Here is a 55020-nt window from a genome sequence, read left to right on the forward strand (position 1 = left end):
GCGAAGGTCGTCTATCTCGCGACCATCCTCAATATGAGCTTCCTGCTCGATTCCATGCGCGCCGAGCGCCGCAGGCAGAACGGCATTCTCGTCTGGGCGACGGTTTCGGCGATCCTCGAACACCACACGTTCCCGCCCGACGGCATCGACATCTACAGCATCGGCTGGGACAAGGGCGGGGCCGCGATCCTGAAGATGTTCGGCCTGCAGCCGGTGAGCCGGGTGATGCGTGGCCAGGCGGAAGGCAAATGGATCTACTGCAAGCGTGGTGTCCGGAAAAAGGATCTCGAGGCCATCCGCTGCCGTTATCAGAGGCGCTATGAACGCTGGTGCGAACTGGATGTCAGGCCGCTTGCCGGGCTCGCGCCGGGGGCCGTCAATGCCACTGGCGCGTGAGCCGACGGCGCCGGACGGTCTTTTCTTTCCCATCAGTTGCTCTACAAAACGACTTCGAATCCGGAGTCGTCGCGCATGTCCCAAGAATTGAAACCCGTCGAGAATCTCAACGAAACGGAAGCGGCCGAAGAGCTTGCCTTTCTCGCGGCCGAGCTTGCGCGCCATGACGCGCTTTATCATGGCCAGGACGCGCCGGAGATTTCGGATGCGGACTATGACGCGCTGAAGCGGCGCAACGACGCGATCGAGCAGCGCTTTCCGGCACTGATCCGCGACGACAGCCCCTCGAAGAAGGTGGGTGCTGCCCCCTCCGTCACCTTCCAGCCGGTCGTGCACGCCCGGCCGATGCTGTCGCTCGACAACACGTTTTCCGACGAGGACGCGCGCGATTTCGTCGCCTCGGTCTATCGTTTCCTCGGCCAACTGCCGGACAACTCCATCGCCTTTACCGCCGAACCGAAGATCGACGGGCTCTCCATGTCGCTGCGCTATGAGAACCGCCGGCTGGTGACGGCCGCGACCCGCGGCGACGGCACGACTGGCGAAAACGTCACCGCCAATATCCGCACCATCGGCATGATCCCGCAGACGCTGCCGGCAGGTGCGCCCGATGTCGTCGAGGTACGCGGCGAAATCTATATGGCGAAATCGGACTTTGCCGCGCTCAACGCCGAGATGGCGGCGCTCGGCAAGCCGCTCTATGTCAACCCGCGCAACACCGCTTCGGGCTCGCTGCGCCAGCTCGACGCCAAGGTGACGGCGAGCCGCAAGCTGCGTTTCTTTGCCTATGCCTGGGGCGAGATCTCGGAAATGCCCGCCGATACGCAGATGGGCATGGTCGAGGTGTTCAAGTCCTGGGGCTTCCCGGTCAACCCGCTGATGCAGCGGCTCTCCTCGGCCGACGCGCTGCTGGAGCATTACCACCACATCGAGCGCGAACGGCCGGATCTCGACTACGATATCGACGGCGTCGTCTACAAGGTCGACCGGCTCGACCTGCAGGCCCGCCTCGGCTTCCGTTCGCGCTCGCCGCGCTGGGCAACCGCGCACAAGTTTCCTGCCGAGCAGGCCTTCACCCGGCTGACGGCGATCGACATCCAGGTCGGCCGTACCGGCGCGCTGACGCCGGTGGCACGCCTTGAGCCGATCACGGTCGGTGGCGTCGTCGTCACCAACGCGACGCTGCACAACGAGGATTACATCAAGGGTCTCGGCAATTCGGGCGAGCCGATCCGCGAGGGCCGCGACATCCGCATCGGCGACATGGTGATCGTCCAGCGCGCCGGCGACGTCATTCCACAGATCGTCGACGTGGTCATGGACGAGCGCAAGGCGGGGAGCGAGCCCTATCGCTTCCCGACCACATGCCCCGTCTGCGGCAGCCATGCGGTGCGCGACATCAACGAGAAGACCGGCAAGGTAGATGCGGTGCGCCGCTGCACCGGCGGTTTCGTCTGCCGCGCGCAGGCCGTCGAGCACCTGAAGCACTTCGTCTCGCGCAACGCCTACGACATCGAGGGCCTCGGTTCGAAGCAGATCGAGTTCTTCTTCGAAAGCGAAGACCCGACGCTGATGATCCGCACGGCGCCAGATATCTTCACGCTGGAGAAACGCCAGGAGGCGTCGTCGCTCACCAAGCTCGAAAACATCGACGGCTTCGGCCGCGTCAGCGTGCGCAAGCTCTATGACGCCATCAATACGCGCCGTTCGATCGCGCTGCAGCGTTTCATCTATGCGCTCGGCATTCGTCATGTGGGCGAGACGACGGCAAAGCTGCTGGCGCGTTCCTATGGCACCTACGAGCACTTCGGCGAGGCGATGCGCGACGCGTCGACGTTTACGGGCGACGCCTGGAATGAACTCAACAGCATCGACGGCATCGGCGAGGTGGTCGCCCGCGCCATCGTCGAGTTCTACAAGGAGCCGCGCAACCTCGAAGTCGTCACCCGGCTGTTGTCGGAGGTGACGCCGGAGGCAGCAGAAGCACCGGTTGCCTCAGACAGCCCGGTCGCCGGCAAGACCGTCGTCTTTACCGGGTCGCTCGAAAAGATGACCCGCGACGAGGCGAAAGCGAAGGCCGAAAGCCTCGGCGCCAAGGTGGCGGGTTCGGTATCGAAGAAGACAGATATCGTCGTTGCCGGCCCGGGTGCCGGCTCCAAGCTCGACAAGGCCCGCGAACTCGGCGTTGAGACGATGGACGAGGACGAGTGGCTGGCGCTGATCGGGGGCTAATGCTCCACGATCAGGCGTGACGGGCGGGCGGCGTTACGCCCGCTCGGTGTCGTAGGCTTCGGATGCGGCCTTCAGGGCGGCGATATCGTCGGCGCATATGAAACGGCGCAGCGCGTCGAATTTTGTTCGTTCCCAACGGTAGATGCCGAGTGCGAGCAGTGTCTCGACATCGGCTGCGGGGAAACGTTGACGGACGGGACGCGCGGGGTTTCCGGCAACGATGGTGTAGGGCGCCACATCTTTGGTCACGATGGCGCCGGACGCGACGACTGCGCCTTCGCCAAGTGTCACGCCCGGCATGATCATGGCGCGCATGCCGATCCAGGCGCCGTCGCCGATGACGGTGTCGCCCTTGCCGACATAGGCTTCGCCGATCACATCGAGGAAGGGATAGAGGCTCACCCAATCGGTGCGATGGGTGTGGTTGCCGCCCATGAGGATCACCGCCTCGGCGCCAATCGCGACATAGTCGCCGATCAGCAGTTGATCGATTGGCCATTGCGGTTCCCAGGCCCTGAGGCTGTAGTCGTCGCCATAGAGGTAGCGAACGACACTTTCCTCGAAGGATCCGGTCCAGGCGTTGCTGTAGTAGCTGTTGCTGCCGCGTACGTGAATGTTCGGGTTGCGCACTGTCTCATGCAAGAGCTCGACCTTGGACCAATGCTTGGCTTCGACCTTCGTGGACATGGGGTTCCTCATTCTCAATGCTTGCAAGCGAAGCTGCGCGTCGCTCGCCATTCGTATCCCGTCCCAACTATCGGATTCACCGGTCGCTTTCTTCTCAAATCGGGCGCCGGCTGGAAGCTTTGGCAGGCACTGCGATCATTCCATCACACCAAAACGCCCGCCGCTTTAGGCGGCAGGCGCAAAGTTCGGGGCACTGCGCGAGATCAGGAGGCCTGCTGCTGGGCGGCTTCCTGGTCCATCCACATGAATTCCCAGACGTGACCGTCGAGGTCCTGGAAGGAAATGCCGTACATGAAGCCGTAGTCGAGAGCCGGCTTCCAGGGCTTGGCGCCGGCAGCGAGCGCCTTGGCGAGCATGTCGTCGCATTCAGCGCGGCTGGACGCGGACAGGGCGGTAATGACCTCGGTTCCTTTCCGGGCGTCGCTGATCTCGCCGGTGATGAAGTCGCGGAACTTCGGCTCGGTCAGAAGCATGACGAAAATATTGTCCGAGATCACCGTGCAGGCGGCGGTGTCGTCGGAGAACTGCTCGTTGAAGGTGAAGCCGAGGGCGGCGAAGAACGCGCGCGAGGCCTTCAGATCCTTGACCGGCAGGTTTACGAAAATCATGCGCATGAAATGCTCCTTGGAATGGATTTCGTGTTTTACGGATCTGATCACTTCGTTGTTTCGGCGAAACCGCGAAGCGATCCAACTCTTTGATTGACGCAACTCCGGACGGAAAACCGCGGCGCACTTTTCCTGGAGTTGCTCTAAGGACGAATGCCGGTCGACGATCCCGACACCGGCTCAAAGATTTTTTGAGCCGGGCTGATGTGGGGTGCAACTACAGGTCTTCAAGCGGAGCGAGACCTGCTTCGATGCTGCAAATAGGATCGACGGTGCTAGCGGCTGCGAGCGGCCCCAAGGGCGCGCGCCGCTGCTCGATGTTATTGTCACTTCACCGTGCACACGCCGTTGGCGCCGCCCTTGCCGGTGTAGGACACGCTCGGCGAGCCGTCGGGATTGATGCTGAGCGAGATGGTGACGCCGGCGCCGTGCGCTTCGTAGTAGTTCTCGTTGAACACCTTGAGCTTGGCTTCCTTGCCGTTGATGTAGATCGGGCCGCCTTCGTCGGCATGGACCTCGATCTTGCCGGGGCAGGTGGCGTTGACCAGCGGGATTTTTGCTTCGGCCGCAGCGGCGAAGGCAAGCGTCGGGACGAGAACGCCGAGAAGGCGCAGGCAGGGTTTCATCTTGCTCTCCAGCGTGGGTTGCAGGTGGCATCGATCGCCAACCGTGACAGGCTGCCGGTGGAAGTCAAGCGCGGCTGAGCGTCACCAAGCTGTCATCAATCCGATTGTTTTTTTGCGCTGCACAAGATAGAGGATTGCAGCCGAATTTTATGCAAATGCCTTTTCGCGGAGCAGGTCGCGGCCATCTGCGAAGGCAGCGCGCCAGCATCCCAAAGGGCAGGGCGCCGGCGCGGATTGGAGGGTCCGGAGATGAAGACTTTCACCACCATCGCCGAGCTGCGTGCAGCGCTTGCCGAGCATAGACGCGCAGGCAAGACGGTCGGCTTCGTGCCGACCATGGGCTACCTGCATGTCGGCCATATGGAGCTGATGCGCCGGGCCCGCGAGGAAAACGACGTCGTCGTCGCCAGCATCTTCGTCAATCCGCTGCAGTTCGGCGCCAACGAGGATCTTTCCAAGTATCCGCGCGATCTCGCCCGCGACCAGGCGATGCTCGAAGCGGGCAGCGTCGACTATCTGTTTGCGCCGGGTGTTGCCGACATGTATCCGCGGCCGATGGAAACGGTCGTCGACGTGCCGACGCTTGGCAGCGAGCTCGAGGGCTCCGTGCGCCCCGGCCACTTTGCCGGTGTCGCCACCGTCGTCACCAAGCTCTTCAACATCGTTGGGCCCGATCGCGCCTATTTCGGCGAGAAGGATTTCCAGCAGCTGCAGATCATCCGCCGCATGGTGGACGATCTCGCCCAGCCGGTGACCGTGATCGGCGTGCCGACGGTGCGCGAGGCCGACGGGCTCGCCTGCTCGTCGCGCAATGTCTACCTGACGGCCGAAGAGCGGCGTGCCGCGGCGATTGTGCCGAAGGCGCTGGATGAGGCGCAGCACCTCGTTGCCTCCGGCGTCAGCGATGTCGTCGAACTCGAAAAGGCCGTGACCGAGTTTCTGGCGAGCGAGCCCTTGGCGAAGCCCGAGGTCGTAGCGGTGCGCGATCCCGAGACGCTGGAGACGATCGAAACGATCGGCGACCGGCCGGTGCTGCTTCTGCTCTTCGTCCGCTTCGGCACGACGAAGCTGCTCGACAATCGCGTGATCGCCCCGAAATCCGCATCATTTGCAAAGGTTGCCTGACATGAGCGTGCAGACCGCCAAGCGCCGGCTCAGCCCCGCCAACATCGAGGCGCTGAAGGGCGAGCGCCCGATCGTCAGCCTCACGGCCTATACGACGCCGATTGCGCGGCTGCTCGATCCGCATGTGGACTTTCTGCTGGTCGGCGATTCCGTCGGCATGGTGCTCTATGGCCTCGACACGACCGTCGGCGTGACGCTGGAAATGATGATCGCCCATGGCCAGGCGGTCATGCGCGGCTCGCAGCAGGCCTGCGTCGTCATCGACTTGCCCTTCGGCTCCTACCAGGAATCGAAGGAGCAGGCGTTCCGCAGTGCGGCGCGTATCCTCAAGGAAACCGGCTGCAGCGCAGTGAAGCTCGAGGGCGGGGCGGAGATGGCCGAGACGGTCGAGTTTCTCGTCAGCCGCGGCATTCCGGTGCTCGGCCATGTCGGCCTGATGCCGCAGCTCGTCAACACGACCGGCGGCTACCGCTCGGTTGGCCGCAACGACAAGGAAGTGGCAAAGATCCGCCGCGACGCCAAGGCGATCGACGATGCCGGAGCGTTTGGCATCGTCATCGAGGGCACGGTCGAGCCGGTGGCCCGCGACATTACCGCGGAGCTGCGCTCGCCGACGATCGGCATCGGCGCGTCGCCTGCCTGCGACGGCCAGATCCTCGTCTCCGACGACATGCTCGGCCTCTTCAACGACTTCAAGCCGCGCTTCGTCAAGCATTTCGCCGAGTTGGCGCCGGCGATCTCGAAGGCGGCCGAGGAGTATGCGAACGCGGTGAAGGCCCGCACGTTCCCCGGCATCGAGCATACGTTCCAGGTCAAGAAGTAAGGGGCGGCTGGCCCGCGCCGGCGCTTATTCCAAGCGATAAAGCGCATCGTTTTCCTGATCGGTGCGCCTTTTGTTCAAGCCTCGTTCGCCGAGGCATCATAAAATTCAATCATTGTATCAGCGCATTTGAATTGTTGCCGGGGGCGCAAGCGCCTATCAGTCCGGCACCGGCCGCATGGCGCGTCATCGCCTCGGCCGGCGGAGGTTTCCATGAAAAAAGATGAATTCTGGGAAGGGTTCCGCGGCGGCTTTCCCATCATGCTGGCAGCATCGCCCTTCGGTGCGCTGTTCGGGGCGCTTGCGGTCGACAATGGCTTCACCATTGCCGATGCGGTGTTCATGAGCGCGACCGTCTATGCCGGCGCCAGCCAGATGGTCGGCATCGAGCTCTTCGGCAACCACGTCCAGCCCTGGCTGGTGGTGCTCTCCGTCTTTGCGGTCAACTTCCGCCACGTGCTCTATTCGGCCTCGATCGCCAAATATGTCCGGCACTTCACCTTCGGGCAGAAGTTCCTCGCCTTCTTCCTGCTGGTCGATCCGCAATATGCCGAGACCGAAAAGCGCGGCGAGCGCGGCTTGCCGATCACCTTTGCCTGGTATCTCGGCTTCGGTCTCGTGATCTACATCCCGTGGATCATCAACACGCTGGTCGGCGCGATCTTCGGGCAGATGATCGGTGACCCCAAGGCGATCGGCCTTGATGTCCTGCTGCCGGTCTATTTCATGGGTCTCGTCATGGGCTTCCGCAAGCGTGACCGGTTCCTGCCGATCGTCATCGTCTCGGGGCTTGCATCCGTCGCCGGCATGCATTTCGTCGGCTCGCCATGGCATGTCAGCATCGGAGCACTAGCCGGCATCATTCTTGCCGCCTGTCTGCCGCCAAGCGAGCGGGCAGTGGCACCGACGGGTGTCGAGAAGGAGGCGTGAACATGGATCCGCAACACCTGAACCTCATCTACCTGATCATCGCGGCGGCCGTTGCGACCTTCCTGACGCGTGTCGGCGGCTATATCCTGATCACCCAGATGAAAGAGATCCCGCCGCGGCTGGAGGCGGCGCTCAACGCCGTTCCCGCAGCCGTTCTGACGACGCTGGTGGCGCCGGCCTTCGTCTATGGCGGGCTCGACGTGACGATCGCCATGTTCGTCGCCTTTGCCATCGCGCTTGGGCTGAATCTCTCAACACTGCGCATGCTCGTCATCGGCTGGGTGGTGGTCATGGTGATCCGGCATCTGGTGATGTAGGACGCCCGTCCGCGGTGGTGTGCGAAGCCGTGGACGGATGTGTTGCGCCCGTTTCGATTGGCGGCGCGCGCATCCTGGACTATCATCTCTGCCGTTGCCGGAGAGGCAGGACATATCCCCCCTCGTTAGGTGGCGTACGACGTCACCGCAGCATGAAGCCTCCCGGCAGTGGAGGAGCGACCATGTTGACCAGGATCTCTATTGCCCTTTTGCTGGCGCTCGCGCCGGCAACGGCCTTTGCCAATCAATGCCCGACCATGATGAAGGCGATCGATGCGGCCATGCAGACCGCTTCCTTGTCCGATGCCGACATGGCCAAGGTCAAGGAATTGCGCACCAAGGGTGAGGCACAGCACCAGGCTGGCGATCACGCCGCCTCGGAGGCAACGCTTGGCGAAGCGAAGAAGCTTCTGGGCATCTGAACGAGAGACCAGGACGTCCGGAGCCAAGGTCTGGCGGGTGAGGGCGCAGCACGCTATCGGCTGCGCGACGGCTCGTTTTATGGGCTCCCGCGACAGCAGGAGCCCAGCAGAGAGCATGACTCAGCGTGACAGCGCTTCCGTTGCGGCCTTCAGCCAGGCGCGCGTCTCGTCGCTGGCCAGCAGCGGCATCAACTTTTCGCGCGTCTCGGCGTGATAGCCGTTGAGCCAGGCGAGTTCCTCGTCGGTCAGAAGCGCCGGCAGCACCAGGCGGCGATCGATCGGGCAGTAGGTGATCGTGTCGAAGCCGAGCATCGGCAGGTCGCCGCCATCAACCATCGTTGCCGGCTGCACCACGATGAGGTTCTCGATGCGGATGCCGAAGGCGCCGGGGCGGTAGTAGCCGGGCTCGTTGGAAAGGATCATGCCGGCCAGCAGTTCCTGCGTCGAAAGACGGGCGATGCGCTGCGGGCCTTCATGCACCGAGAGATAGGAGCCGACGCCGTGGCCGGTGCCGTGGGCATAGTCGGCGCCCGCCTTCCAGAGCGCGATGCGCGCCAAGGGGTCGAGATCCACGCCGCGCGAGCCCTTGGGGAAGCGCGCCGTGCTTATCGCAATCATGCCCTTCAGCACCAGGGTGAAGAAGCGTTTCTGCTCTTCAGGCACGGCGCCGACGGCGACCGTGCGGGTGATGTCGGTGGTGCCGTTGATATACTGCGCGCCGGAATCGATCAGGAACATGGTGCCCGCTTCGATTGCCTGGTCGGTGGCCGTGGTGACGCGGTAGTGCATGATCGCCGCGTGCGCGCCGGCGCCGGAGATGGTGTCGAAGGAGATGTCCTTCAGCGGGTTCTGCATGCGCTCGCCGACGGTGGCGCGGGCAGCTTCTAGCTGGTTGGTGGCACCGATCTCGGTGACTGTGCCGGGCTGTTGGCTGTCGAGCCAGGCGAGGAACTCGACCATGGCCGCACCATCCTGCAGATGGGCGCGGCTCGAGCCTTCGATCTCGGCCGTGTTCTTCTGGGCGCGGGGCAGGCGGGCGGGATCGACCGCTTCGACGACCTTGCCGCCCTTGGCGCGGATCAGTTCGGAAATGGCGAAGGAGGCGAGATCGGGATCGATCATGACGGAGGCGCCGGCGGTGCCGAGAGCCCGCAGACGGTCGTCGAAGGTCGACGGTGCGACGATGTCGGCGATCTGGGTGAGGTAGGCCTCCTGCTCGATGCCGGTCTTGCGCTTGTCGAGGAAAAGTTCGGCGCGGCCGTCGGCATGGATGATGGCGCGGGCCAGCGGATGCGGCGTATGCGGCACGTCGGACCCGCGGATGTTGAATGTCCAGGCGACGGAGGAGGGGTCGGTCAGCACGACGGCTTCGGCGCCCGTCTTGGAAAGGCCGGCTGCGATCGTCGCGATCTTGTCCTTGGCAAGCGTGCCCGCATGTTCGATCGGCTGGATCGTCACCTTCCCGAGCGGGGCAGCCGGACGGTTCGTCCAGATCCTGTCGAGCGGGTTGTGATCGAGGAAGACGAGCGAACCGCCGAGGGTGGCGAGCGCCTTTTCCAGCCGGCGCACTTCGGCGCCGGTGTGGACCCAGGGATCGATGCCGAGCTTGAAGCCCTTGGCTCCATGGTTTTCCAACCAGAGATGCGGCGGCTCGCCGATGAGGTCGCCACCGGTAAAGACCGCGCCGTCGACCTGCTCCTTCAACTGCGTGACGTAACGGCCATCGACGAAGACGACCGCTTCACGCTGCGTGATGAGGGCGACGCCGGCCGAGCCGGTAAAGCCGGTGAGCCAGGACAGGCGCTCGGAGGAGGCCGGCACATACTCGCCCTGGAACTCGTCGGCGCGCGGCACGAGAAAGCCGTCGATGCCGAGGGCTGCGAAGGACGCGCGCAGGGCTTCGGTGCGCTCCTTGCCGAACTGCGGCGTGGAGGTGACTTCAAATGACTGAAACATGAGGGAATTCCGGTAGATTGAGCGGCAAACCGCGGGAAAAGATTGGCTATGTTAGCGGAAATCGCCCTTGCCGGGAAAGAGGCGATATCCTGCAGGGTGGCCTGATCCCCGGTCCGCGCAACGCTGCGGTTGCACCCTGATAGGAGGGCAATTGCTCATTTACCATACATATGCGCTCAGCGCATGGCACCCATGCTCAGAAAACTCTTTCTCTATCGGAATAATAGTTTATAAGCCGCCTCAACGAACACGGACGAACATCCGGTGGTTCAAAAAGCTGCGGTTCCGAGAATAGTTGGTCACTCTGTTCTCCTCCTCCCTCAAGGGTGGTCAGCTTCGGAACGGTAGGCGCCCGCTCGAGCACTCCTCCTCCTCAGGCTCGCGGGCATGGTTGGCCACAAGCCAACCAGCAGGCGATGCCTCTGGCATCGCCTTAGTTTCGAAAGGCCGCCCGTCATGATGGACGAGGCGGCCTTTTCGTTTTCTTCCGCAACTAGATAGAACCGCGGGTTCTACATTGTTCGTCGCGCTTCCGATGCGTTAAATGGATGCCACGCTGCTTTTTGAGGAGAATGGCAAAAGATGCGTTCAGAGCCGACCACTGTAGACAAAGCAGTCAAACTTCTTCAAGGCGTCGACAGCCTAAGGCGCGTTTGGATCGTCCAGCGCGACGATGGGGTGTATGTTCTCAAGCCCGAGGAATGGTATCAAAACGTGATCGATGGGGAACTCGTCGCGGAAGGGTGGAAACCGATTTATGGTGAGTACGGTCTCTTCGGAGGTGCAGACTTGGCCGAGCGCGACGCGCTGGTCAGGTTTGCTTGGCTGAAGGAAACCCAAAATCCTGCCCTGTGACAGCCCTTTAATGCTCACAATTCCCAGGTGGTCGTTGCTGCCTGGCGCGCGTTTGGATGTCGACCCAAGCCCCTCACCCTAACCCTCTCCCCGCAGGCGGGGCGAGGGGACGTGCCCGAAGCCCGGCACACCCCGAGGGACGCCTGTCCCATGGCCTGGCGACAGGCGGGCGGTTGTGATTGGGCAAGAGAGCGCCGCCACCTTCGCCCCGCTTGCGGGGAGAAGGTGGCGGCAGCCGGATGAGGGGCTATTACCTCAACAACGAATGGGACGCATCTGGCCTGACGGCACGCGTCTGTGACGGTCGCCCAGCGGGCAGTCGCGCCTCACTTCTCCAGATGGATCGTTACCCAGCCGTTGCGCCAGATGGTGCGCACGTGGCGCAGGTGCTGGCCGTTGTAATGGGCGAGCACTTTCCAGCGCTGTTCGGCAAGGATGCCCGAGAGGATCACCGAGCCGCCGGGGGCGAGGTTGGCGACGAGCTGCGGCGCCATCTTCATCAAGGGGCGGGCGAGGATGTTGGCGATGATTAGATCGAAGGGGCCGTTGGTGCTGAAGGCCGTCGAATGAAAGCCAGGGGCGGTCGCAAAGGTCATGCCGGTAACGACGCCGTTGACCCGGGCGTTTTCTTCGGCGACGCGGGTGGCGATCGGGTCGATGTCGGTGGCAAGGACCGGCACGTGCATCAGTTTCCAGGCGGCGATCGCCAGCACGCCGCTGCCGGTGCCGAGATCGAGCACGTTGCGCACGGTGCGGGTGCGCGCGACGGTCGCCAGCACTTCGAGGCAGCCGGCGGTGGTGCCGTGATGGCCGGTGCCGAAGGCCTGGCCGGCGTCGATCTCGATGGCGATTTCGCCGGTCTTGACCTTGTCGCGGTCATGCGAGCCGTGCACGACGAAGCGACCGGCGCGCACCGGCGCCAGGCCCTCGAGTGACTTGGCGATCCAGTCGATATCCGGCAGCACTTCGCGCTCGATCGGGAGATGAGCGAAGTTTTCAGAGAGCGCTTCGGTGAGACGTTCGCCCACGCTCTCCTCGTCGACCATCATCATGTAGATCGAGGCTTCCCAGATGTCGCGCTTCTCGTCGACTTCCGTCGTGCCGATGGCATAGTCCTCTTCGCCGAAGACCTCGCTCATGCGGTCGAGCACGGCTTCCGCCTGCTTCTCGGTGGTGGTGACGAAAAGTCTGATCTCGCTCAAGGGTCCGTCCTTCGGCTGGCAAATCCGCCGCCCGCACCAAGCCCTGAAAGGGGTGCGCTCAAGCGTCGGCAATCGTGTGCTGTGCGCTATCACGATTGCCCTACAAAGGCAAAGCGCCGGACGGGGCCGGCGCTTGCATCTTCAGGTCAGGATCGAAGGGCTCAGCCCTTGGTCAGGTTTTCCAGCTTCTTTACCGCCGTCTCCGGGTTTTCCTCATAGGCGATGGTGCCAGAGAACTTGCCGTTGGCGTCGAGCAGGAACACCGATGCGGTGTGGTCCATGGTATAGTCGCCGTCGGGCTTTGCGGCGTCGACCGGAACCTTCTTGGCGTAAACGCGGAAGCCCTTGACCATCTCCATGACCTTGTCGGCCGGACCGGAAATGCCGGTGATGCGCTTGGAGACGTTGGAGACGTACTGGCCGAGGATTTCCGGGGTGTCGCGCTCGGGATCGACGGTGATGAAATAGGCCTGCAGTTTGTTGCCTTCGGGGTCGACCTGTTCCAGCCAGCCGTTCAGTTCGAACAGCGTCGTCGGGCAGACCTCGGGGCAATGGGTGAAGCCGAAGAAGAGCGCGGTCGGCTTGCCGGTGAAGGCCTTCTCGGTGATTTCCTTGCCGTCCTGGGCAACCAGCGTGAAGGGAACGCCGAAGGGGCCGGAGGCGGCCTGCTGTTTCGACTGGGTCATTTCATAGGTCAGCCAGCCCAGGATACCCGCCATGACGACGACGGCGGCCCAAAGGACGATGCGGATGGTTTTCATGCGTGCTACCGATTTGTTGGGGCCGAGGACGGCCGTGTCCGGTTGATCGGCCCTTGATACCGCCTTCACGGACCCCGCGCAAATGGGACAATTGCCGCAGGTTGTGACAGCGGGGTGAGCATTTTGTCGGGCGGCTGCCACTCATCCCGCTGCCGCGACCTTCCGTCGTGACGGGGAGAAGGGACCGCACGGCCACCTCCCGCTTCGACAATGAGCCTCAGTGCGCCAACACCCACCGCAGAAGAACCGCACGGCGACGTTTCGCTCGCTCTCGTCCCTTCTTCCCGCAAGCAGGGAGAGGGCTAGGGTAAGGGGCAAAACTTAGAAGCGTGGCCGCGCTAAAAACACCAGGAAAGGCCGGACTGGGCGAGTGCCAGGAACATCTCGGCGCCGTTTTCCATCCAGCCGCGGAAGGCAAGCAGCAGCACGACGGCGATCGCGGCCGCAAGGGTTGCGACGAGAGGAAGGCGGATCGAGCGCTCGGTCTTCGTGTTCATGGCGTCATCATAACAGTTCGGGCGGCAAGGGGAAGCGGGCGCGCTGCCGGCGGACCGTGGGTGTCTGGGCCTGTCACGAGATCGGTGTCAAAACCGGCACCCGGCGTGCTGATGGATTGTGCGCTTAAATGCCGGGAAAACCGGCGCTTGCAGTAAATATGCGCGATCTCGAAAATAAGGCGTTTTCCCTGGGGATCGGCGAGGCGCCTTAGCGAATGTTTAAGGTCTGTTTGACAGTGTTTTTCCAGCGCGGGGGAGCGTTGTGCTCCGACATGACATGAGGTCATCCGGTTTGATCGAGCCCGGTTTTCCGCATCGATCCTAACGGAGGATCCGGCCCGCGCCGGGTCCGTGAGCATGGAATGTCTATGACCGCCGCATCTTCCCCATTGAAGCGCAATCTTTCCGTAAGCCAGCGGCTGGCAACGCTTGCCGGTGCCGCTTTCGTCGGGTTTGGCTCCGTGCTCGGGGTCGCCTGGTACGAGGGCCGGCAGGCGAACGATGCCCTGCAGGGCGCGCTCGCCGCGCAGAACGGGCTGACCACGGTCGACGAGGTCCGGCTTGCGACCACCAATCTCGTGCTCAATGCGATGGACAGCATCATCGACCGCGAGGAGGGCGCGATCCAGCCGGCGCGCGCCGCCAGCATCGCCGAGATCCTGAAACTGCTTGAGACGAAATCGAGCGATATCAAGGCGCTTGCCGGCCTCATTGGCGGCAGCGATGCGCTTTCGACCTTTGACGCCGATGTGGCGGAACTGCGCCAGGCGATCGGAACGGACCTGAAGGCACTGATCGAAGGCAAGGCTTCGGCTGACGACTTCGGCAAGATCGACGACGCGATCGACGGTGCCGGCGAACGGGTCGCCACGGCGCTCGCCGGCCTTTCCGAAGCAGCGACGACGCTGGTTCAGACGCGCGTTGCCGAGGCGCGCGCCACCTCCGACGAGGCGTTCCAGCTTCAGCTCGCCTCCGGCCTCATCGCCATGGCGACGCTGCTTTATCTGCTCTGGTTCCATGGCAGCACGCTCAGGCGCGGCATTCTCTCCCTGCGCGATGGTATGCAGCGGATCCAGAAGGGCGAACTTTCGACCAAGCTGGAAGCGCTCGACCGCGGCGACGAAATCGGCGCCATGGCGCGCTCCGTCGACCTCTTCCGCCTGTCCGCGATCGAGAAGCAATCGCTCGAACAGAGTGCTGCCCACAGCCGCCGCGAGATCGAGAGGGAACGCGAACAGCAGCAGCAGGAGCGCGAGGAGGCGGTGCGCCGTATCCAGGCGGCGATCGACAATCTCGGCCGCGCGCTGACCCAGCTTGCCGAGGGTGACCTTGCCGTTGCCATCGACCGACCGTTCGACGGCAATCTCGACCAGCTCCGGCAGAACTTCAACCAGACGGTCGAGCGGCTGCGCGTGGTGCTTTCGAGCGTCAAGGACAATGCGCTTTCGATCGAATCCAACGGGCGGCAGATGCGCACGGCGGCCGACGACCTGGCGCGCCGCACCGAGCGGCAGGCCGCTTCGCTGGAGCAGACCTCGGCAGCCCTCGACGAAATCACCGTGACGGTCCGCACCGCGACCCAGCGCGCCGAAGAGGCGAGCCAGATGGTCGACCAGACCCGCACCAATGCCGAGGAGTCCGGCCGCATCGTCGGCCAGGCGATCGCCGCCATGGCCCGCATCGAGGGTGCCTCGAACGAAATCGGCAAGATCATCAACGTCATCGACGAGATCGCCTTCCAGACCAACCTTCTGGCGCTCAATGCCGGCGTCGAGGCGGCGCGCGCGGGCGAAGCCGGCAAGGGCTTTGCGGTCGTGGCGCAGGAAGTGCGCGAGCTGGCGCAGCGCGCCGCCGGTGCCGCCAAGGACATCAAGGCGCTCGTCAGCCGCTCCGGCAGCGAGGTCGGCACCGGCGTCAAGCTGGTGCAGGCGACCGGCGAGGCGCTCGGGCGGATCGGCACCGATGTCGCGCGCATCAACGAACTGATGACCGCGATCGTGATGGCGGCGCGCGAGCAGTCGACGGGTCTCAACGAGATCAGCACGGCCGTCGGCCAACTCGACCAGATGACGCAGCAGAACGCCGCCATGGTCGAACAGACCAATGCCTCCAGCCACACGCTGGCGCAGGACGCCGAACGCCTGACGGACCTCGTCGGCCAGTTCCGCGAAGGGCACACGATGCAGCGCGCCATGCCGACGGCGGCGCCGGCGCCTGTGACGCCCGCGGCGAGGACCGCTGCGCCGGTGCAGACGAAAACACCTGCGGTTTCAGCCGTTCAGCGGCCGGCAGCCAAGGGCACCAGCGAAGCGGTGCCGCTGCGCAAGATCGGCGCTGCCAAAATGGCCTCGTTTCCAACTCCATCTCCCGCCAAGGCCCTGATGGGCAAGCTTGCGGGCGCATTCGGCAACAAACCGGGCTCGGTGCCGTCGACGACGGCCTCCGGTGAAAACTGGGAAGAATTCTGAACATGAGCAACGCAATCAAGCAGTCCGGCGCCTATCTCGAAATCGTGTCGTTCCACCTCGGCGACCAGGAATTCTGCATCGATATCATGGCGATCCGCGAAATCCGCGGCTGGGCGCCGGTAACGCCGATGCCGCATACGCCGCCCTACGTGCTCGGCCTCATCAACCTGCGCGGCGCGGTGATCCCGGTCATCGACATGGCGGCCCGCCTCGGCATGAAGATGACCGAGCCGTCCGAGCGCTCGGCGATCATCGTCACCGATATCGCCGGCAAGCTCGTTGGCCTCCTGGTCGAGCAGGTCTCGGACATGATGACGATCAAGAGCGAGGCGCTGCAGCCGGCGCCGGAGATCATCCCGGAAGCGCAGCGCGCCTTCTGCCGCGGCATCGTCGCTTTGGAAAAGACCATGGTCTGCTTCCTCAACCTCGATACCGTCATTGCCGACGAGTTGGCCCAGGCCGCCTGACGCAAGCTTGTTCCTTATCTGAGAAAGCCCCGGTGCATCGGCGCCGGGGCTTTCTTGCGTTTCGGCGTGTTTTCAGACCGTTTCCCCACGTACTGGAACGGAACGGTCAAGTTAAACTTCGGCAATGAACTTCACGCTTGGGCGATGCCATTGTGACAAAACGTCAAGTGGCTGGGCGGGTTACTTGTACTACTTTACCGGTGTTGCCGGGTGCCCGAACGGAGGCCGGGTGCCTGGTCCCGTCAACAGGAGTTGAACCTATGACAATCTCTCTCAGGAAACTCGCCGCCGTGCTCTCCGTTACGATGGTCATCGCCGGACCGGCCCTGGCCGACAGCTATTACCAGGGCATCGACGTCAACAATCCTCCCGGAACGCAGAACACACACAAGATGCTGACGCCAATGAAGCGGCCGAGCGCTTCGGTTGACACGATGTCGACGGGCAGCATCAACAGAATGTCGGCGCCGGCGCCGGTCTACCGTGATCGCAACCCCTATGGCGGATACCAGGGCGGTGATGGCGATTACTACCAGGGCATCGTTCCGCCGACGGCCTACTAGATCATCCCGCGGTGAAGTGGAAACGTTGAAAGCGGAAATTCGATTTGGCATGAATGCGCCAGGGAGTTCACGTAGGTTCGTGTGAACGCACGGAACGTCAGGTGCTTACAAAAGCGGAACGGGTTGCTCCCAGACTTCTCCCTGTTTCGCACCGAAGAGGTTTCGGAAGCGCCCGCAAAGCGGCGGGCGCTTTCAACCTTTGACCGATCGCCTTGCACGCCGATGCCGGCGGCAGGGACCGCTCCTACTGCGGCTTGCCGTTCTGCCAGTTGACCGTCTGGCCGTAGAGCGGAATGGTGGTGATCGACATCTTGGCAGAGCCATCCGTCAATTCGCGCGAATGCGCCAGATAGATCAGCGTATCGTTCCTTCGGTCGTAGATCCGTGTGACGAGCAGGTTCTTCCAGACGAGCGACAAGCCGGCGCGAAACACTTCCTCGCCTTCCTTGGAAAGATCGATGTCGCCGATTTCGATCGGGCCGGTCTGCCGGCAGGCGATCGAATTGTTCGACGGATCCTCGAACCAGTTGCCGTTCTTCAGCCGGTCGATGACGCTGCGGTCGAAATAGGTCACGTGGCAGGTCACACCCTTGATCTTCGGGTCGCTCACGGCATCGATCATGATGTCGTTGCCGAGCCAGTCGACCCCGACTTCGCCGACTGTTTCGGCGCGAGCGGGCAGGGCTGTGGCGGCTATGGCAAGGCCGGCAAAAAAGAGCGCACGAAGCGAACGCGACATGGATGTCCTCCTGCAGCGCCTGACGTCTCACGCAAGGTCGCCATAGCATTTTGAATTGACGCATGTTTTTGCCGAGGCAATCCCCGGGAAGGCATGCGCTCGGGCAGCCAGGTTCACATAGGTTCGGGAATTGGCTTTACAAGGCGTGCCGCCTCAACCGGTGCCGCGAAGAAGCTGCGGCTCGAGGTTTCGGTGGTCGGCAGCGCGCATTTGCGCGGCGGCGGCGGCAAGCGCCCGTGCGCTGGCCTCGGGCTGGAAGCAGTACCGGCGATGGTGCAGCGGTCGCGGCCGTCGGCTTTGGCGTCGTAGAGCGCCATGTCGGCGCGGATCATGATGTCGCTGATCGTATCGCCGGGCTCGGCCTCGGCAAGGCCAATGCTCACTGTCAGCCGGATCGGGCGGTCGAAGCGGCCGATCGGCGTATCGCGCACCGTGCGGCCGATCTCCTCGGCCACCGCAAAGGCGGCATCCTCCGAGTGATTGGGCAGGACGATGCCGAACTCTTCGCCGCCGATGCGCCCGAGCGTGCCGCGCCCGCCGAGACAGGCGGCGACCGTGCCGGCGAAGTGGCCGAGCGCCGTGTCGCCGACCGCATGGCCGTAGCGGTCGTTGATCTGCTTGAAATAATCGAGATCGAGCAGCAGGAAGGTGACGGGTCTCTGGCGCGCAAAACCCACTGCCAGCGCCCGCTGTCCGAGGTCGAGCAGCGCGCGGCGCGACAGGGCGCCCGTCAACTCATCGCGGGCAATGGCGCTCTTGAGGTCGGTGATCACCCGGTTCTGGATCATCAGGATCACGCCGAGGAACAGCACAGGCAGGTAGAAATATCTAAGCACAACGCAGGCGAAGTCCCAGCTGGCCGACGCAAGCGGGGTTTCGGCGGTCCCGTGGGCGATCGGCGAGAAAATCGTGACCGCGATCAGGGCGGAACAGCCGATGGCGGCGCAGCCGATGACGCAGAGGCGCTCGATCGGCCCGGGCGCTGCGCGCCGGTGCTGCGAACAGACGGCGATGATCAGCACGAAGGCGGCGGCGATGCCGACGGCCGACAGTGCGTGCAATGTCGCGCTGTGCGGGCCGAAGGCGGCAATCAGCACCACCACGGCCGAAATCGAGGCGGCAGCGACCAGCGGCGTCGACATCGGCCGGAGGACACCGAGCGCCCGGTGAAAGCCCGAGAGCACGAAAAGACAGGCGCCAATGAGAAAGACGATGCCGATCAGCGACAACGGCCGCAGCGCCGGGATCTCGGATAGCATCAGAAACAGCGTTGCCGCCGCTGCGATGGCGCAGGCGGCTGCGAAATCCGTGCCCCCCTCGACCATGGAGGCCCGCAGGGAAATCAGCACCGGGAGCATCGCCAGAAGAGCGATGATCGATATGGCAGGGAGAAAGCTCATTTCGAAACGGCCTGTCGTGCTAAAATCAACAAAGGCGGCTTGCGTCTCAGCCAGATATGTGACGCCAATTGGTAGCGATGGCGCCTTAACGAAACCCGGCGAAATCCGTTGCAATTTTAGCGATTGGTCGGGATTGGCACGGTTGTTCACAGCGGCGCCCGATCAACCGTGGGGCGGCACGCCGGCAGGCGAAGAGGCGTGCATGAACGGTACCGCCCGCAGCCCCGGGGTGAGGCCCTTCGGGTGGCGCGATCCGAGCCTCCGGCCAGGCATGCGCGCGCCTTGTTTTCAGGGCCCGATACTCACGCAGCAGGACGAACCGGGAGAGGCGACATGTTCACGGCAACGTGGCTCTTCGAGGACAGGGCGGATGCCGGGCGCCAGCTGGCGCGTGCGGTCGAAGACAAGGGTCTTGACGATCCGCTCGTCATGGCGCTGCCGCGCGGAGGCGTTCCGGTCGCCTATGAAATCGCCGTCCATATTGCGGCGCCGCTGGAAATCCTGATCGTGCGCAAGATCGGCGCGCCTGGGCATGAGGAATTCGGTCTGGGCGCTCTGGTCGATGGCGAGGAGCCGGAACTGGTGCTCAACCGTCGGGCGATCCGGCTGGTCCGTCCGCCGAAAGGCTATCTGGAGGCCGAAACGGAGCGCCAGCGCGCTGAGATCCTGCGCCGCCGCACGCTCTATTTCGGCGACCGCGCGCCGGCGTCGGCCCGGGGCCGTGATGTAATCCTCGTCGACGACGGTATCGCCACCGGCGGCACCGTGCGGGCGGCGATCAAGGCGCTGCGGCGAACGGGGGCGGGGCGCCTCGTGCTTGCCGTCCCGGTGGCGCCGAAAAGCGAACTTACCGAACTGCGCAGCCAGGTCGATCGAATCGTCTGCCTCGCCACGCCCTTCGCGTTCCGTGCCGTCGGCCTGTACTACCGCAATTTCGAGCAGACGGCGGACGAAGAGGTGCTGGCGCTGATGGAGAAGGCGCGGCTGCGCAACGAGCGCGATTGATCCATGTTCAGGGCAAGCTCGGCTCCGGTTGCCGCGATTTCCGCCAGGCATCCGAATAGTTGCGCGAGGCGGCCGAAACCGTCTTGCAAGCCTCCTTCTCCCGCGCCACATTCCCGGCGCGCGATGTTGCCGGGAGAGGGGCGCCAGAGGAGGCGCCCGGAGGAGATGTCATGGCCGCGAAACTGGAAATCGGAAAGACGCTTGAGGATTTCTGCCGGCCGGAGCGGATGGCGCTCATCGTCTACGACATGCAGGTGGGGATTACCAATCAGGTCAAGAACGGCCCGGCGGTGCTTTCCAAGGTGCTGAAGGTGCTGGACGCTGCGCGGGCCGGCGGGTTTCCGGTGATCTTTCTCCGGCATCTGTCGATGCCGAGGCCGCTGATGGGCGCCTTCCAGCTACGCCAGGCGATGGCCTGGCAGCGGACAGACGATCCGGATGCGGTGCACCCCTGGTTTCTGCGCGGCACGCCGGGCTTCGAGCTGGTGCCAGAACTTGCGCCCCGTGACGACGAGGCGATCCTCGACAAGATCACGTTTTCCGCCTTCGAGGGCACGCCGCTCGCCATGATCCTGCGCGACCTCGGGCTTACTTCCTTCGCCATCTGCGGCATCGCCACGGAAATCGGCATCGACCCGACCGTGCGCCATGCGACCGATCTCGGCCTGGTGCCCGTCGTCGTGCGCGACGCCTGCGGGGCAGGCCACCACGAGGCCGGCGAGCGCGCGATGGAAAACATCGCCTTCATGGGCGATGCGATCATGACCGACGTTCAGGCAATCACCGCCGCGATGACCAAACACTAGGGGCCGCAGTGCCGCTCCATCCAATCGATCACAGGACCGACAAATGACCGACAAGCTTCACATCCGCCCGATAGCCCGGACCGACTACGAACAATGGCTGCCGCTCTGGGACGGCTACAACGCCTTCTACGGCCGCTCCGGCGAAACCGCGCTGGACCCGGCGATCACCGCCATGACCTGGTCGCGCTTTTTCGACGCCTACGAGCCGGTGCATGCGCTGGTGGCGGAGAGCGAAGGGCGGCTGATCGGGCTTACGCACTACCTCTTCCACCGCAGCACGACGATGATCCAGCCGAACTGCTACCTACAGGACCTCTTCACCAATGCGGAAGCCCGCGGCAAGGGCGTCGGACGAGCGTTGATTGAGGGCGTCTATGAGGCGGCACGTGCCGTCGGCGCGCCACGCGTCTACTGGATGACGCACGAGACCAACGAGACGGCGATGACGCTTTACGACAAGGTGGCGGAGAAGTCGGGGTTTCTCGTTTATCGCAAGGCGGTCTGAGGGCTCTCCTTTCGGCTGCTCACTTCGCCGTGTGTGCGCGGATGCCAGGGGCACATGCATCGGGATCCGGCATCCGCGTGGTCCAGATCTCGGTCGGGCCGAAGCCCTTGATGTCCTCGCGGCCGGAGCAAATGAACAGGAAAGACTCGCCTAGTCGCTGCCTGATTTCTGCGGTGGTGGTGATGCAGCCGGGCTTGCCGATCGCTTCCAGGCGCGCGGCAAGGTTCACGGGTGCACCCCAGATATCATAGGCGTATTTCGCTCGCCCAAGCACGCCAGCCGTTACCGATCCCGAGGCCATGCCAGCGCGCAGCTTGAGGACGACGCCATGGCGTTCGCCGATCTCGCGGGCCGCGGCGATGGCGCCGAAGCCGAACACTGCCGCCGCCTTCTCGGGCGTGGGGTGCCGGGCGGGCACGCCCGCCACCGCAAGATAGGCATCGCCGATGGTCTTGATCTTTTCGACACCGGTTGCTGCGGCCAGGCGATCGAACTCGCTGAAGAGCTCGTTGAGCAGGTTGACCGTCCGTTCCGGCCCCAGGCTGTTTGACAGGGCCACGAACTGGACGATGTCGATCAGGACAACAGTCGCATGCTCGAATTCGTCGATGATCGTTTCACGCTCGTTCCTCAGCAGGCGCGCCACGATCTCGTCCGGCATGATCGACGTCATCAGGCGGGCGAGCCGCCCCTGCGCCTCTCTCGCCAGGTGGAAGGCATAGTAGATTGTTGCGAAGCACATGAGCGTGAGGGTGATGATCGACGACGAATGGAGGAGTTGCAGGAAACGGGTGTCGTCATAGACACCCGCCCGCGCCTGAGGAAACGCGATGGATGCGGCGATGACCGTGATCGCAGCCATGGCGCTGAGGACCGTGACCAGCGCGATGTTTTGAAACCCGAGGATCGCGAAGGCGACCGGCGTCACGCCGAGCAGCGTCAGCAGGACGCCGGAGTCCCGACCGACATAGGAGGCGATCCAGACGAGGACCACCACGCAGATACCGAATTCCCAAAGCCCTGACGCGACGCGGCCGAAGCGATGAAAAAGCGGCGTCATGGCTGCCGCGACGGCTAGCGCGAGATTGGCATAGACGAGGGGAATGAGGCTCGGCTCGCCATAGAGTGCGTAGATGAGGGCAAAGCTCGTGGTGGTGACGACGATCACACAGGCCGCGACATTCGCGACGAGGATGCCTTCACGGTCACCCTCCGCGGCATTTGCGGCGCCCAGCTCCAGCAGGCTGCGAACAGCGCTCGTCCAGGACATGTCTCCACCCACTTTGCGTCGAGGGAGATCGGTACATGGTTTCGTTCAAACGCGAGAATTGTGCCCGCAATATTATTGCACTTCGCCGGTTGGCGCCATGAGATCGATGGTTGTGCAGTCCATAGGGAGTGCACGTGAGGAGGGCTTCGACCTCCTCACGCCTTCTCCACAAACCCATCCAGCACCCGCTTCTGGCCGGCGCGGTCGAAGTCGATGGTGAGCTTGTTGCCCTCGATGGCGGCGATGTTGCCGTTGCCGAACTTCATGTGGAAGACGCGGTCGCCGACCGAGAAACGCGAGGGTTCGGTGGCCGTCGATTTCGCCACCAGCTCGCCGTCGATCGTGCGGCCGCGCGGGCCGCTTTCGCCGTAGCCGATGCGCTCGACCGCGTGGCCGGAGCGGGTGCCCCAGTTGTCGCGGGTGGCGTCGGAGCGGTGCTGCTGGGCGCGCTTCCAGCCGGGCGTGGAGTAGTTGTTCTGGAAGGGATCAGCCTTGTCGAAGCGCGACTGGCCGTAGCCGCCGCGACCATAGCCGCCATAGGATTGTTCATTCTCGGCCACGTCCACATGGGCGAGCGGCAGCTCCTCGAGGAAGCGTGACGGCATGGTCGACTGCCAGAGGCCGTGGATGCGGCGGTTGGAGACGAACCAGATGTGGCAGCGATGCTTGGCGCGGGTGATGCCGACATAGGCGAGGCGCCGTTCTTCCTCAAGGCCGGAGCGGCCGCCCTCATCAAGCGCGCGCTGGTGCGGGAACAGGCCTTCCTCCCAGCCGGGCAGGAAGACAGTATCGAACTCCAGGCCCTTGGCCGAGTGCAGCGTCATGATCGAGACGGCATCGAGGTTCTCGTTCTGCTCGGCATCCATGACCAGAGCGACGTGTTCGAGGAAGCCGCGCAGGCTCTCGAAGGCTTCCATCGAGCGGATGAGTTCCTTCAGGTTTTCCAGCCGTCCGGGGGCTTCCGCCGTCTTGTCGTTCTGCCACATGGCCGTATAGCCGCTCTCGTCGAGGATCTGCTCGGCAAGCTCGGTGTGCACGGTCGTTTCAAGCAGGCTCTGCCAGCGGCGGAAATCGGTGACGACGTCGAACAGTGCCTTGCGCGCCTTCGGCTTCAGCTCGTCGGTCTCGATGATCTCGGAGGCAGCCGCCAGCATCGGGATGTCGCGGGCGCGGGCATAGTCGTGCAGCGTGCGCACGGTGGTGTCGCCAAGACCGCGCTTCGGCGTGTTGACGATGCGCTCGAAGGCGAGATCGTCGGCCGGCTGGCAGACGAGGCGGAAATAGGCCATGGCATCGCGGATTTCGAGGCGCTCGTAGAAGCGCGGGCCGCCGATGACGCGGTAGTTGAGGCCGAGCGTGACGAAGCGGTCTTCGAATTCGCGCATCTGGAACGAGGCGCGCACAAGGATCGCCATGTCGTTGAGCTTGTGGCTCTTTCGCTGCAACTGCTCGATCTCTTCGCCGACGGCGCGGGCTTCCTCTTCGGAATCCCAGGCGGCGTGCACCTGCACCTTCTCATCATCCGGATCGGTGCGGTCGGTGAAAAGCGTCTTGCCGAGGCGGCCCTCGTTGTGGGCGATCAGGTGACCGGCAGCGCCCAGAATGTGCTCGGTCGAGCGGTAGTTGCGCTCAAGCTTGATCACCTTGGCGCCCGGGAAATCCTTTTCGAAACGCAGGATATTGTCCACTTCCGCGCCCCGCCAGCCATAGATCGACTGGTCGTCGTCGCCCACGCAGCAGACGTTCTGCGGTACGCCCTTGGGGCGCTGGGCAAGCAGCCGCAGCCACATGTACTGCGCCGTGTTGGTGTCCTGGTACTCGTCGACGAGAATGTAGCGGAACTTGTCGTGATAGTCCTTCAGCACATCCGCATGCATGCGGAAGATGCGGATCGGGTGCAAAAGAAGATCGCCGAAGTCGCAGGCGTTCAGCGTCAACAGCCGGTTCTGGTAGGCAGCATAGAGTTCGCGGCCCTTGCCGTTGGCAAAGGCGCGGGCGTCTCCCTCGGGGATCTGGGCGGGATCGAGGCCCTTGTTCTTCCAGCCGTCGATCATGCCGGCAAACTGCTTGGCCGGCCAGCGCTTGTCGTCGATGCCTTCGGCCTGGATGAGCTGCTTGATCAGCCGCACCACGTCATCGGTGTCGAGAATGGTGAAATCGGAACGCAGGCCGACGAGCTCGGCGTGGCGGCGCAAAAGCTTGACGCCGATCGAGTGGAAGGTGCCGAGCCAGGGCATGCCTTCGACCGCATGGCCGACGAGCACGCCGATGCGCTCCTTCATCTCGCGCGCCGCCTTGTTGGTGAAGGTCACCGCCAGGATCTGCGAGGGAAAGGCGCGGTTGGTCGAAAGGATATGGGCGATGCGGGTCGTCAGCACCCGGGTCTTGCCGGTGCCGGCGCCGGCAAGCACGAGCACGGGGCCATCGAGCGTCTCGACCGCTTCGGACTGTTCCGGGTTGAGGCCGGAGAGATAGTCCGGGCGCGGCTGGGCGCGATCGCGCGCCGCCATGGCGCGCGCGGCGATGCCGCCCGTTGCCGGAATACCTGCGGGGGCGGGCTGCTGCTTGCGCGGCGCCGGCTCCTCGTCGAAGAAGGGAATATCGTCAAAACCACTCATCATGCGGCTCAATGTAGTGATTCGGTGGGGAAAGGCCAGAAAGGATGTTCTTCTTTTATTCCGTTTTCTGCGCCAGCCGCACCAAGCCTGTGGAAAGACAGGCGATTTCGAGACCGCTTATTCTTGGTCGCGCGGTCTATTCTTTTGTCTTGTCGAAGGCGGTATCCACAGGCACCTGCAGCGCCGTCGCCAACTGGTTGGTGCGGGCGGCAAGCGAGATCACCCTGAGCAGGTCCGCATGCTCGGCGTCGGTCATGCCTTTCGCCCTTGCCGCCGCCGTATGGGAATGGGCGCAGTAGCCGCAGCCATTGGTGACGGAGACGGCGATATAGAGCATTTCCTTGACCAGCGGATCGAGCGCCGAGGGCGTTGCCATCACCGCTTTCACGTCGCGCCAGGTCTGTTCCAGGAGCTCCGGATCGAAGGCGAGCCAAAGCCACATATTGTTGATGAAGTCGGATTTGCGGGTGGTGCGAATGTCGTCGAACACGGCTTTGACACGCGGATCGGATTCCGGGTTCTGAGGCGGGGATACGGTGCTCATGGGGCTCCTTCGCTGTTGTTCTCGGCGGTTGTGTGCGGGCCGGCCGGTCGCCTGAAGCGGTGACGATAGCCGACGTCGCGGCGATTGCCAGCGCTGCGTTTTGGGGAAGCCGTCACCGATGCGTTCAGTTGGGGATTTCGTTGCACGGCTGATTGTTCGAGCCGAAGGGTCCGGTCGTAAACAGCACGCCCTTGCTCGAGCCCTGATAGGCGTTGCCGTTCTGCGTGACGATGAAGACCCTGCGGCCGCAGAAGCCCGTCGGCTGCGCGGCAACCACGCGCGTCTGGCCACTGGCGTCAGTGACGGTCTTGGGGTTGCAGGCGCCATAGGGTGTGTCGGCCATGCGAACGGTTGCCGTCGAGCTGCGGCTGAGCGGCGCGGAACTGCCGGGTGGGTACGTCCCCGAAGCCGTGCCTGCAGCGGCCACGGTCGATTGCGTGATCTGAAAATCCGCCGTGCTGTCGTCGTAGCGGCACCGCTTGATGGCCCAGATCCAGACGGCAATGTCGCGCACACCGCTCTCGGGATCCTCGGCCGAAGCCGCAATGGTGAGCGGGGCCAGATCGGGGACGTTTCGGCGGCGGTTACAGCAGCCGCTGTCGTTGAAGACCGGGTCGGGATTGCCATGGTCATCCAGGATGCCGGTGATTTCGAGTTTCGTGGTCGGGCCGGTCTTGTCGTCCGCCTGGACAGTCACGGTCTGACACCCCGCAAGAAGCAGGCCCATGGAGACGAGTGCGAATGTCAGGCAAAATGCATGCGGCCCCATGACGACCCCCGCCATTGTCCGTACCGCTGCCCAAGATACTCCCGAAGACTTTTGCCCGCAAACAAGCGCCTTCCTTTGCCGCGCTCGATCAACCCCGCGGCATCGTTGCCGTCCACAAACGATGCGCGTCCTTCAGCACCTTCCTCTGTCGCTATCGCAACCTCGTCGAACGCTTCGTCAGCACTCAGGCACTTCCGTGCCGTCGTCACCGGCTTCGACAAGCACAGCGAAAACGACCTTGCTCTCGTCAAACTCGCTTCAGCCAAAACCTGGTTGTGCTCTACAGGTCGGTGACCTAGAAGAAGCTTCGAACGCTCGGAGCGGCGTTCAGGCAGGAGCCCGACCATGATCAAGATGAGCGTCTACTATCCGGCCGATGGCGGCTCGAAGTTCGATCACGACTACTACCGCACCCGCCACATGCCACTGATCCAGGAACGGCTCGGCGATGCCTGCCTGCGCTACGAGATCGATAAGGGCCTTGCGGGTCGCGAGCCTGGAAGCGCGCCGGGGTTCGTCGCGGCGTGCCACGTCTACTCGCCGAGCCTCGAGACATTCCAGGAGGCGTTAGGTCCCCACCGCGCCGAGATTGCCGCGGACGTCGCCAACTATACGGACATCGCGCCCATCGTGCAGATCAGCGAAGTCGTTGGAGGGTAGGGTGCTTTGGCGCGTCAGGCGTAGCCGTTGACCTTTCCGCAATCGGCGTAGCGTTGGCGCACCATGATCCATGGTGACGCAGCCAGTGCGGAACCGGTTGACGATCGGGAACATGTGGTTGCCGTCGAAGCGTATACGACCTTGCTCTCGTCAGGCTCGCTTCAGCCAAAACCTGGCTGTGCTCAATAGGCCGGGGGCCTAGGCTAGCGCGAAGACGCGGGCCGGGCCGCCGGTGCCGCCGCGGTGCTTCGGTGCGCCGAGGATGAGGGTTGCGCCCTTGACCGGCAGCTTGTCGAGATTGGCTGCTGCCTCCAGCCCCCAGCGACTCTCCGGCAGCCAGGCATAATGCGTGGCGAAATCGGGCGAGGGGCCATGGTCGAGCGACAGCGTATCGACGGCGATACCAGCCGCCTTGCTTTCCTCGATCAGATATTTGGCCGCCTCGACGTGGAAGCCGGGGAAATGCAGCTTGCCGCCGCCATCGGCATTGCGGAACTTGTCCGTGCCCAGATGCGCGCCCCAGCCCGACAGCATGGCGACGCAGGCGTTTTCCGGGATCTCGCCATTGGCGGCGACCCAGGCCTTGAGGTCTTCGGGCGTCACCTGTGCATCGGCATCGGCCTCAGCCTTCTTTCTGATATCGACAATCACCAGCGGCACCACCAGCTTGTCGACGGGCAGTTCGGCGACCGAGAGGCCATCGGCGGAGAAGTGCAGGGGCGCGTCGACATGGGTGCCGGTGTGTTCGTTCACCCGGAGCTCGAACATGTTGAACTTGTCTTTTGCGTAGTTGAACTTCTCCTCGCGGAAGAACTGCTGCTGGCCGAAGAAGGTCGGGAAATCTTCGTGCAACTCGTGGGTCAGGTCGGTGACGCTTGAATGCCCCTGCGCCAGCGCCGGCGGGGCCGCGCCCACGCTTGCGGCGGCAAGACCCGCGGTTCCGACCGCGGCGGCTTTGAAGAAGCTGCGGCGCGAGAGCATGCGCTCTTTCACCGTTTCCATGACACAGGCATCGCACATCGACTTCTCTCCCCCAAGAGGCCTGAAGACAGGCGCAAAGCCGGCCGAAACACGCTGCCGGCGGTTGCAGGATAGCGCAGTGTCGGCGGCTGTAAACGGTAATTCTCTAGTGAATTTCTGGACAAAGCTGCGAGGCGTCGAGCGAAGCCCCCGTGCGTCATCATCCCGCCAACAAATTCGCTTTTATTACAATTGCGTAATGATGGTATTCTGTCGTTGCCCCGACACGCGCGAACAGGGATACTCCGCGCACAATCGGAACGAACCGCCGGCCGCGCCGCGCTGGGGCGTGTTTTATGTTTAATTCGGAGACTTGAATGCGGGTTTGGAAACAGCTTGCGGTGAGCGCCGCTGTGCTTCTCGTGGGCGCAGCCGTCTGGGTGCGTTTTGTGCCTGGTGCTGGTGAAACGCTGGCGGCGATTGGTGTTTCGCATCCGCTGATTGATGCCTTGTCCAAGCCCGGCGCCGGTGGCGGCGAGGGCGGCGAACGCGGCAATGGCCGCGGGCAGGGCGGCAACAACGCCATTCTCGTCATGGTCCGGCCTTCGGGCACGTCTGTTGTCAACGACCGGCTGAACGCGATCGGCAACGGCGAGGCGATCCACTCCGTCACCGTGACGCCGACGGCAACCGGCAACCTCACCGAAATCCTCGTGCGCTCCGGCGAAAAGGTGTCGCAGGGTCAGGTCATTGCCAAGCTCGACAGCGACGACCAGAAGATTGCTGCCGACCAGGCGAGGCTGACACGTGACAGCGCACGCGAAAAGGTCGAGCGTTACCGCAACCTGAGTACCGCCCGCGCGGTAACAGCCGTGGACGTGCGTGACGCCGAAATCGCCATGCAGACCGCCGAACTGGCGCTGAAGACCGCCGAGCTCGATCTCAAGCGCCGCGACATCGTGGCGCCGTCGAAGGGCGTCGTCGGCATCATCACCGTCAATGTCGGCGACTACGTCACGACCACGACGCCGATTGCCGTCGTCGACGACCGCTCGGAAATCCTCGTCGATTTCTGGGTGCCCGAGCGCTTCGCCAACAAGATCTTCGTCGGCCAGCCGGTCACCGCCTTCGCCATCGCCCAGCCGGGCAACCAGCTCGACGGTGCGATCCACGCGATCGACAACCGCCTCGATCAGGCGAGCCGGACGCTGCGCGTGCGCGCACGGCTTGAAAACCCCGACGACAAGCTGAGGGCGGGCATGTCCTTCTCGGTCACCGTGGCCTTTGACGGCGACACTTATCCGACGGTCGATCCGCTGGCGATCCAGTGGAGTTCGGAAGGCTCCTATATCTGGCGCGTCTCCAGCGACAAGAGCGAGAAGGTGCCGGTGAAGATCATTCAGCGCAACCCGGACAAGGTGCTGGTGGACGCCGCACTGTCGGAAGGCGACGAGATCGTCACCGAAGGCGTGCAGCGCCTGCGCGACGGCGGCGCCGTGCGCATCGCCGGCCGTGAGAACAAGCAGGAACCGCAGAAGGTTGCGGAGGAAATCAAGTGAGCGGCGGCGACAGTCAGGCAAGCGGCCATGGTGCCGGCCAAGGCAGCGCCGGCGGCCAGATGTCGGCCCGCGAACGCGGCAAGACCGGCTTTACCGCGCTCTTCATCCGCCGGCCGATCTTCGCGCTGGTGGTCAATACGCTGATCGTCGTTGCCGGCCTTGCGGCCTGGAACGGCATCGAGATCCGCGAGCTGCCGCAGGTCGACCAGCCGGTCATCTCGGTGACGACAACGCTCGATGGCGCCGCACCCGAGACCATGGACCGCGAGGTGACCTCGGTGGTCGAAGGGGCCGTGTCGCGCGTGCAGGGCATCCGCGACATTTCCTCGACCTCGTCCTTCGGCCGCAGCCGCGTGACGCTGCAGTTCTCCGACACGACCGATATCGGCCAGGCTTCCAACGACATTCGCGACGCGCTCGGCCGGGTGCGCAACCAGCTTCCCGACAATGTCGACGAGCCGAGCATCGTGAAAGCCGATGCCGACAGCCAGCCGATCATGCGGCTGGCGCTGACCTCCGATACGATGTCGATGGAAGACATGACGCTGCTCGTCGAAAACGAGATCAGCGACCGGCTCGCCGCCGTTGAAGGCGTGGCCGACGTTGCCGTCTATGGCGACCAGGAGAAGATCTTCCGCATCGACCTCGACCAGGCGAAGCTCGCCGGGCGCGGGGTAACGGTCGCCAACCTCAGGACCGCGCTTGCCAACGCCTCCTACGACGTGCCGGCCGGCAAGCTGACGAGCGCCAGCCAGGACATTTCGGTGCGCGCCACGGCCGACCTGCAGACGCCGGAGCAGTTCGAAAACCTGATCCTCGTCAACAATGTGCGCCTGCGCGACGTGGCGACCGTCACGCTCGGTCCCGACACCGGCACGACGGCGCTGCGCTCCAACGGCCGCCAGGGCATCGGCCTTGGCATCGTGCGCCAGGCGCAGTCCAACACCGTCGATATCTCCGAGGGCGTGCGCAAGGTCGTCGAGACGATCCAGACGCAGATCCTGCCCGAGGGCACGCAGCTCCGCATTACCAGCGATGACGCCGTCTTCATCAACGGCGCTATCCACGAGGTGGAAATCGCGCTGATCGTCGCGGTCTTCATTGTGACGCTGGTCATCTACATGTTCCTGCTCGACTGGCGGGCGACGCTGATCCCGACGATCTCGATGCCGATCGCGCTGATCGGCACGGTGGCGGCGATCTATCTCGCGGGCTTCTCGATCAACATCCTGACGCTGCTCGCGATCGTGCTTGCGACCGGGCTTGTCGTCGACGACGCCATCGTGGTGCTCGAAAACATCGTGCGAAGGCGCGCCGAGGGGCTTGGACCACGCGCGGCGGCCGTTCACGGCACGCTCGAAGTGTTCTTCGCGGTGCTGGCGACGACCGCGACGCTTGCCGCCGTCTTTGTGCCGCTCTCGTTCCTTCCGGGCCAGACCGGCGGTCTCTTCCGCGAGTTCGGCTTCGTGCTTGCCTTCGCGATCCTCCTGTCCTCCTTCGTGTCGCTGACGCTTTGCCCGATGCTCGCCTCGCGCATGCTGACGAAGGATACGCATACGGTGCCGGGGCCGATGGCGCGGTTCGGTGCGCGGGCGGCCGGGTTCTACCGGGTGACGCTGCGCGCCTGCCTCAACTCGCCGCTGATCGTCTTCGTCGTCGCGGGCTTCTTCACCGCCATGGGGGCTGCCGGCTTCCTGACGCTGAAATCGGAGCTGACGCCGACGGAAGACCGCTCGCAGATCATGATGCGCATCAACGCGCCGCAGGGCGTTTCGCTCGAATACGCCCAGGCCCAGATGCGCCGCATCGAGGACGGTTTGCAGCCGTTGGTGAAATCCGGCGAGATCGACAACATCTTCTCGATCTCCGGGCAGGGCGGTTCGGTCAACAGCGGCTTCATGGTGCTGACGCTCGCTCCCTGGGACAAGCGTGACCGCACCCAGCAGGAGATCGTCACCGACATCAACAAGGTGACCGGGCGCATCCCCTCGGTTCGCGTCTTTGCCATGCAACCGAACAGTCTCGGCATTCGCGGCGCCGGCAGCGGCCTGCAGGTGGCGCTCGTCGGCAACGACTACAACAAGCTCGGTGATGCCGCGGCAAAGCTGGTGCGCCAGATGGAAGACACCGGCCGCTTCGAAAACGTCCGCCTCAACTACGAGGCCAACCAGGCGCAGCTTTCGATCACCATCGACCGCGAGCGCGCCTCCGACATGGGTGTCGATATCGGCGGCCTTGCCTGGGCGCTGCAGGCCATGCTCGACGGCAACAGCGTCGTCGACGTCTATGTCGACGGCGAATCCTATCCGGTGAAGCTTCTGTCCTCGACCAACCCGGTCAACGACCCGACCGATCTGCAGAACATTTTCCTCAAGGCCGGTGACGGCAAGATCGTGCCGATGTCGACGATCGCCAGCGTCGAGGAGATGGCGGTGGCGCCGCAGCTGTCGCGGGAATCGCAGCTTCGCGCCGTTTCGCTTTCGGCCGGCCTCAAGTCCGATCTGGCGCTCGGCGAGGCACTGACCATGGTCGAGCAGATGGCAGAGCCGCTTCTGCCGCCGGGCTCACGGATCATGCCGCTTGCCGAAGCCGCAACGCTCAACGAAAACGCCAACGGCCTCTTCGTCACCTTCGGCTTCGCGCTCGTCATCATCTTCCTGGTGCTGGCGGCCCAGTTCGAAAGCTTCGTCAGCGGCCTGATCATCATGTCGACGGTGCCGCTGGGGCTTGCCTGCGCGGTCTTTGCGATGATCATGACCGGCAACACGCTGAACATCTACAGCCAGATCGGCCTCGTGATGCTTGTCGGTATCATGGCGAAGAACGGCATCCTGATCGTCGAATTCGCCAACCAGCTGCGCGACCGCGGCCAGGACGTGCGCTCGGCGATTGAGAATGCCGCCAACATCCGCCTGCGCCCTGTCATGATGACGATGATCGCCACCATCGTCGGCGCGGTGCCGCTGGTGCTTGCCAGCGGCGCGGGCGCCGAGGCGCGCATCGCGCTGGGCTGGGTGCTCGTCGGCGGTCTTGGTCTTGCGGTGATCGTCACCCTCTACCTGACGCCGGTCGCCTATCTGGTGATCGCGCGCTTCACCAAGCCGCATGCGGACGAGGAGCGCAAGCTGCACGAGGAAATGGACGCGGCGGCAGCGCTGGAGGTGCGCTAGCCGGAGCGGCCGTCGCGCGACGGCTTATTATTCGAGCCCGGCGGCAACGAGAAAGATCGCTGCCGCCAGCCCGCCGAGCGCGCTGCGCCCGGCGTGAAGCCTGCCCCAGAGACCGAGGAGATCTCGGCTTTCCGGGCCGGCGTCGTCCGGCCGGACTGCCTCCAGCTGGCGGTTGACCGGCATCACGAAGAGCAGCGTATAGGGCCAGTTCAGGATGATGATCGCGGCCCCCAGCCCCCACAGCACATGGCCGGTCTGTCCCCAGGCACCGGCGCCGAACAGGCCCGAGACGAGCGCGAGCGTCGCCTGCATCTCGAAGCCGCGCCGATAGGACGGCACCCACTGCACGAGTGCGGCGCGATCATCGAGATGCAGCCGTGCGGGCTGTTCTGCCCAGGTGATGTAGATGGCGGCGCCGAAGAAAACCGACGCGGTGAGCAAAGCGGTTAGACCCAGCATTTGCCTCTCCTTCCTTCACGCCTCCATCATAATCCAAGGCTCACGAAACGGCAGGTGTTTTCTGCCGTTTCGCTCTCATACGTAGCAGTACCGGAGTTCGGTCGGTCTGAGGCGTGACTTTTGCCAGCAGCAAATGTGGTGCGACGCGGCTTGCCCGCCTGCAAGGCCCTCTGTCTACCGGCCCGCCCGCCCTATGTGCCGTCACGCCGCACGGCCAGCGCCGTCGCGCAGAGCACGACCTCCACCTCTTCTTCGAGTTCGAGACAGATCTGCCGGTATTCGTCAGCGAGATCCGGGCGGCCGCCGCCCAACACGAGTGCGTCCCGCATGTTGACCGCGAGTTCATAACTGCAGAACAGCTCAATCATGCAATCTGACGATGCCGACGCGATGCTGCCTCTCAGGTGCGGCAACCGCATCATCAGTCGCTTTCTGCCGATCTCTCCAAGCACGTCACACGTCCTTCCGCTCGGCCTTTGTACGCAAGGACTTCCCGACCGGATCACCGCGCGGCGCGGTGTGGAGATGACATTTCGGCAAACGGGGACATATCGTGTCGGCTTTTCAGCGTTGGTGTTTTCCACGCTGTCATACAGTCTTGTGACACTCCGGTCTCACGTCAGGCGTTTTCCTGCGCTACTGTGACCGGGAAGTGCGCGAGCGTCTGGACAAAGTGATTCCGATTTGCACAGTAGCGCCTTGAAATGACTGCGCTTCCCGAACATCGAAAAGGCAGCGTGGCGAATGCAAGAGGAAGGGCGTTTTCCGTGGCATTGAAGGCGATCAGGGCTGGCGCGAGAAACGAGGCGGGGATTGCGGCGGCGAAGGCGGACCTTTCCGCCCGCTTCGGCGACCGGTTCCAGACGGGCGAGGCGATCCGCGCCCAGCATGCCCACACCACCACCTATATTCCGGCACAGCTTCCCGACGGCGTGCTATTTGCCGAAAGCGCCGGGGACGTGCGCGCGATCGTCCAGATCGCCGCGCGACACAAGGTGCCGCTGATCCCGTTCGGCACCGGCTCCTCGCTCGAAGGGCATATCAACGCCCCCCACGGCGGCATCTCGGTGGATCTCTCGCGCATGAACAAGGTGCTCGAGGTCAATGCCGAGGACCTCGACTGCCGCGTCGAGCCGGGCATCACCCGCGAGGAGCTCAACACCTACCTGCGCGACACCGGCCTGTTCTTCCCGATCGATCCCGGCGCCAACGCCTCGATCGGCGGCATGGCCTCGACGCGGGCGTCGGGCACCAATGCGGTGCGCTACGGCACGATGAAAGACAATGTGCTGGCGCTGACGGTGGTGACCGCTGACGGGCGCGAGATCCGCACGGCGCATCGGGCGCGCAAGTCCTCTGCCGGCTACGACCTGACGCGGCTTTTCGTCGGCGCCGAAGGCACGCTCGGCATCATCACCTCGATCACGCTCAGGCTGCAGGGTATTCCGGAGGTCATTTCCGGCGGCGTCTGCCCGTTCCCGACGATCGAGGACGCCTGCAATGCGGTGATCCTCACCATCCAGTCGGGCATTCCGGTCGCACGCATCGAACTGCTCGATGCGCTGCAGATGAAGGCCTGCAACGGCTATTCCGGCCTTTCCTATCAGGAGACGCCGACACTCTTCGTCGAATTCCACGGCAGCCCCGAGAGCGTCGAATTACAGGCGCGCCAGTTTGGCGAGATCGCTTCGGAGTTCGGCGCCAGCGACTTCCTCTGGACCACCAATCCGGACGAGCGGGCGCGGCTCTGGAAGGCGCGGCACAATGCCTATTGGGCGCAAAAAAGCCTGATCCCGGGCGCGGCGATCCTGTCGACCGATGTCTGCGTTCCGATCTCGCGGCTGGCGGGATGCGTGGCGGCAACGCAGGAAGATAGCGCCGCCCACGGGCTGACGGCGCCGATCGTCGGCCATGCCGGCGACGGAAACTTTCATGTCGGCTTGCTGTTTGACGACAAGGATCCGGCTGACGTTGTGCGCGCCGAGGCCTTTGTCGAGCGGCTGAACGCGCGGGCGCTCGCCATGGACGGCACCTGCACCGGCGAGCACGGCATCGGCCAGGGCAAGATGCCGTTCCTTGAGGCCGAACTCGGCGACGCGCTCGATCTGATGCGCCAGATCAAGCGCTCGCTTGATCCGGACAATATCTTCAACCCGGGCAAGATTTTCGCTTGAGGTGAGACGCGCGACGGGCCGTTTTTTGGGACAATGCGCCGGCGACAAAGTGTGATACTGCATAATTCTCAAAGTCGGAATCGACCCCTAGGGAATTATGCGGCAAATCAAGGATGCTACGGCGCCATCAGCGGCGCCGCAGCCGGGCGCCGGTTTCTGGCGCTTAAATCGATTTGCGGCGCGGATGCGCCGATGAACGGAATGGGAATATAGGCACGGTGCTTTCGCGAATTCTTCTTGCCGTCGGCGGACTTGTGGTCGTTGCGCTCTTTGCGGCGCTGATCGCCCCGTGGTTCATCGACTGGACGGGTTTCCGCAAGGAGTTCGAGCGCGAGGCAAGCCGCATCATGGGCAAGCCCGTCGTCGTGCATGGCAGCGTCGATGCGCGGCTGATCCCGTTCCCAACCGTGACGCTCAACGACGTGCGCGTCGGCGCCGCCGAGGACGGCGAGCCGCTGATCCAGGTGGCGCAGTTCTCGATGAGCGCCGAGCTTGCGCCGTTCCTGAGCGGCGAGGCATTGATCTTCGACATGAAGCTCGATCGTCCGCGGGCCAAGGTGCGCCTGTTGCCCGACGGTACGCTCGACTGGGCGAGGGGCCGCCGGGCCTCGATCCCGGCCAAGACCGTCGTGCTTGAAAACGTCGAGATCACCAATGGCCAGGTCGAATTCGTCGACGAGCAGACCGGCCGCACCCGCCGCGTGAGCGGACTTGCCGCAGACATTTCGGCCCGCACGCTCGCCGGGCCCTGGAAGGTTGAGGGGCGCGCCGCGCTCGATGGCGAAGCCGGCAGTTTCTCCTTTACCAGCAACGAAGTGGACGAGGCGGGTACGCTCAGCCTGAAGGCGCGGGTAACGCCCGACAAGCGTCCCTTCGGCGTCGAGACCGACGGTTCGCTGCGCATCGTCGATTTCAGGCCGGTCTATAGCGGCCGCTTCACGCTGACGGAGAACCGCCCGCAGGCCGAGACGAAGGATGCGGATGGGCGGGCGCCGCTGCGCATCAACGGCAACTTCCAGCTGACCAACGAGAGCATCCGCGTCCCGGAATATCGCTTCGAAATCGGCCCGTCGGATGATCCCTATGTGGTCACCGGCGAGGCAACGCTCGATACCGGCAAGGACCAGAAGTTCCTGCTGATCGCCGACGGCCAGCAGATCGACGTCAGCCGCATCGGCCCGAGCCGCAACAACAAGACCGGCCGCGATCCGGCGATCTCGATGCGCCAGCGGCTCGAAGCCATGCTGGCGATCGCCGCCGAAATTCCCATCCCGCAGGTGCCCGGCCGCGCCAGCCTGAAGCTGCCGGCGATCGTCGTCGGCGATACGACGGTCCGCGACGTGCGGATCGACGTACAGCCCGATGGCGCCGGCTGGGTGATCGACAATGTCGTGGCGCTGCTGCCGGGGCGCACGCAGCTCGAAGCCAAGGGGCGGCTGAACCTCAAGGGACAGCGCACCTTCCGCGGCGACCTTCTGCTGGCCTCCAACCAGCCTTCCGGCCTTGCCAACTGGCTGGCGGGCTCGGTCGATCCGGCGATCCGCAAGCTGAGGACCGCCGGCTTTTCCGCCAAGGTGAACCTCACCGATACATTGCAGCAGTTCGAGAACCTCGAAGTGGCGGCCGACGAGGCGAGCCTCAAGGGGCGGCTGGAGCGACAGTCCTTCGCCGACCAGCAACCGAACCTCTCGCTGCAGCTGAAGGGTAACCGCATCGACTTCGAAGCCTTGCAGGCGCTGACCGGGCTCGTGGCGGGCGACGCTTCCACCGATACCTTGCTGCAGCATGCGATTGCCGCCGATCTTTCGGCTGACGAGTTTTCCGCCTTCGGCGAGCAAGCGCAGGACGTGCAGGCGGTGCTGACGCTGAAGAACGGCCAGCTCCAGGCCGAACGCGTGGCGATCGGCTCGCTCGCCGGCGCACAGCTCGCCTTTTCCGGCCGGGCCAGCGGCGACCTCGAAAAGCCCGTCGTCTCGGCCAAGATGAAGCTTGCCGCCAAGAACCTGACGCCGTTCCTGGAAATGATCGGCCGCCACGCGGTCAATCATCCAGCGCTCCGGCAGTTGATCAAGGCCGGTCCCTATTACAGCGACACGGCCTTCGACGTGACGCTGACGGCCGGCAACAAGGAAGGCAACGCGCCCGCGACCTTCGGCATCTTCGGGACCGCGAACGGTACCAAGATCGCCGCCAGCTACCAGGCGCCCGACATGGCGCAGGCACTGACCGGCAAGGCCATGCTTTTGGAAGCGACGCTCGAAAATCCCGAGACGCGGCTCCTGCTCGGCCAGACGGGTTTCGATCCCTTGCCCTTCGATGCGGATGCCAACGGCATTCTCTCCGTCAAGCTGCAAAGCACCGACGGACCGACGGCGAACGGCACGGTGACCTTTACGACCGAGAAGACGTCGCTCGCCGCCAAGGGCAGCGTCGATCTTTCCCGCGATCATTTCCTCGAAGGTCAGGCGAAGGTGACGCTGCAGACCCAGGACCTGGAGCCCTATCTTCTGCTCCAGGGCGTGGCCTTGCCGCAGATGGGCAGCGGCCTGCCGCTGACCGTCTCTGCCGATATCGCGACGACGCCCGAAACAATTGCGCTGACCACTGTCGAGGGCAAGGCCGACCACAACGGCTTTACCGGCAATCTGACGATCGACCGCAAGACCCCGGGGGCGGCCAGCGGCCAGCTGACGCTCGACACGCTCGATCTCGCCTGGCTCGGCGAGGGCGTCCTCGGACCGATCGAGGATACGAACGGGGCCTTCTCAAAGGGGGCTCTGGCGCAGCCTGCCTGGACCGGGCTCAACGTGGCACTGGACGTGCAGGCGCAGAAATTCTGGCCGGGCGTCTATGGCGCAGTCACGAGCTTTGCCGGCAAGATGGAATGGAAGGGCGACGAGATTGCGCTGACCGATGCGGCCGGCGACTGGCTGGGCGGCAAGCTCGCCGGGCGGGTGCAGATCGGCAATGCCAATGGCTCGGGCTTCCTGCGCTCGCGCCTGGACGTCAAGGGCGGCGACCTTGCCCAGGCGGGCTGGGCTCATGCGGGCACGCCGGTCGCGACCGGGACTTTCGATCTTTCGGTAGCACTTGAGGCATCGGGTGCGACGCCCGAGGCGATGGCGCATTCGGCAAGCGGTTCGGGTACCACAACCTTCAACGGCATGACGCTCGCCGGCATCAACAGCGCAGCTCTGCCGCAGCTGATCGCGGCAGCCGATGCGCTGAAGACGCAGATCTCGGCGGACGCGATCAGGAGTGCGGCGGAGGCGACGATCTTCTCGGGTCAATCGCTGGTCGGCGTCGTCAAGGCACCCTTCAGCATCGCCGGCGGGGTGCTCCGGGCGCAGAACGTGACGGCTGGCGACGGCAATGCCGCGATGACCGGCGAAGCTTCGCTGGACCTTGCGGCGGGCCGGATCGACGCCGGCATCGATCTGACTTTCCGGCCGGGTGACGAGGCGCTTGCCGGTGCCGAGCCGCGTGTGCGCATCGGCTATGCCGGCCTGCTGGAAGCACCGGGCGTCGATCTCAACGTTGCCGATCTCGCGAACTTCCTGTCGCTTCGCGCCTTCGAGCGCGAGCGCCGGCGGGTCGAGATCCTGCAGGCGAACGTGCTGGAGAAGCAGCGTCTGCGCCGCGAACTTGCGCTTTACAAGGCGCGGGCGGAGGCAAGAGAACTGGAGCGCAAACGCGCCGTTGCCGAGGAACGCCGGCGCGCAGCCGGCGCTGCCGAGGCCGCCCGCCTCAAGGCGGAAGCAGATGCGCGAGCAGAGGCCGAACGCAAGGCCGAAGCGGAGCGACAGGCGGAAGCCGCGCGTCGGGCGGCAGAGGCAGCGCGCAGCGCCGGACAGGGCCAGCCGATCCCGCAGACGGGACCGACCCCCCAGACCGTACCGGACGGTGCCACCGGCACCCCTCCCGGACAGAGGCTCAACTTCGACGTCCTGCCCGACGTTACCGTACAGTAGCCGGCGACTATGCCGGAGCACGACGCACCCTGGCTTTCGGGGCCGGGGATGCGCTTCCAATTGCGGATCCGGCCATGATCCCATCCTTGGCTTGTGCCCCCTGAAGCGCATCGCGATCTTTCAGCATCGCTCTCTGCGCTTTTGATTTTTCGCATGTCGTTATCCCAAGACCGCTGCGCGCTTTTGCGCGACATGCTCTGGCTTCAGATTTTGAACATGCCTTTATCGGGCGGGCATTCTCTTGGTTTCCGGCGCATCGTGGCGCGCGAACGGGATCGGCAGAGTTTTAACGAATTCTGAAGCACATCCTCCACTATTTATCGCTAAATTAGCAAGTTGCGTTGGATGGGGCAGGGGGTGCGGCTTGCGGGCCGCGTCTTTAATCGGCGCATGGGAAGGACGACGTCGATCGCTCCGGATTGACCCGAGCGGCGCGTCGCCGTCTGCTGAGGGGGCAACGATCAGAGATGCGCTACAATTTGAGGAAGAGAGCCGCCCGTATCTTTGCGGACGAGCGCGGCAACTTTACCGTTCTGACCGCGCTGATAGCGGTGCCGTTGTTGAGTGCCGCGTCGATCGCCATCAACCTGGCGCGGATCAATCTCGAGGCCGCGAAGATGCAGACGGCGCTCGATGCCGCTGCCTTCTCGGCGGTCAAATCCTACGGCGAGGGCGAGACCGAGGCCAGTGCCAGGGATCTCGCCAACAACGTCTTCTTTGCGAATTTCGGCCAGCCGGAGATCGTCGATCAGCTCGGCCCGGAGAGCGGTGTGGCGGTGGCGGCCACGCCGGTGCAGATCGCCTTCGGCGCCGCCGGCGTCGAGACCACGGCGACCGCGGCCTACGCGTTGAAATACAATCCGCTCTTCTTCGGGCTGCAGCCCTATACGATCGACCGGGAAAGTGTTGCCGCGCGCATGCCCGGGAGAGAGGCCTGCATTCTGGCGCTGCACCCGACGGCGAGCCGGGCCTTCGAGGTCAGCGGCGGGGCGAGCGTCGACACATCCGGCTGTACGATCACGTCGAACTCGACCGACGCGCAGTCGATCTACCTCAGCGGCTCGGCCACGCTCAAGGCCGAGTGTCTCTACGCCGCCGGCAAGGTGTCCGCGACGCTCGCCAACCTGCAGCTTGCCTGCGGCAAGGCGGTAGAGGAGGTGACGCCAATTGCCGACCCCTTCCGGTCGAAGAAGATGCCGACCACGGCAGGCTGGGTGAGCCTTGCCGGCTGCGGGCAGAATTTCGTCGGCGGCGGTGGCGGCAACGGCGACTGCAACGGCACCGGCAAGACGCCGAACAACGCGCCCGACACCTACCGCGTCGAGCTGAAGCCTGGCACCTATGGCGATCTCGAAATCAAGGGCAAGGTTCTTCTGAGGCCCGGCAACTACATCATCGACGGCGGTAGCCTGAAGTTCACCAGCCAGTCGGTGGTGAGCGCCGAAGGGGTAACCTTCTTCCTCTTGAACGGCGCCCAGCTCGACATTCACGGCGGGGCGACCTTCCAGGTCAGCGCGCCGACGACCGGCGACTGGGCCGGCTTCTCGATCGTCGCCGGGCGCAACAACACGGCCAGCGCCACCATCAACGGCAACAGCGCCTCATCGCTCGCCGGCATCATCTACATGCCGGCGTCGCGCGAGATCCAGTATGCCGGCAACGGATCGACCGGCGGTGAATGCGTGCGCATCGTCGCCCAGGAAATCACCATGATCGGCAACAGCAGCTTCAAGCTGGATTGCAAGGCGGTGCTGGCCAACACCACGATCAACAACCCCGGCGCGATCCGGCTGGTGCGATAATGACGGACGCGTCTTGCCACCGGCCGTTGGGCCGGCGGCGGATCGCTTGCCGGTGTCCAGGCGCGCCTTGCCTTCAGAAGCGGATGGACAGTCCGAGGATTGGACCTTGCTGGACCACGTCGAAGATGAAGCCGTCATTGTCGTAGTTGACGCCCAGCGCACGATAACCGGCGATCGCCGAGATCGTGTCGTTGAAACGGTAGCCGAGGCCAAGGCCGACGTCCCAGTCGATGTCGGCGCCGCCGGCGCCGACCAGGCCCCAGCCGGTCAGGTAGATCTCCGGGGTGAAGAAGTAGTTGCCGCGCACGCCCACCATGCCGTCGACCCAAGTCTTGCGGTCATCGCGGCTGATACCGTCGAGCGGGCCGCCCTGAAAGGATATGGTGGTGTTGACCGACCAGATCCTGGCGCCGCCGACCACGTCGAGATGCGAGTTCTGATCCTCAAACACCGTGTAACCGACGCCGATGAGGCCGGCGAAGGTCTCCGATTCCACATCGACCGTATCGGTGAAGACGCCGCGCGCTTTGCCGTCGCCGGAGAGCTTCGTATAGATCAAGTCACCAAAGACGCTGAAGCGGTCCTTGCGCGCTTCGACAGTTGCCATGGCGGCGAAGTCGAGATTGCTCCAGATGTCGCTGAAGCTGGAGTCGATGTGAACGGTCGGGAGCCCGAATTGCGCTGTGTCGCCGGAGAGGCCCGCCATCCAGAAATAGGGCGCGAAGGTGAATTGCCAGCCGCTCTCGGTTTCTTCCACGGGGGCCGCGGGCGCCATCAGCGGCGTGATATCGGCGGCATGAACAGGCAGAAAGGGAACCAGGCTCAGGCAGGCCGCAAGGCCCAGTCGCGTAGAGATACTCATGAAACGCCTCCCGCTTGCGCAGTCCCTGGGAAACGATGCGCGCGTTTTCCGTCCGGTCCTGCTTACTCATAAGAGTTGTGCGTATCGACGGCAGAAGCCGCCGCCTCCAACATGGCTATCTTTATATAAGCGATTCCGAAAACAACCAATTTCCACCGCCGTCGCAATCCTTGGCTGACGAAATGACCCCTGCTGTTGCAGGCGCCACACAGTCGCGTGGGATCTGATGAGGCGGATTCTGGCCCGAGGTCCGGTGCTGTGGCGGGATCAGCGCGGCTCGGTAGAGAGGGCAGGCACGTTCGATTTCAGCCATTCGAGCACATGGACGCGCAGTGCCGAGGAGAGGTTGCTGTCGGGCGTGCGCTGGTCGTCGATTTCGGCGATCAGCTGGGCAAGCGGCACCGCCCGCGTTTCGGCGATCGTCTTCAGTTCCTGCCAGAAGGCGTCTTCGAGCGAGAAGCTGGTGCGGTGGCCGTGGAGCGTTGCGGAGTGCTTACGGATCATCGCCCGGCCTTAGAGACTGATTCAAGGAATTGGCATTTCGAGTCCGGAAGCTGCCGCAAGTCCTTGCTCCGGAATCGCTTTTGCGGGCTCAGTCCTTGTCGACGTCGCCTTCGGCAGGGCGCTCGATGCGGCCCTGGTCAAGGCGGGTCTCCGCCTTGTCGTTCAGCGCTTTCGTCAGGGATTTCTCGGCCTTGGTGCGGCCGAAGGAGATGCGGTTCTGCTCGGCCTGCTTGTCCTTTTCCGTGCGCTCGCGACGCTTGCGGAACTGGCGCAGATTGACGACGTCTCCGGTCATGAGCCTCGGCTCCTCGGATCAGTTCTTCTTGCGGAAGGAATCGAGCGAGACGACGGAGCCGCCGCCATTCTTCGGCTCGGTGGGCTTGTCGTCCTTGGCCGAGGTCTCGGCATTTTCTTCCGGAACGGGATAGGCGGTGATCTCCGCCGATTCCTGTTCTTCTTCCTCGCCGGCCGCCACGTCGAACTCCAGTTCGAAATTGACCGACGGGTCGTAGAAGCCACGGATGGCGTTGAACGGGATCACCAGCCGTTCGGGCGTGTCGGAGAAGGAGAGGCCGATTTCGAAGCCGATTTCGGTGACTTTCAGCTCCCAGAACTGGTGCTGGACCACGATGGTCATCTGTTCGGGATACTTGGCTTTCAGGTGCTGCGAGATGCGCACGCCCGGCGCGCCGGTCAGAAAGGTGATGAAGAAGTGATGCTCTCCCGGCAAGTGACCGGTGGTGGCAACCTCCGTCAGGACCTTTCGGATGACGCTGCGCAGTGCGTCCTGTGCCAGAATGTCGTAGCGGATGTGGTCCTGGCCCATGAGCGTCCCGTCTTTCCTCGAACTCAATCTACTGTCTGCTGCCGGCTTGGAGGTCAAGCCGTCGGCTTTTCATTGCCCGTCTGAAGCAGACGAGTCAATTATTCAAGCATCTATAGACCATTTCGAAGCGGGGGAGAAGGTGAAGGCTTCTGTTGCCAGGTGCCTTCGGACCCCGCCTTACGGTGCTACCCGGAAGGACTTGATTTGAAGTGTCGCACCGCGATTAAGCAGCGAGACGTGCTTCAGCATAGTTGTCGTTTGCAACTATAAGTTTAGCCCGATAACGGTGGTACAATGCCGAGCAAAAAGTCGATCTTTACGCCCTTGTCGATCCTATTTCGCCCCCATCAAAAGCCGATCGATTCTGATCGGTTTTTGGTGGAGGCGCCGGGTACCGCCCCCGGGTCCAATGGGTTTATTTCATCGCCCGTTTATTGCCATAGCCGCCCGAAGACGGCAGAGTTCATATAGGTCTTTCCGGGCCCCAAGAAAAGGGGGATGTGTCGGATATGTGACTTTCTCCCGGACTGCCCGGTGCCGAACCGCCTTGACTTGACCGGCATCCATGAAAAACTCCCGCTGCTGCCACGCGGCCGGCAATCTCCGGCCGCAGTTTCGAAAAGCAAAGCAAGCTGGAGGCCTCATGACGGACTACCTCGCAGATGTGCAGAAATACGACAGCGGCGCCGACGAAGCGATCGTGAACAAGATCGTGCGTCACCTTGGCATTGCGCTTCGCAACCGGGATTCCTCGCTCGTTTCGGCGTCGGATCCGAAGGAGCTCGAGCGGGTCAAGGAGAAATGGTGCGAGAAGAAGCTCGGCATCAGCGGCGCCGATGCGGACAGCGCGATCGACGCCACCGTCAAGGCGATGTCGGCGGACCGGTCGAAATCGCGCGTCACCTTCTATTATCTGGTGGCCAAGAACCTCGGCAAGCTGCACACCTTGTAGCTCCCCGCCGAATTATCCGGGATAATCGTCCCGTGGTCATTGGTTCGCCGCCGGCTTCGTCCTAAATTTAGCGAAAGTACGAATCGGCGGCGCCAGACCATGCAGCAATATCTCGACCTTCTCGACCATGTGATGACCAACGGATCCGACCGCGGCGACCGGACGGGGACGGGCACGCGCTCGGTCTTCGGCCACCAGATGCGCTTCGACCTCTCCGAGGGCTTCCCGGTGCTGACGACCAAGAAGCTGCACCTGCGCTCCATCATCCATGAACTGCTGTGGTTCCTGAAGGGCGACACCAATATCCGCTATCTCAAGGAAAACGGCGTCACCATCTGGGACGAATGGGCAGACGAGAACGGCGACCTCGGCCCGGTCTATGGCTACCAGTGGCGCTCCTGGCCGGCGCCGGACGGGCGCCATATCGACCAGATGGCCGGCCTCGTCGAAAGCCTGAAGACCAACCCGAATTCCCGCCGCCATATCGTCTCGGCCTGGAACCCGGCGCTCGTCGACGAGATGGCGCTGCCGCCCTGCCATTGCCTTTTCCAGTTCTACGTCTCCGACGGCAAGCTCTCCTGCCAGCTCTACCAGCGCTCGGCCGACATCTTCCTCGGCGTGCCCTTCAACATCGCTTCCTATGCGCTCTTGACGATGATGGTGGCGCAGGTGACGGGCCTGAAGCCGGGTGATTTCGTGCACACGCTTGGCGACGCGCACATCTACCACAACCATTTCGAACAGGCCCGGCTGCAGCTCACCCGCACGCCGAAGGCGCTGCCGCGGATGGAAATCAATCCAGACGTGAAAGATCTCTTTTCCTTCCGTTTCGAAGACTTTACGCTCGTCGGCTACGAAGCCGATTCATCCATCAAGGCGCCGATCGCCGTCTGACATATCCTGATGCTGCGGGTGGCCGGTCCGCATTTCTGAATTCTTCTCGATGCCGATGCCGCGCCACCCTTCGGGCAGGGCAGGAGCTTCCGTCGCCCGCACGCGCAGGGGCCGGCAATCCAAGGTGAGGGGCGGCCGGGGAGGGCTGTCGTCCAAGGGAGGTATCGATGCTCACACTCGTTCATGCGCCGCTGTCACGATCCTCGCGCATCGTCTGGCTGCTTGAGGAGCTGGGCGCGGAATACGAGATCCGCTACGTCTCGATCCGCCGCTGGGACGGCTCGGGCGAGCCCGACGACAACAACCCGCATCCGCACAAGCAGGTGCCGGCGCTCATCCATAATGGCGCGGTGATCTGGGAGTCGGCCGCCGTCGTGCAGTATCTCACCGACCTTTATCCCGATTGCAGCCTCGGCCGGCCGCCCGGCCACAAGGAGCGTGGCGCCTATCTCTCCTGGCTTGCCTATTACGCGGGGGTGATCGAGCCGACGGCGCTTGCCCATATCTCCGGCGCGACCATCAACAACCCGGCGCAGGCACGGCTCTACAGCGAAATGTGCGCCCATGTGATCGACGTGCTCACCCGACGGACCTATCTGCTCGGCGAAACGATGAGTGCCGCCGATCTGCTTTTGGCAAGCGCGCTGCAGTGGATGCGCAAGATCCTGCCGGAAAGCACGGTCGTCGATCGCTACATCCGTGTGGTAACGGACCGGGCAGCCTATGACCGCGCCAGAGAAATCGACAGCAAACCGAACGGGTTCCATGACTGAAACGAAGACCACCCACCCGAAGATATCGATCGTCGTCGCCGTTGCCGCCAACGGCGTCATCGGCCGCGACGGCGATCTGCCCTGGCGGCTTTCGACCGATCTCAAGCGCTTCAAGGCGCTGACGATCGGCAAGCCCGTGATCATGGGGCGCAAGACCTGGGCGTCGCTCGGGCGTCCGCTTCCCGGCCGCGCCAACATCGTCATCACCCGCAACGCGGATTTTGTGGCGGAAGGGGCAAGCGTCGTCCCGTCGCTCGATGCGGCCATAGCGCTTGCCGGCCGAGAGGCGGAGGCCGCGGGCGTGGACGAGATCTGCGTGATCGGTGGCGGCGAGATCTACCGCCAGTCGATCGCGCGTGCCGATATCTTGCATGTGACCGAGGTGCAGGCGACCGTGGATGGCGACACGCGCTTCCCCGACATCGATCCCGGCATTTTCGAGAAGGTCTTCGAAGAGGACCTGCCGCAGGGTGAAAAGGACAGCCACGCCATGCATTTCGTTACCTTTAAGCGGCGTGCGACAGCCTGACGCGGCGGATCGTCAACTATTTTGAACCATTTACGGTGAACTCGGGTCTATCGCGTTGAAAGCGGTGCGGGTGATACCTATAACGGTTTCACATCATGAACGACCGTGCGGTGGCGCGGCCGTTCAGCGTGGGAAGTATTCAAAAGAGAGGTTTTGATGCCCTGGAGCAATCAGAATGGCGGCGGCGGTGGCCCATGGGGCGGCGGCGGTGGCGGCGGCAATCAGGGGGTCCCTGGGGCCAGGGGCCAAACCGGCCGCGTGGCGGCAAGGGCGGCCCGCCGGATCTGGAAGAGATCATTCGCCGTGGCCAGGACCAGCTCAAGAACGTCGTTCCCGGCGGCTTCAATGGTGGCGTCTTCGCCATTATCGGCCTGCTGATCGTCGGTTTTGTCCTGATCAATTCGATCTACACGGTGCAGCCGGACGAGCGCGGCGTCGAGATGCGCTTCGGCAAGCCGAAGGACGAGATCTCGATGCCTGGCCTGCACTATCATTTCTGGCCATTCGAGACCGTCGAATTCGTCAAGATCACCGAGCAGCAGCAGAACATCGGCGGGCGCTCGAGCGGCCAGTCGAATTCCGGCCTGATGCTCACCGGCGACCAGAACATCGTCAACGTCCAGTTCTCGGTGCTTTACTCGGTCACCGATCCGAAGGCTTACCTCTTCAACGTCGAGAACCCGTCCGACACGCTGCAGCAGGTGGCCGAAAGCGCGATGCGCGAAGTCGTCGGTCGCCGTCCGGCGCAGGACATCTTCCGTGACAACCGTCAGGCGATCGCCGCGGACGTGAAGAGCACGATCCAGGCAACGATGGACACCTACGGCACCGGCGTTTCCGTCAACACGGTCGCCATCGAGGACGCCGCACCGCCGCGCGAAGTGGCCGATGCGTTCGACGAAGTGCAGCGCGCCGAGCAGGACGAGGACCGCTTCGTCGAAGAAGCCAACCAGTATGCCAACCAGGTGCTCGGTAAGGCACGCGGTCAGGGTGCGCAGATCCGCGAAGAGGCGGCCGCCTACAAGGACCGTGTCGTCAAGGAAGCACAGGGTGAGGCGCAGCGCTTCATCTCCGTCTATGACGAGTACTCCAAGGCGCCTGACGTTACCCGCAAGCGTCTCTATCTCGAAACCATGCAGGGCGTTCTCGGCAAGTCGAAGAAGGTCATCATCGACGAGAAGAACGGGCAGGGCGTACTGCCATATCTGCCGCTGAATGAAATCGGTCGTCCGACGACGTCGGGTGCCGCAGCAGTTTCGGGAGCAGGCCAGTGATCAACAATCGTACCTCCGTTATCCTGATCCTGCTCGCCGTCGTCTTCGTCGGCATCTATTCCTCGGTCTTCGTCGTCAACGAGCGCCAGCAGGCGATCGTCGTTCGCTTCGGTCAGATCAAGGACGTCAAGAGCCAGCCGGGCCTCTACTTCAAGCTGCCCTTCGCCTTCATGGATGCCGACCGCGTCCAGTACGTCGAAGACCAGGCACTGCGCTTCGACCTCGACAACATCCGTGTCCAGGTCTCGGGCGGCAAGTTCTACGAAGTTGATGCCTTCGTCGTCTACAAGATCTCCGATCCCCGCCGCTTCCGCGAGACGGTCTCGGGCGATCGCGACTCGGCGGAATCGCGTCTCAGGACCCGTCTCGACGCATCGCTGCGCCGTGTCTACGGTCTGCGCGGCTTCGAGGCTGCCCTTTCGGACGAGCGTGCGTCGATGATGCGCGAAGTGCGCGCCGACCTCAAAACCGATGCCGAGTCGCTCGGCCTCAATATCGAGGACGTCCGCATCCGCCGTACCGACCTGACGCAGGAAGTTTCGCAGCAGACCTACGACCGCATGAAGGCCGAGCGTCTGGCGGAAGCCGAACTGATCCGCGCCCGCGGTAACGAAGAGGGCCAGCGCCGCCGCGCCATCGCCGACCGTCAGGTCGTCGAGATCGTCGCCGACGCCCAGCGCGATTCGGAAATCCTGCGCGGTGAGGGCGAAGCCGAACGGACGAAGACCTTTGCCGACGCCTTTGCGCGCGATCCGAAGTTCTTCGAATTCTACCGTTCGATGACGGCCTATACCCAGTCGATCGGTAGCCCGGACACGACGCTGGTGCTTTCGCCGCATTCGGAATTCTTCCGTTACTTCAATAACTCGGAAGGCACTCCGCCGGCCGCGGCACCTCAAGCAGCGACCGGAAACTAGGCGGGCGATGTCAGACTTTCTGACAGGATTCGCTTTCTTCCTGATCATCGAGGGGCTGGTGTACGCACTGGCCCCTTTGGTTTTGGTGGAAATGGCGAAGCGTTTGCCGTATGTCCCCGAACATCAGCTTCGACTGGCGGGGCTCGTTTGCGTGGCTGCCGGGGTCGGACTTGTATGGTTGCTTCGAGGATAATGCGAAATGCCACATAAACTGCTGATCCGGCTGGTCGATGCCGAATACGCCATCACCCGCCTCAATATCGGCTCCAGCATGCCGGAATGGCTGCCGGGGCCGGGCTTCTGGACCGTGTCGAGCTCGCGCGAGGAGATGACGCTGGTCTGCCGGGCCGCCCGCGTGCCGTCCAGCGTCCAGAGTTCGCTCGGCTGGCGCTGCTTCCGCGTCGAGCAACATTTTGCCTTTGACGTGCCCGGCGTGCTCGCCTCGGTGCTCCGGCCGCTTTCGGATGCCGGCGTCGGCGTCTTTGCCAATTCGACCTTCAGCACCGACTACATTTTCGTTGCCGGCTCCGATCTCGACAAGGCGGTCCAGGCGCTGAAAGACCACGGCCACGAGCTCACCACCTGATCAACCACGCCCGGCCTCGACCTAAAGGCTCGGCCGGGAACGCCCGTCCTTTCGCACCCTTGCGCGCAAGGATCAGGAAATCGTGTTTGGACCCTTCCGAATTCCGCCTTATCTTCAGAGGAAAGTCGGACGTCGCGGTCTTGCGGCTTGCGTTTGTCAAATCTGCCGCATAAGCCCGGCCGGCGGTTTCGGTCGAGGCGGAATTATGCGAAGAATCAAAGTGGTGTGCCGGTGTCACCGCACACAGCCAGAGGAGCTGAAGCGAATTGTCCACGCGATCAAAATCCCGAGTACACTCGCTTGGCGCCTCCCTCGGCGTTCTGGCGCTCGCAGGCGCGCTTGCCTTCAGCAGCACCGCACTCGCCCAGAACACGGCGATCCGGCCGCCGAGCAATGGCCCGGCCTCCGTCGCCGATCTGGCCGCCGGACTGCTGGATGCCGTCGTCAACATCGCGACTTCGCAGAAGGTCAAGAACGACGATGATGCGCCGGCGCCGCAGGTGCCGGAGGGCTCGCCCTACCAGCGCTATTTCGACGAATTCTTCAAGGGCCAGGGCAATCAGGGCGGTAACCGCCAGCGCACGGTCGAATCGCTCGGCTCCGGCTTCGTCATCGATCCCTCTGGCTACATCGTCACCAACAACCACGTGATCGAGGGCGCCGACGACATCGAGATCAACTTCGCCAATGGCAGCAAGCTGAAGGCGAAGCTCGTCGGCAAAGACACACAGACCGATCTCGCGCTGCTGAAGGTCGAGCCGAAGGCGCCGCTGAAGGCCGTGCCTTTCGGGGATTCGCGCAAGATGCGCATCGGCGACTGGGTGATGGCGATCGGCAACCCGTTCGGCCTTGGCGGTTCCGTTTCGGTCGGCATCATCTCGGCGCGCGGCCGCAACATCAACGCCGGCCCCTATGACAATTTCATCCAGACGGACGCTGCGATCAACCGCGGCAATTCCGGCGGGCCGCTGTTCAATATGGCCGGCGAAGTGATCGGCATCAACACGGCGATCATCTCGCCAACGGGCGGCTCGATCGGCATCGGCTTCTCCGTGCCGACCGAACTTGCCGCCAATGTGGTACTTCAGCTCAAGGACTTCGGCGAGACGCGTCGCGGCTGGCTCGGCGTGCGCGTCCAGCCGGTGAACGACGATATCGCCGAGAGCCTGAAGATGGACGCGCCGCGCGGCGCGCTCGTCTCCGGCATCATCGAAGGCGGGCCGATCACGCACGGCGAGATCAAGGCCGGCGACGTCATCGTCAAATTCGACGGCCATGATGTCGGCGAGGTGCGCGACCTGAAGCGCGTGGTCGCCGAAAGCCCCGTCGGTAAGGCGGTGGATGTCGTGGTGATCCGCGACGGCAAGGAACAGACAGTCAAGGTGACGCTCGGACGCCTCGAGGATGGCGCGCTTGCAAGTTCCGACGCGGCAACCGGCGACGAGGGGTCGAAGGCTGACAAGCCGGAGGCTGCGCCGCTTCCAGCGACCGACGTCGTGCTCGGCATGAAGCTTGCGACGCTCAACGAAGAGGCGCGCAAGAAATACGGCATTGCCGAAGACGTGGACGGCGTTGTCATCACCGAGGTCGCGCCGAATTCGGTCGCGGCAGAGCGGCGCGTAGAGGCGGGCGACGTCATCGTCGAGGTCGGTCAGGAGGCGATGGAGACGCCCGCCGACGTGGCCGACCGGGTCGAGGAGCTGAAATCCAGCGGCCGTCGCCACGCCGCCCTCTTGATCTCCAACAAGTCCGGCGAATTGCGCTTCGTCACCGTTCGGGTGGAGTAGGGCGCATCGCGCCTTTCGGCAGTTGCGGCTGCGGCATCGGATCGATGCCGCAGCGCCGCTTTCGGTCGAAGCCGATTGTCTGAATCTTTTCAGTGCTATCGCCTCTGGGGCTGAGAGGCTGAATCCACGTCCTCAGGTTTTGATTCAAGGCTGCGATTCGGCCGACGGGCCGCAGCGCGCTCATGATGGGCACAGACACGGCCCTTCATCCCGCTGCCGCGACCTTCTCCCCGCTTGCGGGGGAAAGGGTTAGGGTGAGGGGCATTCGAGAAGTGGTGAGGTGCTCTTCTTTCAGCAGTCGTCGCTCGCTTGCCTGGGGTGCGGGGACGGCTTGCGCGCCGGCTGGAAGGTCATCAGCCTGAGGGCTTCGAACAGAATTTCGATAATCGTATGCATTGCCGCACCTCCTTTCTTGCAAGCATTTCACTCCACTTGCCGGCACCCCTCAAACGAGTTTACAGTCGCCGTCGGATAACTTGAGGTTATGCATGAAGCGCGGCCGACTGCCCCTGACAGCGTTGCGGAGTTTCGAGGCGGCCGGGCGACTGGAGAGTTTCACACTGGCTGCATCGGAGCTTTTCGTCTCGCAGGCGGCCATCAGCCGGCAGGTGCGCGAGCTCGAAGAGCTGATCGGGCGGCCGCTGTTTGAGAGGCTCCACCGCGGTGTGCGGTTGACGGCCGATGGTCAGGCGCTGCTCGGCACGCTGACATCTGCCTTCGACATGGTGGGCGAAAGCCTCGACGCGCTCTCGGGGCGGCGGTTGTCGCAGACGCTGAAGGTCAGCGCAGAGCCATCCTTTGCCGGCTGCTGGCTGGTGCCGCATTTGCAGGAATTTCAGGGGGCGCATCCGGAGATCGATCTGGTGATCGATGCGGAGTCGCGGCTCGCCGAGTTTCGAAGCGGCGAGGCCGATATCGCCATCCGCCACAGCTTGACCGCGCGCTCCTGGTCGCGGGTGGAGACGCGGCCTCTTGCCGAGGTGGAGATGGTCCCGGTGATCACGCCTGCGCTTGCCGGCGCCGGGCGGCCGCTCGACCGACCCGAAGACCTGTTGCAGCATCCATTGTTGCATGAGGATAACCGGCAACTCTGGGAACAATGGTTTGCGGCGGCCGGCACCGCGCCGGTGAAGCTTGCACGCGGCGCGATCTTCGCCGATGGCTCGATGGTGCTGCAGGCGACGCTGCGCGGCAGCGGCGTCGGCCTCATCGACCGCGACCATGCCCGCGACGACATCGCCGCCGGCCGGCTGATCCAGCCGTTCGACGCCTCAGTGCCCTATGGCGCGTTCTTTATCGTGGCGCGGCGCTTCGAGGCGCTGTCGGAGGCGGCCAGGGCCTTTGTCGACTGGATCGAACGGAGCTACCCGGGGGCGGGGCGAAAGCGGTGAGGCGGCCCTTATCCTCAGGGCGAGCGCTTGCCCCTCTTCCGCCTGCCGGCACCGTCTCCCCGCACGCGGGGAGACGGAAAGATATGGCGAACGCCCGCCATTCTTCAGAGGTGGTTGGGTAGTGTCAGTGCGGCTGGCGTCTCTCTTCCCGCCTGCGGAGAGAGATGTCCGGCAGACAGAGAGGGCAACCCACGAAGCGGCAGCTTATTTCCCGGCCTTTGAACGATGCGCGCGCCATTCCTCGGCGCTGATCGCATAGAGCACATGCCGAACCAGGGTCGGCTGATCGATTGGGACGCGGGGGTGGTCGAAGTCGCGGCTTGGGTCGCGGTGCATGCCGATCCGTTGCATGACAGCGGTCGAGCGGGTGTTGGCGGGAACCGCGAAGGAGACGACCTCGCTCAAGCCCTTTTCCTCGAAGCCGTAGCGCAGCAGGGCGTTGGCCGCTTCGGTGACGTAGCCCTTGCCCCAGTAGGGCGGGGCCAGTCGCCAGCCGATTTCGACCGTTCCTTTGGGCAGGTGCGGCTCCAAATCCGTGAGCGCGAGGCCGCAGAAGCCGATTGGCTTGTCGTAGGCCTTGAGCGCCATGGCGAAGAAGCCGAAGCCGGTTTCGGCGATGCCCTTGCCGACGCGATCGAACAGCGCGTCTGATTCTGCGCGGCTGCGGCGGAAGGGAAAGAATTCCATCACCTTGGGATCGCTGTTGATCGCGAAGAAGAGATCGCGATCGCTTTCCTTCCAGGCGCGGATGCGCAGCCGCTCAGTCTCGGCAATGATCATCCGGCGAAATCCGTCTTGCGATAGCCCTGGAGATAGAGAAGGGCGGTGAGGTCGCCGTGGTCGATGCGGACCTTCGCCTGCTCGGCAACGACGGGCTTGGCATGCAGCGCCACGCCGGTGCCGGCGAGCTGGATCATGCCGAGATCGTTGGCGCCGTCGCCGACGGCAAGGGCATCGTCCGTCGAGATGCCGAGGCGGTCGGCGATCTCGATCAGCGAATCGACCTTGGCCTGCTTGCCGAGGATGGGATTGGCGACTTCGCCGGTGAGGATGCCGTCTTCGGCGATCAGCGTATTGGCGCGGTTCTCGTCAAAGCCGAGCATCTCGGCGATCGGGCCGGTAAAGACGGTGAAACCCCCGGAGACGAGCGCGGTATAGTGGCCCTTGCTCTTCATCGTTGCGATCAGTTGTTTTCCGCCCGGCGTCAGCGTGATGCGCTTGGCGATGACCTCGTCGACGACGCCAAGTGGCAGGCCCTTCAGAAGTCCTACGCGTTCGATCAGCGCCGGCTCGAAGGCGATCTCGCCGTTCATGGCGCGGGCGGTGATCGCCGCCACCTTGTCTTTCAGGCCGACTTCGGCGGCGAGTTCGTCGATGCATTCCTGGCCGATCATGGTCGAGTCCATGTCGGCGATGAGCAGCTTCTTGCGGCGGCTCTCGGCGTCTTGCACGGCGGCATCGACCGGTGCATCGCCGATCACGCCGCGCAGCAGGGTTTCGGCGGCATCCGGATCGGTGCCGTCGGTCAGCGCGATATCGCAGGCGATGCCATCGGCGAGCCAATAGAGGCCGGATGCCTTGACGGCGTCAGCGGCTGCTTCCGCCAGTGCTGGCGTCAGAACAGGATTTGACGGATTGGCGATAAGCGTGGCAACGAGAGCCATGGACAACAACCTTGATACCGAGAGCGACGCGATCCTGATAACCGGGCCGACCGCCAGCGGCAAGTCCGCGCTTGCCGTCGAACTGGCGCGCCGACACGGCGGCGTGGTCGTCAATGCCGACAGCATGCAGGTCTATGACACGCTGCGGCTGTTGACGGCGCGGCCGGACGAGGCCGACATGGGCGGCATCGGGCACTGTCTTTACGGCCATGTGCCGGCGGCATCCGCCTATTCCACCGGTGCCTGGGCGCGTGAAGCGCAGGCATTGGTCGCTCAGCTCAAGGGCGAGGGACGCTTGCCGGTTTTTGTCGGCGGCACCGGGCTCTATTTCAAGGCGCTGACCGGTGGTCTCTCGGATATGCCCGAGATCCCGGCCGCGATCCGCGAGCGGCTGCGCGAGCGGCTGAAAGGGGAAGGGGCGGAGGCGCTGCATCGCGACCTCGAAGCCAGGGATCCGGAAACGGCGGTGACACTGAAGCCCGGTGATGGCCAGCGGATCGTGCGGGCGCTCGAAGTGGTGGAGGCGACCGGCAAGCCGATCCGCTTCTTCCAACAGCAGACCGGACCCATGATCGTCGACCCGGACCGGGCGGCAAAATATGTCGTGCTGCCGGAGCGAAAGCTCCTGCACGACCGCATCAACCGTCGCTTCCAGTTGATGCTTGCCGGCGGCGCGATCGACGAAGTGCGGGCGCTGCTTGCGCTCGAGCTGCCGTCG

The 55020-nt window shown here is 63.9% G+C and carries 53 protein-coding genes, 1 other RNA gene and 1 pseudogene (2 of these 55 only partly in view); 31 read left to right on the forward strand and 24 right to left on the reverse strand.

From position 1 onward, the window contains the following. Nucleotides 1-396, forward strand: the 3' end of a protein-coding gene (locus OVA00_RS25830; protein ID WP_268089846.1) for a hypothetical protein. The gene continues 594 nt to the left of window position 1, outside the view; only the last 396 of its 990 coding nucleotides appear in the window; its start codon lies off the left edge, out of view; its stop codon occupies nucleotides 394-396. Nucleotides 397-471: 75 nt separating this feature from the next. Further along, nucleotides 472-2628 (forward strand): NAD-dependent DNA ligase LigA, encoded by a 2157-nt coding sequence (gene ligA, locus OVA00_RS25835; RefSeq protein ID WP_268089847.1) that lies wholly within the window; start codon nucleotides 472-474, stop codon nucleotides 2626-2628. Between the two features lie 33 nt (nucleotides 2629-2661). On the opposite strand, the gene OVA00_RS25840 is transcribed toward ligA, so the two are convergent. From OVA00_RS25840 to OVA00_RS25850, 3 genes are all read right to left on the reverse strand, one after another. Further along, the gene (locus OVA00_RS25840) at nucleotides 2662-3315 is read right to left on the reverse strand and encodes a CatB-related O-acetyltransferase (protein WP_113504177.1); all 654 of its coding nucleotides are present in this window, start codon (nucleotides 3313-3315) and stop codon (nucleotides 2662-2664) included. Between the two features lie 203 nt (nucleotides 3316-3518). After that, a complete protein-coding gene (locus tag OVA00_RS25845; RefSeq protein ID WP_060515938.1) occupies nucleotides 3519-3929 on the reverse strand; it encodes a VOC family protein in 411 nt (136 codons plus the stop codon). Between the two features lie 320 nt (nucleotides 3930-4249). Next, entirely contained in the window at nucleotides 4250-4549 is a 300-nt protein-coding gene (locus tag OVA00_RS25850; RefSeq protein WP_060515939.1) for a hypothetical protein, read from the reverse strand. 249 nt (nucleotides 4550-4798) lie between these two features. Here OVA00_RS25850 and panC point away from each other — a divergent pair, with 249 nt between their 5' ends. From panC to OVA00_RS25875, 5 genes are all read left to right on the forward strand, one after another. Next, nucleotides 4799-5674: a pantoate--beta-alanine ligase gene (panC, locus tag OVA00_RS25855; RefSeq protein WP_034792514.1), complete on the forward strand. Its 876-nt coding sequence runs from the start codon at nucleotides 4799-4801 to the stop codon at nucleotides 5672-5674. 1 nt (nucleotide 5675) lies between these two features. After that, nucleotides 5676-6497 carry a 3-methyl-2-oxobutanoate hydroxymethyltransferase gene (gene panB, locus OVA00_RS25860; protein ID WP_268089848.1) on the forward strand — a complete coding sequence of 274 codons (822 nt, stop codon included), beginning with the start codon at nucleotides 5676-5678 and terminating at the stop codon, nucleotides 6495-6497. A 210-nt stretch (nucleotides 6498-6707) separates the two neighbouring features. Then, nucleotides 6708-7424, forward strand: a complete 717-nt coding sequence (locus tag OVA00_RS25865) for an AzlC family ABC transporter permease (RefSeq protein ID WP_268089849.1) — start codon at nucleotides 6708-6710, stop codon at nucleotides 7422-7424. A gap of 2 nt (nucleotides 7425-7426) precedes the next feature. Beyond that, the gene (locus OVA00_RS25870; RefSeq protein WP_034792520.1) at nucleotides 7427-7741 is read left to right on the forward strand and encodes an AzlD family protein; all 315 of its coding nucleotides are present in this window, start codon (nucleotides 7427-7429) and stop codon (nucleotides 7739-7741) included. 182 nt (nucleotides 7742-7923) lie between these two features. Next, complete coding sequence (locus OVA00_RS25875; protein WP_034792522.1) at nucleotides 7924-8163, forward strand: hypothetical protein; 240 nt, start codon at nucleotides 7924-7926, stop codon at nucleotides 8161-8163. A 120-nt stretch (nucleotides 8164-8283) separates the two neighbouring features. On the opposite strand, the gene OVA00_RS25880 is transcribed toward OVA00_RS25875, so the two are convergent. Next, nucleotides 8284-10119 carry an aminopeptidase P family protein gene (locus OVA00_RS25880; protein ID WP_268089850.1) on the reverse strand — a complete coding sequence of 612 codons (1836 nt, stop codon included), beginning with the start codon at nucleotides 10117-10119 and terminating at the stop codon, nucleotides 8284-8286. Between the two features lie 582 nt (nucleotides 10120-10701). Between OVA00_RS25880 and OVA00_RS25885 the strand changes: the two genes are divergently transcribed. Continuing rightward, nucleotides 10702-10974, forward strand: a complete 273-nt coding sequence (locus OVA00_RS25885) for a hypothetical protein (protein WP_112974932.1) — start codon at nucleotides 10702-10704, stop codon at nucleotides 10972-10974. A gap of 326 nt (nucleotides 10975-11300) precedes the next feature. On the opposite strand, the gene OVA00_RS25890 is transcribed toward OVA00_RS25885, so the two are convergent. The 3 genes from OVA00_RS25890 to OVA00_RS25900 form a co-directional block, all read right to left on the reverse strand. Next, nucleotides 11301-12176 (reverse strand): 50S ribosomal protein L11 methyltransferase, encoded by an 876-nt coding sequence (locus OVA00_RS25890; protein ID WP_034792526.1) that lies wholly within the window; start codon nucleotides 12174-12176, stop codon nucleotides 11301-11303. Between the two features lie 161 nt (nucleotides 12177-12337). Next, nucleotides 12338-12937, reverse strand: a complete 600-nt coding sequence (locus tag OVA00_RS25895) for an SCO family protein (RefSeq protein ID WP_034792528.1) — start codon at nucleotides 12935-12937, stop codon at nucleotides 12338-12340. A 338-nt stretch (nucleotides 12938-13275) separates the two neighbouring features. Beyond that, nucleotides 13276-13434 carry a hypothetical protein gene (locus tag OVA00_RS25900; RefSeq protein ID WP_034792531.1) on the reverse strand — a complete coding sequence of 53 codons (159 nt, stop codon included), beginning with the start codon at nucleotides 13432-13434 and terminating at the stop codon, nucleotides 13276-13278. Between the two features lie 362 nt (nucleotides 13435-13796). Between OVA00_RS25900 and OVA00_RS25905 the strand changes: the two genes are divergently transcribed. The 3 genes from OVA00_RS25905 to OVA00_RS25915 all read left to right on the forward strand — a co-directional run bounded on the left by OVA00_RS25905 (nucleotide 13797) and on the right by OVA00_RS25915 (nucleotide 16932). Further along, on the forward strand, nucleotides 13797-15902 hold the full coding sequence (locus OVA00_RS25905; protein WP_442780561.1) for a methyl-accepting chemotaxis protein: 2106 nt from the start codon (nucleotides 13797-13799) through the stop codon (nucleotides 15900-15902). A 2-nt stretch (nucleotides 15903-15904) separates the two neighbouring features. Further along, nucleotides 15905-16369 (forward strand): chemotaxis protein CheW, encoded by a 465-nt coding sequence (locus tag OVA00_RS25910; RefSeq protein WP_034792537.1) that lies wholly within the window; start codon nucleotides 15905-15907, stop codon nucleotides 16367-16369. A 260-nt stretch (nucleotides 16370-16629) separates the two neighbouring features. Beyond that, on the forward strand, nucleotides 16630-16932 hold the full coding sequence (locus tag OVA00_RS25915) for a hypothetical protein (protein ID WP_268089851.1): 303 nt from the start codon (nucleotides 16630-16632) through the stop codon (nucleotides 16930-16932). 244 nt (nucleotides 16933-17176) lie between these two features. On the opposite strand, the gene OVA00_RS25920 is transcribed toward OVA00_RS25915, so the two are convergent. Both OVA00_RS25920 and OVA00_RS25925 read right to left on the reverse strand, forming a co-directional pair. Then, nucleotides 17177-17671: a CreA family protein gene (locus OVA00_RS25920; RefSeq protein ID WP_034792543.1), complete on the reverse strand. Its 495-nt coding sequence runs from the start codon at nucleotides 17669-17671 to the stop codon at nucleotides 17177-17179. Nucleotides 17672-17784: 113 nt separating this feature from the next. Continuing rightward, on the reverse strand, nucleotides 17785-19071 hold the full coding sequence (locus tag OVA00_RS25925; protein ID WP_268089852.1) for a GGDEF domain-containing protein: 1287 nt from the start codon (nucleotides 19069-19071) through the stop codon (nucleotides 17785-17787). Nucleotides 19072-19404: 333 nt separating this feature from the next. Here OVA00_RS25925 and OVA00_RS25930 point away from each other — a divergent pair, with 333 nt between their 5' ends. From OVA00_RS25930 to OVA00_RS25940, 3 genes are all read left to right on the forward strand, one after another. Next, on the forward strand, nucleotides 19405-20076 hold the full coding sequence (locus tag OVA00_RS25930; protein ID WP_113504170.1) for a phosphoribosyltransferase: 672 nt from the start codon (nucleotides 19405-19407) through the stop codon (nucleotides 20074-20076). A gap of 170 nt (nucleotides 20077-20246) precedes the next feature. Next, complete coding sequence (locus OVA00_RS25935; RefSeq protein ID WP_089043453.1) at nucleotides 20247-20882, forward strand: cysteine hydrolase family protein; 636 nt, start codon at nucleotides 20247-20249, stop codon at nucleotides 20880-20882. A gap of 43 nt (nucleotides 20883-20925) precedes the next feature. Further along, nucleotides 20926-21387 (forward strand): GNAT family N-acetyltransferase, encoded by a 462-nt coding sequence (locus tag OVA00_RS25940; RefSeq protein WP_034792558.1) that lies wholly within the window; start codon nucleotides 20926-20928, stop codon nucleotides 21385-21387. Between the two features lie 19 nt (nucleotides 21388-21406). Here OVA00_RS25940 and OVA00_RS25945 read toward each other — a convergent pair whose 3' ends face one another. The 5 genes from OVA00_RS25945 to OVA00_RS25965 form a co-directional block, all read right to left on the reverse strand. Then, complete coding sequence (locus OVA00_RS25945) at nucleotides 21407-22657, reverse strand: adenylate/guanylate cyclase domain-containing protein (protein ID WP_268089854.1); 1251 nt, start codon at nucleotides 22655-22657, stop codon at nucleotides 21407-21409. Between the two features lie 155 nt (nucleotides 22658-22812). Continuing rightward, the gene (locus tag OVA00_RS25950) at nucleotides 22813-25278 is read right to left on the reverse strand and encodes an ATP-dependent helicase (protein WP_034792560.1); all 2466 of its coding nucleotides are present in this window, start codon (nucleotides 25276-25278) and stop codon (nucleotides 22813-22815) included. A gap of 133 nt (nucleotides 25279-25411) precedes the next feature. Next, nucleotides 25412-25819: a carboxymuconolactone decarboxylase family protein gene (locus OVA00_RS25955; RefSeq protein WP_268089855.1), complete on the reverse strand. Its 408-nt coding sequence runs from the start codon at nucleotides 25817-25819 to the stop codon at nucleotides 25412-25414. Between the two features lie 124 nt (nucleotides 25820-25943). Then, nucleotides 25944-26588, reverse strand: a complete 645-nt coding sequence (locus OVA00_RS25960; protein ID WP_268089856.1) for a hypothetical protein — start codon at nucleotides 26586-26588, stop codon at nucleotides 25944-25946. Next, a complete protein-coding gene (locus tag OVA00_RS25965) occupies nucleotides 26564-26935 on the reverse strand; it encodes a hypothetical protein (protein ID WP_112974926.1) in 372 nt (123 codons plus the stop codon). Before OVA00_RS25965 ends, OVA00_RS25960 begins: the two co-directional genes overlap by 25 nt. Between OVA00_RS25965 and OVA00_RS25970 the strand changes: the two genes are divergently transcribed. Then, entirely contained in the window at nucleotides 26934-27248 is a 315-nt protein-coding gene (locus tag OVA00_RS25970) for an EthD family reductase (protein WP_034792570.1), read from the forward strand. The genes OVA00_RS25965 and OVA00_RS25970 overlap by 2 nt on opposite strands. A gap of 198 nt (nucleotides 27249-27446) precedes the next feature. Here OVA00_RS25970 and OVA00_RS25975 read toward each other — a convergent pair whose 3' ends face one another. After that, the gene (locus OVA00_RS25975; protein ID WP_268089857.1) at nucleotides 27447-28268 is read right to left on the reverse strand and encodes a cyclase family protein; all 822 of its coding nucleotides are present in this window, start codon (nucleotides 28266-28268) and stop codon (nucleotides 27447-27449) included. Nucleotides 28269-28585: 317 nt separating this feature from the next. Between OVA00_RS25975 and OVA00_RS25980 the strand changes: the two genes are divergently transcribed. Both OVA00_RS25980 and OVA00_RS25985 read left to right on the forward strand, forming a co-directional pair. Next, complete coding sequence (locus OVA00_RS25980; RefSeq protein ID WP_268089859.1) at nucleotides 28586-29767, forward strand: efflux RND transporter periplasmic adaptor subunit; 1182 nt, start codon at nucleotides 28586-28588, stop codon at nucleotides 29765-29767. A gap of 59 nt (nucleotides 29768-29826) precedes the next feature. Continuing rightward, nucleotides 29827-32937 carry an efflux RND transporter permease subunit gene (locus OVA00_RS25985; protein WP_060516170.1) on the forward strand — a complete coding sequence of 1037 codons (3111 nt, stop codon included), beginning with the start codon at nucleotides 29827-29829 and terminating at the stop codon, nucleotides 32935-32937. Between the two features lie 27 nt (nucleotides 32938-32964). On the opposite strand, the gene OVA00_RS25990 is transcribed toward OVA00_RS25985, so the two are convergent. Continuing rightward, nucleotides 32965-33396, reverse strand: coding sequence for a DUF1772 domain-containing protein (locus OVA00_RS25990; RefSeq protein ID WP_034792578.1), 432 nt, complete (start codon nucleotides 33394-33396; stop codon nucleotides 32965-32967). A gap of 191 nt (nucleotides 33397-33587) precedes the next feature. Then, nucleotides 33588-33848 carry a hypothetical protein gene (locus tag OVA00_RS25995; RefSeq protein WP_060515956.1) on the reverse strand — a complete coding sequence of 87 codons (261 nt, stop codon included), beginning with the start codon at nucleotides 33846-33848 and terminating at the stop codon, nucleotides 33588-33590. A 315-nt stretch (nucleotides 33849-34163) separates the two neighbouring features. Here OVA00_RS25995 and OVA00_RS26000 point away from each other — a divergent pair, with 315 nt between their 5' ends. The 3 genes from OVA00_RS26000 to OVA00_RS26010 all read left to right on the forward strand — a co-directional run bounded on the left by OVA00_RS26000 (nucleotide 34164) and on the right by OVA00_RS26010 (nucleotide 41343). Then, nucleotides 34164-35570 (forward strand): FAD-binding oxidoreductase, encoded by a 1407-nt coding sequence (locus tag OVA00_RS26000; RefSeq protein ID WP_268090371.1) that lies wholly within the window; start codon nucleotides 34164-34166, stop codon nucleotides 35568-35570. A gap of 254 nt (nucleotides 35571-35824) precedes the next feature. Beyond that, nucleotides 35825-39541, forward strand: coding sequence for an AsmA family protein (locus tag OVA00_RS26005; RefSeq protein ID WP_060605749.1), 3717 nt, complete (start codon nucleotides 35825-35827; stop codon nucleotides 39539-39541). A 467-nt stretch (nucleotides 39542-40008) separates the two neighbouring features. Beyond that, a complete protein-coding gene (locus OVA00_RS26010; protein WP_060515958.1) occupies nucleotides 40009-41343 on the forward strand; it encodes a TadE/TadG family type IV pilus assembly protein in 1335 nt (444 codons plus the stop codon). A 73-nt stretch (nucleotides 41344-41416) separates the two neighbouring features. Here OVA00_RS26010 and OVA00_RS26015 read toward each other — a convergent pair whose 3' ends face one another. The 5 genes from OVA00_RS26015 to ssrA all read right to left on the reverse strand — a co-directional run bounded on the left by OVA00_RS26015 (nucleotide 41417) and on the right by ssrA (nucleotide 44032). Continuing rightward, on the reverse strand, nucleotides 41417-42205 hold the full coding sequence (locus tag OVA00_RS26015) for a hypothetical protein (protein WP_127889221.1): 789 nt from the start codon (nucleotides 42203-42205) through the stop codon (nucleotides 41417-41419). Between the two features lie 267 nt (nucleotides 42206-42472). Beyond that, nucleotides 42473-42709, reverse strand: coding sequence for a ribbon-helix-helix domain-containing protein (locus OVA00_RS26020; RefSeq protein WP_060605463.1), 237 nt, complete (start codon nucleotides 42707-42709; stop codon nucleotides 42473-42475). Between the two features lie 88 nt (nucleotides 42710-42797). Continuing rightward, the gene (locus tag OVA00_RS26025) at nucleotides 42798-43004 is read right to left on the reverse strand and encodes a DUF4169 family protein (RefSeq protein ID WP_034792596.1); all 207 of its coding nucleotides are present in this window, start codon (nucleotides 43002-43004) and stop codon (nucleotides 42798-42800) included. Nucleotides 43005-43022: 18 nt separating this feature from the next. Beyond that, nucleotides 43023-43535 (reverse strand): SspB family protein, encoded by a 513-nt coding sequence (locus tag OVA00_RS26030; RefSeq protein ID WP_034792598.1) that lies wholly within the window; start codon nucleotides 43533-43535, stop codon nucleotides 43023-43025. 138 nt (nucleotides 43536-43673) lie between these two features. Beyond that, nucleotides 43674-44032: a transfer-messenger RNA gene (ssrA, locus tag OVA00_RS26035) on the reverse strand. A gap of 146 nt (nucleotides 44033-44178) precedes the next feature. Between ssrA and OVA00_RS26040 the strand changes: the two genes are divergently transcribed. The 10 genes and pseudogenes from OVA00_RS26040 to OVA00_RS26085 all read left to right on the forward strand — a co-directional run bounded on the left by OVA00_RS26040 (nucleotide 44179) and on the right by OVA00_RS26085 (nucleotide 52638). Continuing rightward, nucleotides 44179-44487, forward strand: coding sequence for a DUF2853 family protein (locus OVA00_RS26040; protein WP_268089860.1), 309 nt, complete (start codon nucleotides 44179-44181; stop codon nucleotides 44485-44487). Nucleotides 44488-44586: 99 nt separating this feature from the next. Next, the gene (locus OVA00_RS26045; protein WP_268089861.1) at nucleotides 44587-45381 is read left to right on the forward strand and encodes a thymidylate synthase; all 795 of its coding nucleotides are present in this window, start codon (nucleotides 44587-44589) and stop codon (nucleotides 45379-45381) included. Nucleotides 45382-45548: 167 nt separating this feature from the next. Continuing rightward, complete coding sequence (locus tag OVA00_RS26050; protein ID WP_060515961.1) at nucleotides 45549-46154, forward strand: glutathione S-transferase; 606 nt, start codon at nucleotides 45549-45551, stop codon at nucleotides 46152-46154. Further along, complete coding sequence (locus OVA00_RS26055) at nucleotides 46147-46683, forward strand: dihydrofolate reductase (protein ID WP_060605458.1); 537 nt, start codon at nucleotides 46147-46149, stop codon at nucleotides 46681-46683. Before OVA00_RS26050 ends, OVA00_RS26055 begins: the two co-directional genes overlap by 8 nt. Before the next feature lie 156 nt (nucleotides 46684-46839). Then, nucleotides 46840-47957 (forward strand): annotated as a pseudogene (hflK, locus tag OVA00_RS26060) (FtsH protease activity modulator HflK). Beyond that, nucleotides 47954-48874, forward strand: a complete 921-nt coding sequence (hflC, locus tag OVA00_RS26065) for a protease modulator HflC (RefSeq protein ID WP_268089862.1) — start codon at nucleotides 47954-47956, stop codon at nucleotides 48872-48874. The pseudogene hflK and the gene hflC overlap by 4 nt, the downstream one beginning before the upstream one ends. A 7-nt stretch (nucleotides 48875-48881) precedes the next feature. Continuing rightward, entirely contained in the window at nucleotides 48882-49067 is a 186-nt protein-coding gene (locus OVA00_RS26070; RefSeq protein WP_034792618.1) for a DUF2065 domain-containing protein, read from the forward strand. A gap of 6 nt (nucleotides 49068-49073) precedes the next feature. After that, complete coding sequence (locus OVA00_RS26075; RefSeq protein ID WP_034792627.1) at nucleotides 49074-49460, forward strand: ACT domain-containing protein; 387 nt, start codon at nucleotides 49074-49076, stop codon at nucleotides 49458-49460. A 266-nt stretch (nucleotides 49461-49726) separates the two neighbouring features. Beyond that, complete coding sequence (locus OVA00_RS26080; protein WP_112771084.1) at nucleotides 49727-51247, forward strand: DegQ family serine endoprotease; 1521 nt, start codon at nucleotides 49727-49729, stop codon at nucleotides 51245-51247. A 488-nt stretch (nucleotides 51248-51735) separates the two neighbouring features. Next, nucleotides 51736-52638 (forward strand): LysR substrate-binding domain-containing protein, encoded by a 903-nt coding sequence (locus OVA00_RS26085; RefSeq protein WP_112771083.1) that lies wholly within the window; start codon nucleotides 51736-51738, stop codon nucleotides 52636-52638. Nucleotides 52639-52842: 204 nt separating this feature from the next. On the opposite strand, the gene OVA00_RS26090 is transcribed toward OVA00_RS26085, so the two are convergent. Both OVA00_RS26090 and serB read right to left on the reverse strand, forming a co-directional pair. Continuing rightward, nucleotides 52843-53418: a GNAT family N-acetyltransferase gene (locus tag OVA00_RS26090; RefSeq protein ID WP_112771082.1), complete on the reverse strand. Its 576-nt coding sequence runs from the start codon at nucleotides 53416-53418 to the stop codon at nucleotides 52843-52845. Next, nucleotides 53415-54302, reverse strand: a complete 888-nt coding sequence (gene serB / locus OVA00_RS26095; protein ID WP_112771200.1) for a phosphoserine phosphatase SerB — start codon at nucleotides 54300-54302, stop codon at nucleotides 53415-53417. Before serB ends, OVA00_RS26090 begins: the two co-directional genes overlap by 4 nt. Here serB and miaA point away from each other — a divergent pair. Next, nucleotides 54301-55020: the 5' portion of a tRNA (adenosine(37)-N6)-dimethylallyltransferase MiaA gene (gene miaA, locus OVA00_RS26100; RefSeq protein WP_268089863.1), read on the forward strand. It continues 192 nt past the right edge of the window; 720 of the gene's 912 nt are visible here — the first part of the coding sequence; its start codon is at nucleotides 54301-54303; its stop codon lies off the right edge, out of view. The two genes, serB and miaA, sit on opposite strands and share 2 nt — an antisense overlap.

This window comes from Ensifer sp. SL37, assembly GCF_026672675.1.
GTDB lineage: Bacteria > Pseudomonadota > Alphaproteobacteria > Rhizobiales > Rhizobiaceae > Ensifer > Ensifer adhaerens.

What these genes read in the sequence shown, in the direction of transcription:
- ligA (WP_268089847.1), top strand. Translation starts at nt 472, where the DNA reads ATGTCCCAAGAATTGAAACCCGTCGAGAATCTCAACGAAACGGAAGCG.
- OVA00_RS25840 (WP_113504177.1), bottom strand. Translation starts at nt 3,315, where the DNA reads ATGTCCACGAAGGTCGAAGCCAAGCATTGGTCCAAGGTCGAGCTCTTG.
- OVA00_RS25845 (WP_060515938.1), bottom strand. Translation starts at nt 3,929, where the DNA reads ATGCGCATGATTTTCGTAAACCTGCCGGTCAAGGATCTGAAGGCCTCG.
- OVA00_RS25850 (WP_060515939.1), bottom strand. Translation starts at nt 4,549, where the DNA reads ATGAAACCCTGCCTGCGCCTTCTCGGCGTTCTCGTCCCGACGCTTGCC.
- panC (WP_034792514.1), top strand. Translation starts at nt 4,799, where the DNA reads ATGAAGACTTTCACCACCATCGCCGAGCTGCGTGCAGCGCTTGCCGAG.
- panB (WP_268089848.1), top strand. Translation starts at nt 5,676, where the DNA reads ATGAGCGTGCAGACCGCCAAGCGCCGGCTCAGCCCCGCCAACATCGAG.
- OVA00_RS25865 (WP_268089849.1), top strand. Translation starts at nt 6,708, where the DNA reads ATGAAAAAAGATGAATTCTGGGAAGGGTTCCGCGGCGGCTTTCCCATC.
- OVA00_RS25870 (WP_034792520.1), top strand. Translation starts at nt 7,427, where the DNA reads ATGGATCCGCAACACCTGAACCTCATCTACCTGATCATCGCGGCGGCC.
- OVA00_RS25875 (WP_034792522.1), top strand. Translation starts at nt 7,924, where the DNA reads ATGTTGACCAGGATCTCTATTGCCCTTTTGCTGGCGCTCGCGCCGGCA.
- OVA00_RS25880 (WP_268089850.1), bottom strand. Translation starts at nt 10,119, where the DNA reads ATGTTTCAGTCATTTGAAGTCACCTCCACGCCGCAGTTCGGCAAGGAG.
- OVA00_RS25885 (WP_112974932.1), top strand. Translation starts at nt 10,702, where the DNA reads ATGCGTTCAGAGCCGACCACTGTAGACAAAGCAGTCAAACTTCTTCAA.
- OVA00_RS25895 (WP_034792528.1), bottom strand. Translation starts at nt 12,937, where the DNA reads ATGAAAACCATCCGCATCGTCCTTTGGGCCGCCGTCGTCGTCATGGCG.
- OVA00_RS25900 (WP_034792531.1), bottom strand. Translation starts at nt 13,434, where the DNA reads ATGAACACGAAGACCGAGCGCTCGATCCGCCTTCCTCTCGTCGCAACC.
- OVA00_RS25905 (WP_442780561.1), top strand. Translation starts at nt 13,797, where the DNA reads ATGTCTATGACCGCCGCATCTTCCCCATTGAAGCGCAATCTTTCCGTA.
- OVA00_RS25910 (WP_034792537.1), top strand. Translation starts at nt 15,905, where the DNA reads ATGAGCAACGCAATCAAGCAGTCCGGCGCCTATCTCGAAATCGTGTCG.
- OVA00_RS25915 (WP_268089851.1), top strand. Translation starts at nt 16,630, where the DNA reads ATGACAATCTCTCTCAGGAAACTCGCCGCCGTGCTCTCCGTTACGATG.
- OVA00_RS25920 (WP_034792543.1), bottom strand. Translation starts at nt 17,671, where the DNA reads ATGTCGCGTTCGCTTCGTGCGCTCTTTTTTGCCGGCCTTGCCATAGCC.
- OVA00_RS25925 (WP_268089852.1), bottom strand. Translation starts at nt 19,071, where the DNA reads ATGAGCTTTCTCCCTGCCATATCGATCATCGCTCTTCTGGCGATGCTC.
- OVA00_RS25930 (WP_113504170.1), top strand. Translation starts at nt 19,405, where the DNA reads ATGTTCACGGCAACGTGGCTCTTCGAGGACAGGGCGGATGCCGGGCGC.
- OVA00_RS25935 (WP_089043453.1), top strand. Translation starts at nt 20,247, where the DNA reads ATGGCCGCGAAACTGGAAATCGGAAAGACGCTTGAGGATTTCTGCCGG.
- OVA00_RS25940 (WP_034792558.1), top strand. Translation starts at nt 20,926, where the DNA reads ATGACCGACAAGCTTCACATCCGCCCGATAGCCCGGACCGACTACGAA.
- OVA00_RS25945 (WP_268089854.1), bottom strand. Translation starts at nt 22,657, where the DNA reads ATGTCCTGGACGAGCGCTGTTCGCAGCCTGCTGGAGCTGGGCGCCGCA.
- OVA00_RS25950 (WP_034792560.1), bottom strand. Translation starts at nt 25,278, where the DNA reads ATGATGAGTGGTTTTGACGATATTCCCTTCTTCGACGAGGAGCCGGCG.
- OVA00_RS25955 (WP_268089855.1), bottom strand. Translation starts at nt 25,819, where the DNA reads ATGAGCACCGTATCCCCGCCTCAGAACCCGGAATCCGATCCGCGTGTC.
- OVA00_RS25960 (WP_268089856.1), bottom strand. Translation starts at nt 26,588, where the DNA reads ATGGGGCCGCATGCATTTTGCCTGACATTCGCACTCGTCTCCATGGGC.
- OVA00_RS25970 (WP_034792570.1), top strand. Translation starts at nt 26,934, where the DNA reads ATGATCAAGATGAGCGTCTACTATCCGGCCGATGGCGGCTCGAAGTTC.
- OVA00_RS25965 (WP_112974926.1), bottom strand. Translation starts at nt 26,935, where the DNA reads ATGGTCGGGCTCCTGCCTGAACGCCGCTCCGAGCGTTCGAAGCTTCTT.
- OVA00_RS25975 (WP_268089857.1), bottom strand. Translation starts at nt 28,268, where the DNA reads ATGTGCGATGCCTGTGTCATGGAAACGGTGAAAGAGCGCATGCTCTCG.
- OVA00_RS25980 (WP_268089859.1), top strand. Translation starts at nt 28,586, where the DNA reads ATGCGGGTTTGGAAACAGCTTGCGGTGAGCGCCGCTGTGCTTCTCGTG.
- OVA00_RS25985 (WP_060516170.1), top strand. Translation starts at nt 29,827, where the DNA reads ATGTCGGCCCGCGAACGCGGCAAGACCGGCTTTACCGCGCTCTTCATC.
- OVA00_RS25990 (WP_034792578.1), bottom strand. Translation starts at nt 33,396, where the DNA reads ATGCTGGGTCTAACCGCTTTGCTCACCGCGTCGGTTTTCTTCGGCGCC.
- OVA00_RS26010 (WP_060515958.1), top strand. Translation starts at nt 40,009, where the DNA reads ATGCGCTACAATTTGAGGAAGAGAGCCGCCCGTATCTTTGCGGACGAG.
- OVA00_RS26015 (WP_127889221.1), bottom strand. Translation starts at nt 42,205, where the DNA reads ATGAGTATCTCTACGCGACTGGGCCTTGCGGCCTGCCTGAGCCTGGTT.
- OVA00_RS26020 (WP_060605463.1), bottom strand. Translation starts at nt 42,709, where the DNA reads ATGATCCGTAAGCACTCCGCAACGCTCCACGGCCACCGCACCAGCTTC.
- OVA00_RS26025 (WP_034792596.1), bottom strand. Translation starts at nt 43,004, where the DNA reads ATGACCGGAGACGTCGTCAATCTGCGCCAGTTCCGCAAGCGTCGCGAG.
- OVA00_RS26030 (WP_034792598.1), bottom strand. Translation starts at nt 43,535, where the DNA reads ATGGGCCAGGACCACATCCGCTACGACATTCTGGCACAGGACGCACTG.
- OVA00_RS26040 (WP_268089860.1), top strand. Translation starts at nt 44,179, where the DNA reads ATGACGGACTACCTCGCAGATGTGCAGAAATACGACAGCGGCGCCGAC.
- OVA00_RS26045 (WP_268089861.1), top strand. Translation starts at nt 44,587, where the DNA reads ATGCAGCAATATCTCGACCTTCTCGACCATGTGATGACCAACGGATCC.
- OVA00_RS26050 (WP_060515961.1), top strand. Translation starts at nt 45,549, where the DNA reads ATGCTCACACTCGTTCATGCGCCGCTGTCACGATCCTCGCGCATCGTC.
- OVA00_RS26055 (WP_060605458.1), top strand. Translation starts at nt 46,147, where the DNA reads ATGACTGAAACGAAGACCACCCACCCGAAGATATCGATCGTCGTCGCC.
- OVA00_RS26070 (WP_034792618.1), top strand. Translation starts at nt 48,882, where the DNA reads ATGTCAGACTTTCTGACAGGATTCGCTTTCTTCCTGATCATCGAGGGG.
- OVA00_RS26075 (WP_034792627.1), top strand. Translation starts at nt 49,074, where the DNA reads ATGCCACATAAACTGCTGATCCGGCTGGTCGATGCCGAATACGCCATC.
- OVA00_RS26085 (WP_112771083.1), top strand. Translation starts at nt 51,736, where the DNA reads ATGAAGCGCGGCCGACTGCCCCTGACAGCGTTGCGGAGTTTCGAGGCG.
- OVA00_RS26090 (WP_112771082.1), bottom strand. Translation starts at nt 53,418, where the DNA reads ATGATCATTGCCGAGACTGAGCGGCTGCGCATCCGCGCCTGGAAGGAA.
- serB (WP_112771200.1), bottom strand. Translation starts at nt 54,302, where the DNA reads ATGGCTCTCGTTGCCACGCTTATCGCCAATCCGTCAAATCCTGTTCTG.